Genomic DNA, 57,671 nt, shown 5'->3' with positions numbered 1-57,671 from the left:
GTTCTACTACTGATTTCGTTCCACTCCTCCTGCTCGAACGGGGGATAGGTGGTTTCAATCACCTTGAGCATTGATGAATTGCGCCGTGGTTGAATGTCCTGTGGCTGAATCAATTCCCCAGCCCAGATACGACTAAATATGCCGCCACCTTTGCGATAGGATTCTCGGACAGATTCTACATCGGGGGCATCAAAGGTACAGATCGCTCGCAGGCGATCGCGCGACAGCAGTGAATAACGCCACGTCACATTGCGTTCTGCCAAGCAAGCCAAGACTCGAAGATCGGTATCAGTCGGTGACTCTGGGGTGAGAGGGGAATCTGCAAGGGTTTCCACGATCGCAAGCGACATAACAACTTTGATGAGATGATTTAAATTGAGGCAGCAGGTCGTAACAATTCGATCGCCTGAAGAATTTCTTCATCCGATATAAGTTTTTCCGATCCTTTCGGTTCAATTAATATGTAGAGAACTTTCCGTATATTTCATCTAGGCTCGAACTTACTAACAATAAACGGCTACATCTTCACCGCATTTATCTGCCAAATAGGACAAGCACTTGAAGCGCAGACCAATAATTTGTTCGTAGAAAGGGTTCAATTTGCATAGAGGCGGAATTCGGAAAATAGTGCGATCGCCAAGTTTGATTTCTCGCTCAAAGGGACAACGAGCAGGGATCGTCATGCACAGCAATCGAGCTAGATTGGAGTTATGAATTTCTATAGAGTCAAGCCATTGGCATGGCGATCGCAATAGATTAAATTTGAAATGAATTAAGCTGATAGTAAAGTCAGACATTTGCGATTACCTCTGATTATTTTCGAGTCGATTAGTTATTATAGTTTTTAGCAACCCTTCTACTTACTAAGTTAATTTATGACTTTATATTTGTCGTTACAGAAATTCTCTGGAATTTCATAAATAAAACTCAGAAAAACACAGGTTGACTAACTAGAACTTTGAGAAGCGATCGCACTTAGTTTAAAATATCTGCTGCTAAAATCTCTGGTAATCTCAGACAATAAACTAGAGGAGTCGTAGGGGCGCACAACTGTACGTCCCTACAAAAATCGAATATTAATTCTGAATTCTCCAATTTTCTATCTCCTGTTTCCTGTCTCCTTTTTGAAATAGTCTCGTAGCGTGATAGCAAACTTTTTCGCGCAAGCGGTAAACATCTTTAGCGGTCAAATTTAATTGCTCGGCGATCGTTTGCTGCGATTGTCCTTGCAGATATAAATTTAACCATTGAACGGCTGAATGTCCCAACTTTTGTGCTAAGTATTGAGATAGCTGCTGTTTAACTTCATCACGCTCGCTCTGTTGCTCTGCGGCTTCTTCTTGTTCCTTGTATTGCCCGATCGCTTGTACATCTAGCAAGTTGAAGCTGCGATCGCTATCTTCAGTAGGAATTTGAGCAAAAACAATCCGAATCTCATTGTTGTTCGGTACTTGCGTCACTCCTCCTGGTGCATAGCGACGCATATAGTTGATGAAGCGATAGACAATCAGCGGTTGATTGCGGACTGGTCGCAAACAGTATTCTTCGATCGCAGTAAATAGTAAGGCGTTTCGCAAGCGAAGGTCATCCGTACATTCAGCGATCGCTGTTATTTGCTGTTGTAGGTAACAATCGCGTTGCAGTAAATCTTGCAAAAACTCTTGCAATACTTCGCTAATTTGACAACGGCGATCGCGACCCAGAGCCACCATCAGGCGGATTTTATTTTGTAGCACGACTAAACTACCTAAGCGGGTCAAGAGGCGGCGATACCCCTGTTCTGGTGCTTGTCCTAAATAACGATTCTGCAAAATCCGGTAGCGGTATGCTATCCCTTGCTGTGCGAGTTTAAACTGCTGTGAATCCAGACGTTCCGAACGGTTTCCCAGTAGCCAGCAGACAATACTCTCTTTGGTAGCCACACTGCTATTAGGATAGTCAAATGCCAACTGCCATTGCCAAATCTGGGCTAGATCTGTGAGCGCGATACCTTGGCTGGGATCGAATTTTGGTTCTAAAGGTAATGTAACAACTTGCATTTGTGACTCCTGGCGTTGCTGAAAGGGTAATGGTGATTTCGCTAGAATAAAGAAAACGTCTCAACTCCAACTCCAATTGCTACGGTCAAGAACGGGCAGCGTCAAGGCAGGCAGTGTTACAAATGCAAGCTGCGCGATCGCCAGCTCTCAAATGAGAGTTAGATTTATTGCTAGAACTCTTGCAGATTATCTACTGCAAACTTACCTTTTTAAAGGCTGTTGCTGCATACCTTTCGTTCATTAATGTAATTTGATAGATTGTATTTGTCATTACAGGAAATCTCTGGACTTGCTTGAGTCCTAATCTTAGGAAAATAGAGCGATTGACCGATACTTGCAGATCGATTACTACAGTGAGAAAGCTGCAAGTGGTTGCTGCTCTGGAAGAACTTGAAATTCTAAAGGAAACCTTGAGGAGCTAAAATCTCTGGTAATCTCAGGTTGACTTTCGTTTGTCACTATAGGCGATCGCTAATCTCGGCGATCGCGCCTACCACGCAATCCTCTGCTGCATCAATTCGTAGTGCTAATAATACCCAAATTATCGATCCGTCTTGTTTGCGGATTTGGATTTGGCACTGGCAGACTTTTCCCGCCGCCTGTTTTGCTGCCAAGATCTGCTGTTGAGCAGTCGGATCGCTCAAAAAATCAGTTATGGATTTTTGCGCGATCGTATCTGTGCCACTAGCTGCAGCACAAGTATAACCGAGTATTTGCCCAAAGTGCTGATTAGCATCCAGCAGCGAACCATCAAAAAGGCGTATAGAGAAAATTCCTACGGGCGCAGACTCGAACAAATGGCGAAACTTCGCTTCGCTGCCAAGCAGTGCTGCTTCTGCCTGTTTGCGAGCAGTAATATCGCGCACGATCGCACAGTTATACTCTTGACCGTTAAACTCTAAATAATTAGCAGTTATTTCCACGCTGATGTCCCGACCATCTTTAGTCCGTGAGGTCGATTCAAAGGTGAAGGAGCCTTTGAGCTGAATTTCCTGCCAATGTGACTGCCAGATTGTTGTCGGAAAATTGGGATTGACATCTTGGACAGCCATATCTAGCAGTTGGACGCGGGAGTATCCCAGGATGCGACAAGCTGCTTCATTGACATAGACAAACCGTGCATCTGCATTAATGATACAGATTGCATCTCTAGATTTGTCTAAATAAAACTGGCTCAGCCATAGTGCTGACTCTGCCTTTTGGCGATCGCAAATTTCTTGTTGCAGGCGAGCATTTTGCTCTGTCAGCTGCTGTTGCAACCGCCGCAGCGTCAGATTATTTTCTACGCGAGCAAAAACTTCTTCTTCACTGAAGGGTTTCGTAATGTAATCAACTCCTCCGACTGCAAAAGCTTTAACTTTATCGATGACCTCATCTAAGGCGCTGATAAAAATTACCGGAATATCGCGGGTTGTTGGTGAAGCTTTCAGGTGTTGGCAGACCTCATAGCCATTCATGTTTGGCATCATGATGTCAAGCAAAATGAGATCCGGCGGGGCAGCTTGCGCTGTCATCAAGGCTGTTTTTCCGTCGATCACTTTACGGACTTCATACCCTAGCTGAGATAGCATCGCAGATAGAAGTCGTAAGTTATCCGGCTTATCGTCAACTACTAAAATATTCGCTTTAGGCTCCTGAGCGCGATCGTCATTCATGCTGAATCTAGTTGCGTTAGATCGATAATCTTATCAATACGAAAGTTATTTACTAAATCGGCTAGAGCAGTTGCCATAGGAGCATAATCCTGTGGAATTTGTTCTAGAAGATCGAAAATCAGCTTCTCATCAGTCCGCAGTGCTGCCTGGTGTAGCTGTGCTACCCACTCAGGAGGCATGACTCTCAAGCTTTGAACTGTCAGCGTATAGGGTTCTTTTTCTTCTTGCTGAGGAGCGATCGCTACCTGCTGGGTGCTTTCTTCATAGATATAACGCACCCCTAAATACTGCATCATTTTTTCCCAGATAACTTCTTCCCGCAAGGGCTTGCGGACAAAATCATTACACCCAGCAGATAAAACTACAGCGCGTTCCTCGTCAAAGGCACTAGCTGTTAGAGCGATGATAATTGTCGCATGACCTTTTAGATGGGCTTTAATCTGTCTAGTCGCTTCATAGCCATCCATCACTGGCATTCGCATATCCATCCAGATTAATTGTGGTTGCCAGCTTTCCCAAATCGCCACTCCTTCTTCACCATTTTCAGCTTCGCGCACCTCGAAGCCCACTGATTCGAGCATCTTGACTAGCAGTTGGCGGTTTTCCCATTTATCTTCAACTACCAAGATACGATACTTCGGTTGGTCGGGCGCGAGTCCCATGACTCGCCGATAGTGCTGTCGAGGCTGCACTTCCACCACTGCTGCGGGGCTAACTGGAATCTCGAAACTAAAAATTGTGCCATGACCCAAAGTCGTGCTAACCGCGATCTCTCCTCCCATTAAGCGCACGAACTGTTGGCTAATAGTTAAACCCAGACCAGTTCCTTCATGGGATTTTCGACCTGCTTCCGTTTGGACAAAGGGTTTAAACAATCTCTCCAACTCTGATGCTGCAATGCCAGGACCAGTATCTTCAACTTCAAAGTGTAGGATACAGGTAGGAGTAAGTGGCACATGGGATGTCTCTTGCTTATCCTGCTTCGTTCTCACGCGCAAGATTGCTCCGCCTGCTTGAGTGAATTTAATTGCATTACCCAGCAGATTAATTAAGACTTGGCGCAATTTACTCTCGTCTGCGCGTACGCATTGGGGAACTTCAGGGGTGCGTTCAAAGATCAGCTGTAAGCCCTTGGCTTCTGCTTTGAGTTGTAACATCTCTTCTAGTGAATCCAATAGCTCGTAGAGATTGAAGCTATTTTCATTCAGAATTGTGCGCCCCGCCTCAATTTTAGCCATTGACAGGACATCATTAATTAAGGTCAGCAAATGCTCGCCGCTGCGATTAATCGTGTCTAAATTTTCTAGCTGTGCCGCATTGAGCGAGCGATCGCGGCTCATCAGTTGGCTGAAACCAAGAATGGCATTGAGCGGAGTCCGCAGTTCGTGACTCATGTTAGCCAAAAATTCGCTTTTGGCAAGGTTGGCAGCTTCAGCTTCCTGGGCTTTTTGTTCCAATTTATGGCTGTAATTCTCTAACTGCTCGCGAGAGATTTTTAACTGTCGGGTTAGCCAATACACTCCAATCGACAGACAACCTACCGATGCTAGTCCTACGAGTACGATTGTTCCTGCGAGTTGGCGAGCAGGGGCAAATGCTTCTTCCTGCTGCATCTCCACTAACAAAGCCAAATCTTGCTCGTTCAGCCAGCGATAGACACCAATAACTGGTAGTTTGGCATAGTTGCGATAAAGTCCAGAGCCGCTGACACCACTCATCGCTGCATCAATGCCTTGACTGCTAATTCCTTCTGGAAATTCCTGTGCTTCAGTTTTCTCTGCTTTGGAGATAAAAGCGTTTTTTGATACCAAAGAGCCGACTAAGTATGTCTCGCCACTATCGCCTAAGCCCGTGCGTTCTCGGACGATTCGATCGATGCGGTCTAAGTTGAGGTGAGCTAAAACAATGCCTTGGCGCACTCCTGCTGCATCGCGTAGGGGTGTTGCCAAGGTAACTGACGGCTTGCCCGTGATGGGCGAAACGTAGAAAATCGGAGCGAAGGTATCTTTTAGCTCGACTCGTTCAAAATAGCTAACGTTAGCTAAAATTTCGTAGTCGCCTTCGCGTTGCTTGTCAGTTGATAGAACGATCTGATTGCTGCGATCGAGGATGAAAATTTCTCTTAAGGCTGGCTTGGTTTGGGTGACACTAATGAGATAGTTAGAGAGAATTTTGTCAGCGGCAAGATAATTCGGATTGGCAGTTTTGCCACTTAGTAGGATCTTGATATTCCTTTGTAGTTCTGGATGTTGAGTCACGAGGAGAAAATCTCGTTGCTGGTCTTCAAACCAACGCCCAATTTCTTCTTCTTTCAGGGTAGCAGCAACGCTGAGGCGATTGAAAGCAGCCTGCTTGAGAGCCTCTCTAGCACTAAAGAAAGCAACGCTTCCCACCACGCCAACAGCTACCAGAGACAAAACTAAGAATGAACTGGCGACTTTAGCAGTCAGGTGTTGATTCCAAGACTTCATAGATTAAGTCACTTTGCTCTTACCAGAAAAAGGCACAGTATTGTTAAGTCGCTTGCAGCAGGAAAGAAGTTCAGAAGTTAGAGAATTTTTCCTTTTACACTTCCCAAAGTAAGGATTTATATAAATTTATCGCTATTTTTTTACTATTTATGCAAAAAATTTACTTCTGTAATTTAATTTTGAGTTGCTAATGAGTCATTGGTAGTTGAGTGACAGGTGGTCACTGCTCGATCGCTCCCTGCTCCCTGTTTATTCACTGCCATTGAGCGAAAATTTGCTTCATCCGCGCGATCGCTTCATCTGCTGCTTGCTCTGGAGATATGCGATCGACAACTATGCGATTGAGGGCTTTGCCCCAGAGATTCTCCTCCACAACTAAGCTGTAAGCGGGATTTTGAACGTGATAAAATGGGCGCGTTTGACCCTGGATCAGTTGCTTCATGGCAGTCGAGATATGGGGGTCAGTTGGATCTGTCCAGAAAGGATCTTGCCAAACTTGGCGATTCACTGGCAAAAAACGTCCTCCCGCAGCTTTGAAATATTCTCCAGCTACCTCTGGTTGGATTAAATAAGCGAGAAAGTCCTTGGCTAATTTCTGGTGCTGGGACTGGTTAAATACAACAGCTTGCCTCAGTGTAACCAACAGACGCATCGGCTTACCACTAGGTTTGTTAGGAAACTCGATCGTACCCAGCTGATAACGGTAGACATTCGGATTTTGACGCACGGCAGCAGCGATCGAGAGCGTCAGATTGGGCGTTGTCAGCGCAATGCGGTTGAGCAAGCTGCGATTGTTATCTGGATTTGACCAGTTAGTTGCATCTGGTGGGACGTAGCCCTGACGGTAAAATTTGGCATACCACTCTAAGCATTTAACGATGCCTTGACGAACTTCAGGATCGTTTACGCGCAGTTGACCTTGAGAGTTGAGAATCTGGACATCGTAGGCTTCTAAAATCTGTTCAAAAAAGAAATAGGTTTCCACAGCTCCCATCGAGAAAGGAAAACCTAAACCGTAAATCTGCTGCTTTTGCTTTGTCCGCAGATCGCGCTGTGCTTGCGACCAAAAATCCCAAAAGCCATCCCAATCTTTAGGAATATCTCGTTCGCGCCGACCTACTTGCTCTAGCAAGTTCCGCCAGTAGAAGATGTGGATAGTTGCCTGATAAATTGGCACGGCATAGTAACTTCGCTTTTTAGCTATATTGTTATAAAAATTAACAGCTTGTAGTGCCGAATTGGGATAAAGCTGCTTCACTGGTGCGATCGCCTCTGAGACATCTGCTAGTTTGCCCTCCCAAGCCAGACGCGGATTCAGCTCCTCCGCAGCGCGGTGACTCATCAGAATGTCAGGTGGCTTGCCTGCCCTAATTGCCCTTTGCGCCTTCTGTAGTAGCTCATCGGTGGGATAGAAAGACAGCTTGACTTTGTTGCCGCTTTGTTGCTCCCAGCGGCTCGCAGCTCGTTGCAAGGCTTCGTCTTCTTCCACGGTAAAGCCTTTATCCCACCAAATATTTAACGCTCTACTCTCAGTAGAGGAATTGCTGGCTGGGGATACATTAATTTTAGAGTTTTGTTCTTGAGAGTTTTGAGTACAAGCAACAACTGTAAGGCTGAGAAATAATACTAGAAATTTGTAGCGATGGCTCAACCTCAAGCGATCGCGACGTTTAAGTCGTAAGTCAGAAGTCATAACTGCTCCCTGCTCTCTGCTCCCTGCTCCCTGTCTGTTCACTGCCATTGAGCGAAGATTTGCTGAATTTGGGCGATCGCCTCATCTGCTGCTTGTTCGGGAGTAGTACCATTGACAACGACTTTATTCACAGCCTTACTCCAAATACTCTCTTTGAGAACTAGGCTGTAGGCGGGGTTTTGGGCAGTAGAAATCAGGCGCGTTTGTTCCTGAATCACTGGCTTGGCAGCAGTGGAGATGTGAGGATCGCTCTTGTCTGTCCAATATGCGTCTTTCCAGACGAGTTTATGGACTGGCAAAAAACGCCCTCCCGCAGCTTTGAGAAAACTTCCGATTATCTCCGGTTGGATTAAATAAGCAAGAAAGTCCTTGGCTAACTTCTGGTTTTTGGAGTCGGCTAGGACAACCGCTTGCTTAACTAGAGCTAAGTAACGCATCGGCTTGCCACTGGGTTTATTAGGATACCCGATTGTGCCGAGCTTATAGCGGTAAAGGTCTGGTTGTTGGCGCACAGCAGCAGGAATCGAGAGGGAGTTGTTGGGAGTCATAACGATCAGGCGATTGAGCAAGCTGCGATTATTATCTGGGTTCAGCCAGTTGATTGCCTCTGGTGGTACATAGCCCTGTTTGTAAAATTTAGTGTACCAGTCTATAGACTTAATAATGCCTTGACGAACTTTGGGATCGTCAACGCGCAGTTGACCCTGAGAATCTAGAATTTGAACGTCATAGGCTTCTAAAATTTGCTCAAAAATTTCATAGGTGTCTACAACTCCAGCTGAGATCGGAAAGCCGATTCCATAAATCTTCCGATTGTGCTGGGTTTGCAGAGTATCCTGCATTTGTTGCCAAAACTTCCAGAAGCCGTCCCAATCCTGCGGAATATCCTTCTCGCTCCGTCCTGCTAACTTGAGTAAATCACGCCAGTAAAAAATATGAGGTATACCCTGATGAATCGGGATCGCGTAATAGCTGCGCTGTTTTTTGAGATTGTTATAAAAATAAACACTGGCTAATACAGTATCGGGATAAAACTGCTTCACTGGTGCGATCGCCTCTGAGACATCTGCCAATTTGCCTTCCCAAGCCAGACGCGGATTCAGTACCCGATCGGCATTATCATTCATCAAGATATCGGGCGGACTTCCCGCCTGAATTGCCCTTTGAGCTTTTTGCGAGAGTTCGTCGTTGTTATAGAAAGAAAGCTTGACTTTGTTGCCAGTTTGTTGCTCCCAGCGGCTCACAAGTTGCTGCAACGCTTCATCTTCTTCCAAGGTATAGCCTTTATCCCACCAGATCTTTAAGACTTGACTTTCATTTGAAGACTCATTGACTGAAGATAGGTTTGTTTCAGAGGTGTTGGTGCAGGCGATCGCGATTGCCATGAGAGCGATCGTTATGAATGGGTATCGCCAGCGATAGTTCGTGCGCTGCGATCGCCAAGTACGTACCCAATTAATAAGTTCTATAAAATTGTAAAACATCAAACTACAACTCAGCTAAAAAAATACCAAATGCTAAAAAAACAGGTCGAAATTTATAGTTTTTTTTGGTAAGAGAACTAAAAAAACTAGCAATAATAACTATTTACAACCAGACAGCTAATATTTGAGCGAATTTTTGTAACGCAATTTCGCGATCGCACAGATGGCGATCGCCCAGGTTAAAATGCAAAGGTAATATTGAAACAAAGTCAAGCCAATGGCAGTGCGACAACCCCGCTACAGCAAAGAAGAGTATGCTCGACAGGGCGATGAGATTTATGAATCTCAGGTGCGTCCTCAAGTCGAGGAAGGTAACTACGGCAAGATTGCAGCTATCGATATTGAAACCGGAGACTTTGAAGTTGATGCGAGTGAAATTGTAGCCTGCGATCGCCTCGAAGCCCGTCGTCCAGATGCTCAAATTTGAATTGTCCGTATTGGCTCTCGCTATGTCCGTCGATTTGGTGGGCGCAGCCGGAGAACTATGTGATTATTGGAGTAGTTAACGAGGAATTTGAACCGATTATTTCACTTTCAATTCGCCGCTCTGATGGCAAAGTCTGAATGATTGAATTTTATCGAAATTTTTTCTCAGTTCATCGCCGATCGAAGCCCGACCGCGCACCAACGGTATTGAAAGAAAGTTGCTACCCCCAATCCTAAAGCGATCGCCAAGACCAAACATAAAGTGCCTAAAAATAACTTTTGGAATCTGGCAGCTTTTCGCTCTTGCAACAGTCGCGCCGCTATTTCTTGAGTCCGTTCTGCTTCCAATCGCGTCTCAACTTCTCGGCGATCGCATTCTTGGCTTGCTGCTAAAAACTGATAATCCAATTCGCTCAAGCTTTTACCTTGCGACCAAGCTTGAGCCTCAACTAAGGCTTGCCCGCGCAACAACCGCGAAGAGTCGCGCCTTTGTGAAACTAACCAAGCATCTAATGCCTGGGAGTAGGGTCGCAGTTTTGCCAATTGTTTTTCTACCCAAGTTTGATTAAATACTTCTCGATAAATGCGGTTTTTGACTTGCAATTGTCCTTGGTGCTTGACAACCAAACCCGATAACAACAACTCGATCTGCTCGTGAGAGTCATCTACGGGGATTTCAACTCCTTGTAAAATTTGCTGATAGATGCCTAGCAAAGCACTAGCACGCTGTTCGTTTCGCAGCAAGCGATCGCGGATCGTCTTCAAATGCTCTGGCTCGTCCTTCGCTTCCCAATTTTCAATAATGTGGATTCTGACGAGTTTTTCTAAGATTAATGGCGGGAATTGGTAATAAAAACGGATCAGATGATAATTCACGATCGGTAGATGATAATCTAACTTGAATCGGTCTTCGCCTTCTAGATTTGTAGATTCGAGTAAATCTTGACTCCCGCTCATCCTTTCCTGAATCGCAATTTGACAAAGTTTCTGAGTCAGAAATGGCTGTCCGTCCGTCCACGCCAAGATGTCTTTGAGTACAGATATCGGATTGGCTACCTTGCCTTCTAATCCAGCTGCTAGCGGCTGCACTTCTGATAGATCGAAGCCATGCAGATCGATAGATTTACCGATATTAAATGGAGTCCGATGGCGATCGGCAATCAAATCTGAAGGCGTTGCTACCCCAAATAGCGCCCAAGTCAGGCGGTTATATTCTGGATTCTCCGCTCGCTGGTTGTAACAAGCTCGAATCAAGGCAAAAAAATCTTCAGTTGGGAAATTAAGTCCCAGTACGCTATCAATTTCATCAACAAAAATAAAGATTTTCTCGCTCTGAATTTGGACTAACAAAATGTCTTCGATAAACTGGCTGAATCGCTGAAGTAGAGATAAATCTTCTCGTTCTTGCCACCAAGCTTTGAAATTGATTTTGCCAAAGAGATTGAAACCTCTTAATAAATCCACCATCACACCCTTGTACCACTGAGCGGGAGTAATATTTTCGCTGCCGATCCGTGTCATGTCGATTGAGGCACACCTAAAACCTCTTTCCTCTAAGCGATGCCGAGTTCTTAGCCGCAGGCTAGATTTGCCCATTTGTCGGCAGCTAAAAACATAACAAAACTCGCCTCTGAGCAAAGCACGATCGAGTTCAGCATCAGCCTGTCGCTCCACGTAGCTAGGAGCATCCATTTTGAGACTGCCACCAACTTGATATTCGTATGCGTTCATCGGCTTAGCCTAATTGCTCGCGGAAATACAATCGATACAACTCACAGCTTGGCGTTGCCAAATTTCCCTCCAGCTTGACTAATCCCATACTTTCTAATTTATAGGCAGCGATCGCTTCTAATTGCACGGGTTCATTGGATGTTACGACTCGCTTGAATGCTGTCGCTAGTTCGGGATGCTCGTGGAGATTAGCCAGGTACCCCCGTAAGCGATCGCTATAGACTCCAGAAACGGTAGGAGCAGCTTGTAGCAGTTGGTTTAGGCTCACTTCCTGGCGTGCCAAATGATAGAGCGCAATGCGGATCAGATAGGGATGTCCCCCCACCATTGCTAGCAAGAGAGCTAGATTTTTCACCCCCTCCTCGCTCTTACTCCAATCCAGACGATGACGTACTGCCAGCTCCTGCGCTTGCTCCAAACTAAATTCTGGTAATTTAATTGGTAATCCAACGTTAAAAGGAGATTGATTGATATCTAGAGGGATATAGGCTTCCGTAGCATGAACTACCACCAGTCGTAGTTTTTTCCAGATTTCTAATTCCGAGGCATCTTCATACCAAGAGCGCAGCAGTGGCAGAAAATCGCTAGAGATTTCAGGATACTCAAAAATCCGATTGACTTCATCCAAAGCCAAAACCATTGGAGAGTCAATTTCTGCCAGTAAAAATTCTTGGAAATATATCGAGCAGCTAACTTTACTGCCAATATCCTCATCCCAATAGTCATCCAGCCTCGGCTCTAAATTCAACTGACGGCTAATATTCGCACACAACCAGCGTAAGAATTTATCTAAGGACGTGAAAATGCTACTATCTGCCCGCTGCAAGCTTAACAGCACGGTGTGGAACCCCTGCTGTTTGGCATGAGCCAAAATTCTATGCATCAGGGATGTTTTTCCCATCTGCCTGGGAGCTTTAAGTCGCAGTAAACTTCCAGGTTTGCTAATTTGAGCATAGGCAAGTTCTTCAATCGGCGGACGCTCGATGTAAAACAGAGAATCAAGCGGTACTGGTCCGCCAGGAAATTCTAAAAAGTCAGGCTTGGGGCTAATAGATGCACTTTGTACCTCTCTCCCTTTTTGTCCCCCAGATTCATGCATCGACTCGCGCCACTGACGCTCTAAGGCAGCGCGAAAGTTAGTTTTACTGACATTTTCTCCTAAAGCTTTGCTCAAGAGCTTCCAGAATTTGGGACCGACATCGCGTGTCAAATAACTGACAGAATAACCCGCAGCCTCAGCCGTCTGCTCGTAGGTCTGATTTTGCCAAGCACCCATGAGAATAGCAGTTTCTACGTCACTCAGGTGCCTGCCCCACTGGGCAAATACAACTTTATCGGTTATTTCAAGTGCTTGGTCAAAGTTCATACCAGTCCTACACTGACCCTGCTGCTTTACTTATACCCTGAGATTACCAGAAATGTTGAAGCCTGTTAGTTAGTCGTTAATTGTAATGACAGGTCAAATTAACATATGCGTTGCAGCATGAGTCATGTATTCTTTTTGTTGACGCTCCCACAGAATTGCACGGGGGATTCCTACTTCACATAGAGAACTTATACCAGGTTTGCTCCAAGCAGAGTAGAGGTTCCCTCTCCATCGGCTTGAGATTCCTAGCGCCCCTGGGTATTTAGTTTTAAAATGTTGATGGCAGCGTTTGTGGCGCGGTCTAAAACTAATCCACAGACATAAACATGAGTTCTGTTGTTTAATGTTTTAGCGACTAAAACCCCATAGCAGCTACACCCAACTTAGCATTTCAACCCCTAGCTAAACCTTTAACCCGTACGCCATCTAATCAAAGGATCGTGAACAAATATATTCTTATTGACTGCGGTTTTCATGATGAGCTAGAAGCATTAGCAACCTTACGCCAATCATGTCGGATTGTATATCGTAATGCAGCTGAGGAATCAGTTGAAATCGAAGGTTTCATTGTGGATGTTTATGCTGCAAACCAAGCTGATTTTCTAAAAATGAATGATGGTACAGAAATTCGATTGGATAAAATTGTTTCGGTTAACGACAAGCAGATTTCTTTTTGTACAGATTGATTGAATGAAGCCTACGCCGTCCCCTCGGGACAGCATAGGGAATTCATTAATTCAAAGCTACCCGCGTTATTTCCACCCAGCTCGATCCATAATTTGTAGAGCTGTTGCACCATTGCGACCAAACACAGCCGCATTGAGCGAATCTTCCTTAAATTTCCCGTAGCTTGCCAAAATCGGATCGACTGCTACGCCTGCTACGACTGGATATTCGTGATTACTTTTGGCAAAAATTTCCTGGGCGCGAGAACCTGCAAGAAATTCGAGGAATTTAATTGCGTTTTCTTTGTTAGGAGAGGTCTTGACCAATCCACCACCGCTAATATTGACGTGAGTACCGCGACCCTTTTGGTTGGGAAAAAACACGCCAATTTTTTCAGCAACGGCGCGATCGGCAGGTTTATCGGAAGCTGCAATTCGTGCTAGGTAATAGGTATTGCAAATTGCTAAGCTCCCCACCCCAGCAGCGCAGGCTTGAATTTGTCCGACATCGTTGCCTTGAGCTGGACGGGCAAAGTTTGCTACTAACCCCCGTACCCAAGCTTCCGTTTTGGACTCACCATTAGCCGCTAAAATCGACCCTACTAAGGATTGGTTGTAAACATTATTGGACGGTCGTACTAAAATTTGACCGCGCCATTTTGGGTTTGTCAAGTCTTCGTATGTGGACAGGTCTGCTGGTTTTACCTTAGTTTTGTCATACATAATCACCCGCGCCCGCTTCGAGAAGCCAAACCACAGACCATCAGGATGACGCAGGTTTTTGGGAATAGCCTTGGTCAAGAGCGCCGATTTGACAGGTTGAAACAGCCCTGCTTGTTCTGCCCGCCACAAACGCCCTGCATCAACCGTCACCAAAACATCTGCTGGACTATTGGCTCCCTCACTCCTAATCCGCTCGATCAACGGATCGGCTTCGCCTTCAATTAGGTTTACCTGAATTCCCGTGGCATCTGCAAAAGCTTGATAGATTTCACTATCTGCATCGTAATGACGCGCTGAATAGAGATTGACTACTCGATTGCCACCTGTTTGGGCTGACGCTCCCAGCCCCCACGTCCCAATTGTCACAGTTGCCGCAGCACCAGCAGTTGCACCCAAAAAGGTGCGACGAGTCATCTTGCTCATAAATCCTTCTAGCTTACGTTCTCGCGATCGCAATTTTGATTTAGTAATAATAATGTCATTAATAGGTACAGACTTTTAAAAAATTTTTGCATTAGCTCAAAACTCCGTCCACTGACGTAAAAGATTGGCATGGCTTTTAGAAATTAAATCGAATACGGGCGTTTTGCCGGAGGCTTCAAACAGCGTTTGACGTGCCGTATCGAGATCGAACAAAATTTCTCGCTGCTGAGGATCGCTTACCAAACTTTGAATCCAGGTGACTGCTGCTAGGCGCACGCCTTGAGTCACGGCTTCCACGCGGTGCAACGTTGATGAAGGATAAACGATCGCCGATCCCGCAGGTAACTTAAATGCTGCCTCTCCCTGAGTCCCCTCTATTACCAGTTCTCCTCCCTCATATGTGGTAGGTTCACTGAGAAATATTGTCATTGATACATCCGATCGCATGAAAGGATCGTACATCAAAGCATTATCGATATGAGTGCCGTAAGACATGCCGATATCGTAGCGACTGATAGTTACCGGACGAATCATATAGGGACGCACCGCCATTTGGAATAAGGCGTGCCGCTGTAAAGCTGCATCGATGATATCTCGCACGATCGCCAGTGCTGGCGATCCCTGGGGGAGTTGGGTATTGTGTTTGACCTGGCGGGCGTGCCAGCCAGCTGTAGCTTTACCGTCCACGAACTCAGCCATCTCCAGTTTGGCGATCGTCGTTTCTAGCTCTGTAGGGTTAAGGATATTGCCAATACACAGAATCATGGCGATCGCAATGCTGTAAGAAGGAGTGAGGAGTGAGGAGTTAGGGAAAGGATAAGGGAGACAAGGGGAGCAATTCAAAATTTCCCAACTCTCGACCCCTGCTCCCTGATAGTTGTCAACTGTCAACCACCAACCACCAACCACCAATTACCAATTGCCCTGATAACTGATAACTGATAACTGACTTATTGTGCCATTTTTGCCCATTCTTCAGGCAGCATATTAGCAACGAGTTCAAACTTCCCCTTGCCATCTGGCTTCACAATGTATGCGACACCTTGAGGCTCTGGATAAATTCCTGTTGCCGCATCAAACACGTCGTCGTGACCCACAACTACCGTATTGGTTCCGTCAGCAGGCGTAGTCGTGAGGAATGGCATCACCGCAGTCCGCATCTGGGCTTTCTGGGCTTCGGTGTAATCTTCAGCAGGTGGAAAATTTAAGGCTGCTCTCTTTTCAGTGCGACCAAAGGCAATATCTGCTGTCTGCCAAGCACGGCAATATTCGCTAGAGTAAACTTGACCTACAGGAATCTTCAACGCTTCAAAGGCTTGACCGATCGTTCGCGACTGCTGCCAGCCAACTTCACTTAGCATCCGCTGAGTCGAACAATCTCCCATTTTTGCAGACACTTGGTCGGCATAATCTTTTTCAGTTTGGGCATGTCGGAAGTAAATGACATATCCACCATCCTGCAAGGCGTTTAACAGTTGCTTACCACTGAGCTTATCTTTGAATGATGTTCCTGCTTCACCGCCTTCACCACCTTCACCACCCTGGCTAGGGGTAGTAGTAGCAGGAGGCTTGGCGGGACTACTACCTTCACCACCCTGTCTGGGAGTAAAAGTAGTGGGGGGCTTGGCAGGACTACCACCTTCACCGCCTTCACCACCTTCACCGCCTTCACCACCCTGGCTAGGGGTAGTAGTAGAAGGCTTGGCAGGGGTACTACCTTCACCACCTTCACCACCCTGGCTAGGGGTAGTAGTAGAAGGCTTGGTAGGGCTACCACCTTCGCCGCCTTCACCGCCCTCACCACCTTGGGCTATCTTCATCACTGAAGGGCGATCGGGTATTTCGATCGCCCTTTCCGCAGCTGCTTCTACGGCACGATCGGTTGCCGCGATCGCTACCGCGCCTGAGAGAACGTAAGCGCCCACACCTACCCAGATTTTTACCTTACCTAAGTTCATAACTCACTAACCACATTAATTAACTAAGACCAGGGAACTACGTGCTACTCGAAAATCGATTCAGCACTATTTAGTCAAAACACGATCTGGCGTTTAACAAAACGCCTTTTCGAGCGCAGATAGTCTGCTAATGATAAGTTTTTGCATTAGAGAGGAATATACCACGATCTCGTGTCAAAAGAACTACCTGTAGTCAATTTCCTCCGATCTAGTACGGGTAATCTGCCGACTTAAAGCAATCACAGGAATAATCCCAACAGCAACAATTGCCAATGCGGGTGCAGCTGCCTCTGCCAAACGCTCATCTGCTGCCAGCCGATAGACCTCTACTGCCAGCGTATCAAAGTTAAACGGACGAACGATCAGCGTCGCAGGCAATTCTTTCATCACATCGACAAACACTAAAATTGCTGCCGTGAGTAAGCCACCACTCATCAACGGTGCGTGAATCTGCACCAGAGTGCGAGTTGTGCCACAGCCGAGCGATCGCGCCGCGTCATCCAGGTTGGGTTTAATGCGGCTGAGGCTGGATTCAACCGTGTTATACGAAACCGCCAAGAATCGCACCAAATAGGCAAATACCAGCGTTATAATTGTGCCGCTGAGCAACAAGCCAGTCGAAATGCCGAAAGTCGATCGCATCCCAGCATCTACCGCATTATCGATCGCCCCAATGGGAAACAGCACGCCCACGGCAATCACCGCACCAGGAATTGCATAGCCCACCGTTGCCGTTCTGACTGCTACCTGCATACCCCAATTGGCGCTCAGCCGCAGACCGTAAGCTAGGATGGGTGACACGACGACTGCCACTATTGCCGTTACTGCCGCTAGGATCAGGCTATGGCGAGAAAGCTCCCAAAAGCGTTGGCTAAAGTTGTGAGTTATGTCAGTCATTGCCATGTATAGCAAACGTCCAGCCGGAATCAAAAAACCCAGCCCGATCGGCAGTCCACAAACGATAATAGCAGCGATCGCCCGCCATCCCCGCAGCTTAAACGCAGACAATCGCTGATAGCGTCCCGTGTGGTGATAGCGCGTTTGCTGCCGAGACCAGCGCTCCAGCCCAATTAGTAACAGCACAAATACCAATAACAACGCCGACAGTTGTGAAGCAGCAATTCGATCGCCCATACCAAACCACGTTCGATAAATCCCAACGCTAAACGTATTCACGGCAAAATATTGCACCGTTCCAAAATCATTTAGCGTTTCCATCAGCACCAGTGATACCCCTGCGACAATCGCTGGTCGAGCTAACGGTAATGCGACTCGCATGAAACTGCGCCAAGGATTGCATCCCAGCAACCGACTTGCTTCTAGCGTACAAACTGACTGCTCTAAAAATGCCACTCGGCTGAGCAAGTAAACGTAGGGATATAGCACGAGACTGATAATGGCGATCGCACCACCGAGCGATCGAACCGTAGGAAACCAGTAGTCATTCACGCTCGTCCAGCCAAACATGTCTCGCAGCGCCAACTGCACCGGACCGTAAAACTCCAACATTTCCGTATACACATACGCCAGCACGTAAGCTGGAGCAGCTAATGGTAGTAGTAGCGCCCATTCTAATAGCCGCTGTCCGGGAAATCGGCACATTGTCACCAACCACGCTGTCCCCACGCCAATCACCACCGTACACAGCCCAACCCCCAGCATTAACCACAGAGAACTGCTGATGTAGTCCGGTAGCACTGTGGTTAGGAGGTGGTTCCATACCGTGCCGGAGTTTGTCAAGACACTACTGAGTACCACTCCAATCGGAGCGAGAATCAGTAGGGCGATCGCTATAACTAAGAACGTCCAGCCATTCCAGGAACGTTTGAAAATACGGCGAGAGTCAAGCGTATGCATAGGGCAATGAAGCAAAAAGATAATCAGAAACGATCTGTCCAGCTAATAATATGAAATTCTTGATGAGAATATATTGCAGGACTCCATTACACTATAAAGGCAAGTCTAAGTTGATATAGCTTTTCCGCTTTCATGCCCTCTCCCCTTCTCTGTCTGCATCAGGTCACTCGACAATTTTCCCGCCGGACTCAACCCGCCGTCTGTGGGGTTTCCCTGTCGTTGCCAGCAGGCGATTTACTAGCGCTGCTCGGTCCCTCTGGTTGTGGCAAAACTACGCTCCTGCGGTTAATTGCTGGATTTGAACAGCCCCAGAACGGCACGATTGAGATTGCCCAGCGGCGGGTATCGGGCGATGGGCATTGGTTGCCACCAGAACAGCGGAATGTGGGGATGGTGTTTCAGGACTACGCCTTGTTCCCACATCTCACGGTGAGTCAAAATATTGCGTTTGGCTTAGATCGCTCCTCCAAAACTGCCAAGCAGGTGAAAGATGCACTCGCCTTAGTCAATCTGACTGGCATGGAAAACCGCTATCCTCACCAACTCTCTGGCGGACAACAGCAGCGTGTTGCTCTCGCTCGTGCCATTGCTCCGCGTCCGGCGCTGATTCTGCTCGACGAACCGCTGAGCAATCTGGATGCACAAGTGCGATTGCGGTTGCGGCACGAGTTGCGCGCGATTCTCAAAGCTGCGGGTGTATCGGCGATACTTGTGACGCACGATCGCGAAGAAGCGCTATCGCTCGCCGATCGGGTTGCAGTCATGTGTAATGGTTATCTGGAGCAAATTGATACGCCAGAGTACCTATATCAGCAACCAGCATCGCGGTTTGTTGCTGAGTTTGTCACCCAAGCCAATTTAATTCCAGCTCAGCGTCAAGGTGACGTGTGGCAGACAGAAATCGGTACTATCCCTGTTTCCCTAACTGGCGATTGCGATCGGCAGGATGCAGTCGATCTGATGGTGCGCCAAGAAGAGATCGTTCTCACCGCCGTTCCTACCAGTCAAATTTTAATTCGCGATCGCCAGTTCCTCGGACGCGAATATCGCTATGTCCTCCATACACCTAGCGGTCGTGAGATCGTGGCGCGGACTCCCACAAACACTTATTTAGCGGTTAACACTCCAGTGCAGCTAGAGATCGCCACCCAAAAGTTACAGCTTTATCCTAAAACCTAATGCGATCCACCGCCCGATATTACATTGTGCGATCGCACAGCGCGAGCGTAAATAATGCTAATCCAAACAACAAGTCAATTTTCAACACGAATGGCGGAATGCGAGCATGAAGGCGATCGATGTAGGCATTACAGTTTTGGCATGGTGAAACTGTTACGACCAGGGAAGTCTAGAGGCGATCGCGCCTATTAGCACGATAAATCCTAACGCCCGCCGGAAGTAGTTCACACCTTGGAACAGTTCCAGCCACGCCCAGGTGAATAAGGAGCCAAAAGCGAGTGCGTCTAGCCCTGTATGGATGTTGCCAGTCGTGGGAATCAAATTGAGTAAAGTTGCTGCTAGCCAGACCAGAATCGGCAGATTGGGCTTTTGAGCCAGGACAATCTCGCCCTGGCTGTCCCGAAAAGTACGGTTGAACAAAGTGTCTTCCATATCGGTGGAATATAGGTATGATTAATGAAGTGTACTGTAGGCAGTAGCTCAACGCTCATCCACCAAAAGAGTAGTGTTTTAGGGAAGACTATTCAACGAATACTGACAATCTAGGACGATCGCTTCGTTAGTGTAGAAAAAATCTGTTTCAGTTCCACGGTATTAGATGGGTGTGGTAACAGTCGAATGTTCTCCAGCATCTACGATTGTTTTGACTCGTTGCAGATCGCGGAGCAACCGAAAACGTCGAATGCTTAGAAAGAGTGGATTTGCATGATAATATGCCCGCAAGTAGATTTCAATCTTTTCTATTACGGAAGTATTAGACAAGTATTCGTCAATTGAGGACTTACACCCTGGCTCAATGCCACCTGTTTGCCAATATATACCAAGACCAATGCCAAAAATTTTGTTGGCAAAATTGATCGTAACTGGAAATTTATTTCGCATCCAGTAAGCAGTTAAAGTTAAGATTCTGGCTTCAACTTGTTTCTTATTACCATGAAAAAAATCTAAGGTAAAAGCATTATTCTCATGAACCTTCTGAATAGCTAACTCCTCATTTAGAAAGAATCCAGATGACAATGCTAAAGCTGTAAATTTGATGTAATGATCTCCTAAGGAGATATTTTGAGCAACTGGCATTGGTAGGAGTTTTTGAAGTAGCGATCGCTGAAAACAAAGTCCTGATGTTGCTGGAACAAAATATGGTAATCTTCCTTGCCGTACCTGTTGTCTAAAGTCTACTTTGTGGCTAGAGATGCCATCAGGATCGCTTCTGATAACCGTATTTTTACTATAATCAAGCAACTTGAGAGGGTGATAACACCAACCAATATCTGAATTTAGTTGAAAAATTTCTAGAATTTTTTCTACCTTCGTTCGGTCAAAAGCATCATCGGAGTCTAAAATGCAAATAATTTCACCTTTGCTCGCAAGAAACCCTGCATTAAAAGCAGAAGCTTGTCCGCCATTTTCTTTGAAGATTGAAATAATGCGATCGCCGTATCCAGAAATCACGTTAGGAGAATTATCAGTAGAACCATCATCAACTACAATTACCTCAACGTTAGAATAAGTTTGGTTAAGGGCGCTGTCAATCGCCTCTCCTAAAAACTGACCGTAATTATAGTTATTAATAAGAATACTAACTAACGGATTTGTGACAGAGCTATTGAATTTCGTTTCCAACATTACCTCCTAAACATAATGAGATCGATTAAGACACGGACGACTGGCTATGAAATGGACAGATGAGGGATACGCTCCAAGTATTCCCAGTACATAAGTCGCAGGCACTAGTTTATAGACATTTTCCTACAGCTACTTTAGTTTCTCTGCTTACAGATGCAAATGGGTTTAGAGATGATAAAGTAATAGTGAAAAGACTGCGATCGCATTTCCCGGCTGCAAATCAAATATAACTGTGAATCTCGACACGTTCGGTAGCGCGAGTGAGCGATCGAGCAGTAAGCACACCCATTAGGTAAGTGCGATACTCTGCCGAGATGTAGTTGTTAGAAAGGCTATTCAGTACTTTGCTAGCTTCCTCGCTGATAGACACGCTTTCTGTCGCCAGATTAGCCGCAGCCGCAATGTTTTTTGTTGTCGGTGCTTTGCCCTCCAGTGCTGCCTCGACCTGACGCAGACGGATAGCACGAGCATGAGCGCCAGTAACAGCCACACGGCATTTACTCACAATACCGCTGGACGATCGCCTAATCAAGGTCGCAATGCCACAAATGGTATAGCCACTGGCTGGGTGCTGGAACTTTTCGTAGGCACTATTAGTTCCGGTAACATAGGGTGGCAGATCGATCGAAGTGACGATTTCACCAGGCTCCAGCCCCATATTGAAAGAGGCGTTGATGAACTCTTCAGCCAGAATCGCACGATGACTGCTTGGACTAATCGTGTTGAACGTTGCTTCTAGAACCAAAGCAGCGGCAGGTAGATCGCAGGCTAAGTCATGGTAGGTGAAGATGTCACCGATTCTGCCCCAGTTGCGGATCTGAGCATCTCCAATGCTCAACGCTGCTTCAGCCAGAGCGCGATAGTTTTCCTTGAGCTTGAGAGCATTAGCGGTTTGGGCATAGGTAGTCATGACACCAATTTGGACGACACCATTCGGATCGCGATTGAGTCCAATCCCTTGCAAACCTTGAATTTTTCCTAGATCTACTAGTAGTAAGGGGGAGACTCGACCTAGCTTCATTTCTCTTAGTAAGCTGTGACCACCCGCAAGAATCTGTGCGCCGTCGTTCTCTTTTAGCAGATTCACCGCAGCTTCTAGAGTTTCAGGTGCAGCGTAGTCAAATTGAACTGGAATCATGTGACTTTATCCATTATCAGTTGTTCTGCGTTAGTAAAAAAAATTAAGTCGGAGTAGTAGATGAATTCTGTCCGTAACCCACGACTCACGATCTCGCGATCGCCCTACTCAAGAGTCATCATTCCTGGGGGTTTCACGCATCACCCGCCAAACTTTTTCTGGCGTTACAGGCATATCGATGTGAGTGACCCCCAAGTCGGAAAGAGCGTTACAAACAGCGTTGACGATCGCCGGAGGCACGGCTGTAATGCTGACATCACCTGCTCCCTTTGCTCCAAGCGGGTTATGAGGAGTGGGTGTGACAGTGCGATCGAGTTCAAACTTTGGTAACTGCGAAGCTTTCGCGATCGCGTATGTCGTAAATTCGTCCGTCAGAATTCGTCCGTCGCGATCGTATACAGCCTCTTCAAACAGGGCTTGACTGATCCCAAAATGGATATTACCGTGTGTTTGACCATCCACAATCATCGGGTTTCCCACATTTCCGAAGTCATCTACCGCTACATAACGAACGACTTCAACCTGACCAGTTTGTTCGTCAATTTCGACTAAGGCAATGTGAGTGCCGAAAGGATAATTAAAATCTGGTGGATCGAAGTAGGCGATCGCTTCCAAACCAGGTTCCATCCCTGCTGGTAAATCCCAAGCGTACCAAAGTGCCAGCGCAATCTCCTTTAAAGTTTTGAACTGCTCGGGCGCACCTTTAACATAAAATTTACCCCGGTCGGCTACCACCTCTGACTCTACCACTTTAAAAATATGGGCTGCCATTTGACGTGCTTTCTCGTCGATCTTTTGGGTAGCTTTGTACACTGTCGCTCCTTCCACGCTGAAGGAGCGCGAACCATAGCTTCCTTGTGCATAGATAGTACCCTTAGTATCGGAGTGCAGCACTTCAATTTCCTCTAAGTCAACACCAAGCTCCTCAGCGATAATCTGAGAAAAAGATGTCACCTGACCTTGACCGTGAGGTTGTGCGCCAGTGATAAGAGTAACATCGCCCGTTGGGTGAACGCGGATATGGGCGCTTCCCCAAGTACTCCCATTCAAACCTATATCTCTAGCCATCAGGGGAGAAGGACCAACACCTGCGATCGCTACATATGAACCAATTCCAACTCCGAGACGTTTGCCGCGCGTTCTAGCTTCCGCCTTCCGTTGTGCGACGTTGTTGTAATCGATCGTCGCCAGAGCTTTATCGAGCGCTACCTCATAGTTGCCAGAGTCATAAGTCCAACCTAGACCGTTTTTATAGGGAAACTGGTCGGCAGCAACCATATTTTTGCGGCGTACTTCAGCAGGATCTATACCAATACGCTGTGCGAAGAGATCGACCATGCGCTCGATTAGGAATATTGCCTCGGCACGACCAGCACCCCGAGCCGGACCATTGGGAACGAGGTTAGTAAACATACAGTAGACTTCATAGAAGGGATGCTCGATCGCATAGACTCCCGTAATGCTGCAACCTGTGAGGATCGCGGGAGCGCCTGGACCATTCGTAGCTGGGTAAGCTCCTAAATTAGCGTAGTTAGTGCAATGAAGGGCAGTAATCTGACCGTCTTGCGTCCCAGCTATAGTTACGTACTGGATTTGATCGCGAGCTTGTACTGTAGAGCGGGCTAAGCCTCGGCGCGTGTCAACCCACTTGACGGGGCGACATAGCTCCTTAGATAAAAAAAGTACAAGAGCCGTATCTGGGTAAAGATAACCCTTAGAACCAAAGCCGCCGCCAATATGGGGAGCGATGACACGCAGCTTGTTGTAGGGAATACCCATCACGAGTTGAGAGAGCAGAAAGCGGTTACCATGAGGAATTTGGGTATTCGTCCACAGAGTGTACTCCCCAGTCTCAGGGTTATAATCGCCGATGGAAGCGCGGAGTTCTACGGGGTTATGGATCGCTCGTTGATAGCGAATTCTTTGCTTGACAACCACCTCAGCGTTGGCGATCGCCTGCTCCGTCGCCTGTTTATTCCCGTGAGAGATGTACTGGTTGAGATTGTTGGGTACTGTATTGTGTAGTTGAGGTGCATCGGGCTGAAGTGCTTCTTCTGCATTGATGACTACCGGCAACGGCTCGTAGTTCACCTCGATTGCTGGCAGGGCATCATAGGCTTGCTGTCGGGTTAAGGCTACCACCACTGCCACAAATTCGCCAATGTAACGAACCCTCTCTGTAGCCAGAACAGTTTGGGCTCCGGGTAGTCCGTAGGGGTAGGAGGGAAAACGAGATTCTGCGCCACCAGGATTCATGATGCACGGTAGGGGCAGAATGGAACTAGTATCAGCTCCAGTAATCACCCGTACAACCCCAGGCATTCGCTCTGCGGCACTGGTATCTATACTTTGGATCAGTGCATGACCGCGATCGCTGTGCAAAATTGCCATGTGTAGCATATCAGGCAACGTGATGTCGGCTGTAAACTTGGCTTCCCCTCGCAGAAGTTCTGGATCTTCGCGTCGCTTAACTGATGTCCCTAAGATTTTGTTAGCCATGCTATTCCTCTTTTACGAGCGTGCTTAATTTTTTGCCGAGATCGTGCTTGCTTCTATCTCGCTCACCTTACTGGACGCTATATCCCCCATCGATCAGCATATTATGCCCGGTAACGAAGGAAGCTGCTTTTGAACACAACCACACCACAGCTTCTGCTACCTCCTCTGGTTCGCCAACACGTCCTACGGGATGTGCTGCTGCAAGTTGAGAAACTATGTCTTCAGTGGCACTATTCAACATATCGGTATTGATGGAACCAGGACTCACGACATTGATCCGGATACCAGATTTGGCATACTCTATCGCTGCCGATCGCGTTAAAGCAAGGATTCCGCCTTTAGTCGCAGCGTAAGCGGCATAGCCCGCAAAAGCAACGATACTAGCGGCAGAAGCCAAGTTCACAATCGCACCACTTTTCTGTTTGAGCATCGCTGGAATTTCGTACTTCAGGCAAAGCCACGTTCCTTTGAGGTTTACGTTGATATGACGATCCCATTCATCTTCTGACACATCGGTGAGTAGACTGGATGCCGAGATGACACCAGCGCTGTTACAAGCGCAGTCTAAACGACCGTAAGTATCCATAGTTTTGTTGACCAGCGCTTCTACTTCAGCAGCCTTTGACACATCAGTCTTGATGAAAAGAGCTTCACCTCCTGCCTCTTGTATGCGGCGCACGGTCTCCTGTCCCTCGGCATCGCGACGGCTGGCAGCCACGACTTTCGCTCCAGCGCGTGCAAATGCAAGTGCTGTTGCCTGACCAATACCTGATGAAGCCCCAGTAACAAGGGCGACTTTTCTATACAATCGATCCGTCATGCCTTTGCTCCTTCTTGTCAGTTAAATTGCTGCGTTCAGCGCTAATGATTCTTACGATTGGGTTAGGGAGTCGATGTCGTATCTTCTTGTGTAAGCTGAGACATCGAACCCAACGCGCGATCGCCCCGAGTCACCACATGGGGTTTAGCACGGAGGAAGCCTATATGGACAAAACTAGGTTTTAAAAAAAAAGGCACTCAGATTGTAGAGATCCAGCGCCACTGCTAACTCTAGCAGTAACTGTGTAGATCTTCTCTTAAAAAGCTATAGGAGCTCCGCAGTCGATCCCCCAACCCCCGCAAACTCGGGGGCTTTATGCCTCCCTTAAAAAGGGAGGTTAGGAGGGATCGTCGAGATCGGAAACTTCAAGTGCATAACTCCTGAAGCTAGTAGATGCAGTGGCTTTAGAGGATGCTCGAACAGCTCCTCCAAAAGGTGCGCTACTTTTCCAGCACTTATAAGCCATGACATATGCAAATAGGGTGCTTATGCTCACCCATAGACCTTTATTTTTTCAGGAAAATAGGTGTCTGTTTGTAATGCTGCATTTCATCAACTGACTTAATGTAAGGAGATACCAATTGAAAAAACTTTGGGAAATACGAACTGTTCCGAAAACCCTGCATATGACCTTCAATGGAATCCCAATCAATACGAAGAATGTAACGATTTGGTTCCTCTACACAATGAGCCAGCTGATAGCCCAGACAGTTAGGAGATTCTGCTAAATATTGCTGCGCCTGTTCGTAAGCAGATTCAAAAGCACTTTCTTGACCGATAGGAATGTTGTATCTAATGATTTCAATTACCATGAGGCTTTCTCCATAAATGAATTCAACTTGTACGGAAAAGAGCGTAGCGCGTTAGAAATGTAAGTTATTAACTCAATTGACAGTACTTGTACCCCCACCGTCCACTCGGAGGTTCGCACTGTTGATGAAATCTGCAAGGGGGCTTGCTACATAAGCAACAAGATTTGCGATGTCTTCAACCCGTGCCAAACGACCGACTTGGTTGTACCAAACCTCTTTGAGTACGTTTTTTTCAATCTCCGCCCAGTCCGTACCCCAGCCTTTGATAGCTGCGGTTTCGCGGAAAAAACTCTCAAGTCCTGAAGTTCGGACAATGCCGGGGCTAATTGAGTTGATTGTTACCCCCGTTTGTGCTAACTCCTTGGATAGGCTCACCGTCAAATTGAGGATTGCCGCTTTGGTAGCCGCGTAGTCGGGCATATTTGCAAAAGGCTGCGTCGCTTCGGTGCTGGCAATCTGGATAATACGCCCCCAGCCAAGTTCCTTCATTTGGGGTACGAGAAGGCGAATCATGCGCACCATAGAAACTACGTTGGCGTTGTACATTTGGAGCCATCCATCGGTCGGAGTATCCATCCAGCCTCGGTTGAGAAACATGCCCGCACAATTGACCAAAATATCCACGCCGCCAAGAGACTGCAATGCTTTGTCTGCGGTTTGATGTGCGCCTTCATCCGTGGAGAGATCCCCAATGGCAACTACTGCCTTTCCGCCGTCTGAGTTAATCTCCTGAGCTACTCGATTCGCCTGTTCTTCCTTTCGACCGTGTATGACAACGATCGCGCCTTCCTGAGCCAGCACCTTCGCAATGCCCTCACCAATACCGCTACTACTACCGGTAATCAGCGCCCGCTTGTCACGTAGCTGTAAATCCATAAACTTGACTCACAAAAAGTATTGTTTGTCGTTTGACTGTCTTACATTAAAGACTGCTCCTCCTAAGAAATGCAACTTTAATTTGGGGAAGTAACTAAACTGCCTATACAGCCGTCCTCTCGATCGCACTTGCCAAACTCTCTTACCCCCAATCACGATTATTTCCAGGTGTACCAGCTTCTAGGCGGGAACTGTAACTTTGTTTAATTTCTTAGCAAAGGCTTTGGCTACCGCATCAGAGGAATAAGGATTCTGTCCCGTGACAAGGTTGCGGTCTTCTACTACGTGCGAACCCCAGATAACATTGGCTTTCTCGTAAATGCCACCCAACCGCTCTATCTCAAACTGTAGTATGAAGGGTAGCATCCCTGCTATTGGTGTCACTAGTTCTTCTTCGTGGGAGAAGCAGGTCATGCGGTAGCCCTCAAACGGCCAGCGACCTTCGGGGGTTCTCAGCGCTAAAATTCCGCTTCCGCCGTGGCAAACAGCTGCTATTGGCTTGTCCAACTCAATCGCCCAACGGAAGAGTTGCGTCATCGCATCTGACTTCGGCATATCCTGCATCGCACCATGACCTCCACTAAGGAAAATACCATCGTAGGCAGCGACTTGTGCTTTAGTAAAGTCATCCAAATTCAGGGGTTTTTTGAGATCGGATGATGCCTCAATAAACTTGATAAACTCTCTGGCTTGCTCGGAGTCATTTACCTGCGATCCTGCTGGTCTGACGTATGGCATGAAGTTCGGATCGATGCTGGTTTTATCCACGCTTGGTGTAAGACCACCTATTGTTGCTACATCAACTTCATATCCCTCTTGTTTAAAGATCTGATAAGGGAGGACAAACTCCTCAGCCCAAAATCCCGAAGCATGTTTCTCTCCAGTTGATAGAGTGAGAGTGGCTGAGTTGGTCATCAGTATTAGAATCTTCATGGTATAAAATACACTCCTTGGTATTACAGTTGTAAATGGGCGCAGCAAACAGTTTAGTGAATATCTGCGATGATTCGATCCATACAGCGTTCTGCTAAAGCTGCGATCGTGTATGCAGGATTTGTACATCCTGTAGAGCCAGGAATCAGCGCACCATCGACGACATAAAGTCCTCGATAACCAGATACTTGCCCGTAGTCATCGCACGCTTTTCCTAGAACTGCTCCTCCCAGTGGATGGGCAGTGATAACGACATCAGTTGCAGGGGCGGGTCGGTTTGTGGTCGTGGGAGTATAAAATTTCATTTCCGTCATGGGTGTTTTGGTAGAAATGGCATTTTTACTGTCAAGAGTTTTGTAGGTTTTTTCTGTATCTACCATGAGTTGAGTTTCTCGGGGATAGTGTAACTTGACAGAATCTGTAGACGCATCATACGTGAAGGTTCCACTTTGTGAGGGTAGACCCAAACCAAGACACTGTTGCGTTCCTTCAGGACTAGCCCAATTTTCAAGATTTATCAGTACTACCGGGCGATCGAGGTCGTCGAAATTTTCTAACACTGCACCTGCGGGTCCTCCTTTACCAGATACAGGTGGTAAATTTGAACGAGTAGCAATGGTGTCGCCATTAGAACTCCAAAATTTACCGATATAGTCATTTAGTCTAGGTAATGAACCTGTTGCTTTAGCTTTGACCAAAAGTTTAGAAGTCCCCATAGACCCGGCTGCTAAGAACAAATAGCGACAGCGAAAAGATTTTTGTTCGATAACCTCTCCTGATTCATTTATTTGATGACATGAAACCCGGTAACCAGCTTCAGGGTTTTCAGCAATCTCTATTGCTACATGTAGAGGAAGTATTTCTACGAAACCAGTTTTTTCTGCTTGGGATAAGTAATTGCGATCCAAGCTTTTTTTAGCGGCGCTATTGATCCCCCACCAATGGTCTCCGACAATAGTAGACTGTACTTTTGTTCCGTTAATTTCTTCCCGGACTATATTCCAATCAACGGCTAATTCTAGTAGATGATTGCGGAATCCTGCTTGAGTAGCATGTTGAACAAATAGCCGTGTTGTATCATAGTAAATAGTATTTAAAATGTCTGGAGGAATTGGCGAAAGCTGTAAAATTGAATGGACGCGAGGGTAATAAACTGTATCCATTTCATCATAACTAATCGACCTAGGAAAAACCTTCTGAAATAACTCAGGAATGGGTTGATAAATAAGACTATTGTAAACTAATGACCCGCCTCCAACTCCAGCACCATTTAAAACAATAATTCCATCTTCAACTAAGGTTTCCATCACACCTGTATGTACATCGATCGGCTGCCCGAATATAGTTGCTGGACTAAGCCAAGCGGCTCGACCATCAGGATTATGAGGAGTAGCAAAAGTATTTTGGGCAGGCGTAATTTGTCAACGACGACCTCGCTCTAGCACTACTGTATTGATGCCTGCTTGTCCCAAGCGTAAAGCTGCAACGGCTCCACCAAAACCACTACCGATAATAAGAGCTTCTACAGACTCATCATTTTTATGTAGTTTATGAACCATAAAACCTCCACATCACAATTTATGAGCTGTTGTGTATATATCTCGCATCAATAATGTTGCTCTTATTTTTTTCGTTCTAAGTGAATTTCATTAGTCTCAATATTTCAAAGTTTAGACCTCACAAAATACGATAACAAGAGTTGAATTTTTGCAGCAAGAGCGCATTCTTTACACTCAAGTGATTAATTGTCATTGCGATCGCAAGTAATCGCAGAATGTTTCCGCCTTTCATTACAATTTCTGTGGAATCAAACCAAATTTTTAGCGTGATGAAACACTTCTTCGCTGAGCCATTCAGTAGTAACTTTTAAATTGTGGACTGGTGTAGGTAGCATCTCCAGGTATGTTAGTTGACGGATTGCATGACCTATCCTGCCTTTAACTTCGTGCTTGTTAAATATTTCAGCAGCAGCCTCTTGCGTACCTAGTTTCATCAAGGTTCCGCGCAAGAATATGCGACTAGCCTTGGGTTTCTCACCTGCTGAAACAGCAACTAGGTTACGGGCGATCGCCTTCGCCTGCTGATAGGCAACCTGTGCCAGAGCTGGCTCGGGCTTGAGCAATGTCACGCAGTCGCCTCCAGCAAAAACTTCTGGATAGCCGACTAGGTTGAGGGCTGGCGTGACGAAGGGACGACCTTGCTTGTCGCGCTGCTCGTCGAGGATAGGCAGTTTTTTGACTAGCGGATTGATGGCTGTACCTGCTGTCCAAATCATCGTTTCAGCTTCAAGCATGGCAGGTTGGTTGTCGCGAGTATACTCCACTTTGCCTGAACTTAAAGCAGTGACAGCAGCTCCAGTCAATAGTTCAACTGGAACGACATGCTTCTGTAGAGCAGCATAAGCAGTCTCGCGCAGACAAGCGTTCACATCACCAGAAAGAATATTTTGACTGCGATTCATCAACACTAGCCGGATCTCCTGAGGATTGCCACCTAACTTGGCATACCAGACAGGCAATAAATCCGCCAGCGTGTTTGCTAGTTCGACACCCGTTGGACCTGCACCGATGACAGCAATTGTCAGTAATTTCTGCCGTAACTGGGAATCTTCAATTTGGCTAGCGCGTTGTAAAGACTGGCGTAAATGCTGACGTAGGGCGAGGACATCCAGCCCGCTGCGAAACGGAAAGGAGTACTCTTCGGCTCCCGGAGTCCCAAAGTATCCTACTGTGCTTCCTACAGCAAGCACGAGATGAGTGTAGGTATAATGCAAGCCAGAAGCCAGTTCGATCTTGCGTCCGGCTAAGTCAATCTGCTCAACGGTGTCTTGCACAAACGTCACGCCACTTCCTTGAAGTAGTTCCTCGTATTGAGGCCAAACCTGATTTGCATCCATCTGCCCGTTGAGAAATTCAAATAGCAAGGGCTTAAAAACAAAACGCTCGGAGCGATCGATCAAAATTATCTGACCCTTATAACCTAGATGACTCAGGTAAAGGGCAGTAAACAATCCAGTAAAACCACTACCCACGATCGCAGTTCGCAGCGTCGATTGGCTCATTTGACCTCCAAAGATGTACCAGATTGGGATGAAATCGAGAAGCTAAGCGGTAGCGGACGAAGTAAAAACTAAGCAGTTGATTAGTCCGTAAATCTTAGAATTAGGAGTGGCGATTTCGCTCTTACGATTAACTAAGATAGTAAGAATTACCAAGTCCGATCGCAAGGGTTGCTCTTTCGGAGCAAGTCTGTATTCTTTGTACAAAAGAAGTATGACAAATCGAGCGATCGTGACGAAATTAAATTCAATGTTTTAAATCCGATTGACTTACATTTTGTTATTAATATTCCTAGCGATCGCAGGCGATCGTCAATTGAATTTGTTAAAAGCTGCTTTGCAAGCAATTTAATTTATTAGTTGGAAAACCACTCGAATAATTACCCAAATAATGTGGCGTTTTTGATGAAACCCTTTCTTCACTACATTTTTTCAGTTTTTATCCTGTACTGAGCAAAAAAAAACAAACTTACTCAGAAATATTAACCCTAGTGACCTTGCAGCCTCACTCTTAGAATGAGCGAGTATACATCGACCGTCAAACACGAGGCTAAATACTACCAGTGCGATCCCCTCATTGCTCAAATTCTTTTTTCATATGCTTGAAACAGAACAACTTTTTACTACTTAATCTTTTTTAATTTTTATTTACATTATAAAAACAAAGCTACGACTTTATTTCCACTTAATATTTAGCAAAAGATATCAAGTCAAAGTAAAAAAAGTAAAAGTATACTAATGGAAAATTAAAATGAAATACAACGCTTTACTAACAGCAAAAGTACTAGGTGTAGCCCTTCTAGCTTCCACCTTCACTAGTGGCTGCAAATCGAGTACGCTTCCTGCTACAGCAAGCAAATCCCCTGCTGCTATTCCTGTCAAGTTGCAAACACTCAAATCTAGTTTAGTTCAAGATAATTCTGAATTTGTCGGAACGTTAGAAGCTGTCAAGAGAGTTGTCCTACAACCAGAGATTGAGGGTCGGATTGTCAAAATTCACGTCTCCAATGGAGATCGAGTTGACAAGGGAACGCCAATTGTACAGCTCCGATCCGATCGCACTCAAGCAGAATATGCCAGTGCTACTGCTAAGGTCAACTCTGCTAGAGCAGTTAGTATCACTGCTCTAGCGCAACTAAAAGCAGCAGAAGCTAACAAAATTAAAGCTGCATCGGAAGTAGAACTTCAGAAGATACAGTATCAGCGAGCCGAGCGACTAGTCAACGAAGGAGTACAAGCTAGGCAGCAATTAGATATTGCGCATAGAGATTTGAATACAGCCATTGCAGCCCTCCACGCTGCTGAAGAAGATGTAGAAGCTGCCAAATCCAGCTCTAATCAGATGAAGACTGAAATTAAGCAGGCTCAGGCAGAAGCGAATGCTGTCAATGTTTCGCTTCAGTACAAACAAGTGCTAGCACCGATCGCAGGCGTAGTTGGAGATTTTCCTGTCAAAGTGGGAGACTACGTTAATATTGGTCAAACTCTGACCAATATCACCCAGAACGACTCCGTAGACCTACGGCTCTCTGTTCCGATCAAACACTCATCTCAACTAAAATTAGGGTTGCCCGTAGAATTGATCGACCCCAACACAAATAAGCGCATAGCCACAGGCAGTATTTCTTTTATTAACCCTCAAGTCAACACTGGGGATCAAGCAATCTTAGCTAAGGCTCGCTTTTCTAATCGTAATGGTAATTTACGTGATGGGGAATTTGTCAAAGCAATAGCGATTTGGAACCAAAGCCCGGGAGTTTTAATCCCTACAGATGCCGTATTTACGATCGGCGACCAAAGCTTTGTTTATAGCGTTGAGCAACAAGGGAGCAAAACAGTCGTGCGGCAAAAGCCCGTACAGTTGGGAAACATCAAAGGTCAGAATTACCAGGTACTCAATGGAGTTAAGCCAGGAGAAAAGATTGCTATCACGGAAATTTTGAACTTAAGAGATAACGCCCCCGTTCAGCCGATAGCGTCTGAATCCTAAATCTGAAGCAATAGCTTTGTTCTATTGTCCCAACACTTCCACAGTCCCAACAATTAATAGGAACTCCTGGACTATGCTGTTGAGTATTGCTAACACTTTCATCAAAAGACCGATCTTAACTACAGTTTGCACTGTACTAATTCTCTTGATCGGCGGAATTTGTATTCCCTTGCTGCCCTTAGATAAGTTGCCGGAAATGGCTCTCAAGCAGGTGACTGTAACTGCTAACTACCTGGGTAGTGATGCCAAAACCTCTGAGGAAAACGTCACCACCGTTCTGGAGCGGCAAATCAATGGCACAGAGCGGGTCGTCTATATGTCCTCTCAAACGACGAATAATGGTGATACAAGTATCAACATCTCTTTCCCAACGGAAATGGACAGGAACACCGCTCAAGTTCTTGTCCAAAATAATGTTGCCGTTTCTCAAGCCGAGTTACCTGAAGAGGTGAACCGAACTGGTGTCATCACCCAAAAACAATCTCCCACGATTACGATTGCTTACGCCTTTTATTCCGACAAGGATAAGAACGATCGATTCACATACAATCCTGTTTTCGTGAGTAACTATGTCGATCGCCAAATTCTCGATGAAATCAAGCGGATCGAGGGGGTAGGGAACGCCGTAATTCTGGGAGAACGGAAGTATGCCATGCGGATCTGGCTTGACCCCGATGCCCTTGCCGCTAGACAATTGACGGCTCAGGATGCGATCGATGCCATTTCGGAACAGAATATTCAGGTAGGAGCAGGCAAAATTGGTCAGCAGCCCACTCCCTCCGAACAGCGTTACGAATTTGCCCTGAGAGCAGCTGGTCGATTCACGACTCCCGAAGAAGCTGAAAACACTGTGGTGAAAGTCGGTGCGGACGGCACGCTGATCAGAATTAAAGATGTAGGTCGAGCCGAAATAGGGGCGCAAGACTATAGCACCAATGCTATGTTCGACGGCGCGCCAGCAGTCGGTCTTTTAGTCTACCAACTTCCTGGTACGAATGCCTGGAACACTGCTAAGTTGGTCAAAGAAAAAATGGCGGAGCTAGAACAGAATTTTCCGCCTGGATTGAAAGCAGAAGTTGCCTTAGATAATACTTTATTCGTGGCAGCTTCCCTCGATGAAGCCCTCAAAACCCTGATCGATGCGATCGCGTTGGTGTTCTTAGTCATCTTTATCTTTTTACAGGACTGGCGCACCACCCTTGTTCCTGCTATCGCCATTCCAGTGTCGCTAGTCGGAGCAATGGCTTTAGCGTTTGTATTAGGGTTTAGTCTCAATCAGTTAACTTTGTTTGGCATCATCTTAGCAACTGGTCTCGTGGTAGATGATGGAATTGTGGTGGTGGAGGCAATATCTGCAAAATTAGCTCAAGGAATGAAACCACTGCAAGCAGCCCTAGATGCTATGGGGGAACTGACAGGAGCAGTTGTCGCGACATCAGTTGTACTCATGGCGGTGTTTATTCCCGTGACTTTCTTCCCTGGTACGACAGGAATTGTTTATAAGCAATTTGCTCTGGTTATTGCTTTCTCGATCGCCATTTCTACCTTTAACGCCCTGAGTTTTTCTCCTAGTATGTCAGCCATCATTCTAAGAAGGCAGGAGGAAGTACACGGACCTTTGGGAGTGTTGTTTCGTTGGTTTAATCAGGTTTTTGACTGGTTCAAAACGGGATATACCAAGACAGTAGAATTTCTGATTCGGATTCGGCTGCTTGTCATTCCTGTTTTTATTGCCGGATTGATCGCGACGGGTTGGATCTATCAGACAACTCCGCAAGGGTTTATTCCTGAAGAGGATCAGGGCTATTTGTTTGCGATTGTCGAAGCTCCAGCAGGAGTGTCTTTAAACTACAGTGCTGACCTACTGACGCGGATTACTGAAGAAGTGATGCTGCCGTTACCCGAAGTCGAACATGCATTTGGCACTGCTGGCTTTGGGTTTGAAGGAAATGCTAGCAACAAGACACTTCTATTCGTTAAGTTGAAAAACTGGGAGGAGCGTCCTGGTGCAGATAAGTCAGTTTTTGGGGTTCTGCAAAAGGTTAACCAGGGGTTACAGGCAAAAGTTCCAGAAGCTCGGGCAATTGCCGTCAACGCACCACCAGTGGATGGATTAGGTTCTACAGGTGGGTTTGAGTTATACATTCAAAATAAAGCTGCCCTACCTATGGAAGCGCTGATCGACAATACTCAAAAGGCGATCGCCGCAGCCCAGAAACGACCAGAATTGGCGGGAGTGTTTACTCAATTTACCTTCGGTACGCCAATGATGCAAATTTCCATCGATCGCAGCCAAGCCAAGGCACAGAACATCGAAATTAACGACATTTTCAATACCTTACAGACATATTTAGGCGCACGATACATTAACCAATACGTTCTTGGCGGGCGGCTGTATCGAGTTTATGCCCAAGCAGAAGGAACGGTGCGCTCTAATCCCGAGGATATAAGTCGTTTATACGTACGCTCTCAAGATAACAACCTAGTCCAACTGAGCAATGTCGTAAACTTGACAAGATTGAACTATCCGCCAATTGTGAGCCATTACAACGCCTATCCTGCGATCAAAATCCAAGGCGCAGCAGCACCAGGCTACAGTACAGGACAAGCCATACAAGCGATGGAAGAGGTTGCTCAAGAAGTGTTGCAACCGGGATTTGGCTACGCCTGGACGGGAACTGCTTTTCAAGAAAAATCCTCTGGGGGTGCTGCACCGATTATTTTTGGTTTAGCTTTTGTGATGGTCTTTCTGGTGCTAGCCGCTCAGTATGAAAGCTACGTCGATCCCACGATCATTATGATTACAGTACCGTTGGCGATCTTGGGTGCTATTGGTGCAGTTGTCATACGGGCAAATATTTTTCAAGCTGGTGGAGTTTGGCCAGCGGTTAACAATAATATCTATGCCCAGGTAGCTTTGGTGATGTTAATTGGTCTGGCGAGTAAGAACGCAATTCTGATTGTAGAATTTGCCAACCAGTCGTTAGAGACAGGTATGGATATTACCCAGGCAGCAATTCGAGCTGCTAAAGAACGCTTGCGACCGATTCTGATGACTGCCTTTGCTGGTCTCGTCGGTTTCTGGCCCCTGGTAATTGCTAAAGGAGCTGGAGCAATGAGTCGTTGGTCTTTAGGGACAGCGCTCTTTGGTGGCTACCTCATTTCGACAATCTTAAGCTTGTTTTTAGTACCAGTTCTGTACGTCACGATCAAGAAACTAGAAGAGCGTTTCTTAAAATCAGGTAAATCAGGTACACCTAGCGAGCCAGGATTTCAACAACCGCAGATTCAAGACGAGAGGGAGCAGGCTCTTCCCAATTTTCAAGCTTCTTCTCAAAACGAATGAACTATTCGATTTAGTCAAGTAGTATTCCGAGGTAACGGTAATGTTTCGTAAATGGAATTTCAACGACTATCTTAACCACATCTTGTTTGCTATCACCATTTTCTATCTGTTCTATTCCTTTTTCTTACACCACTAATCCAATTTACTCTATAGGACAACTATGAAGGTCAGGCTAATTATTTTGTCAGGAATTATGACCGCTCTTGTCGGCGTAGTTATTAGTTTAGCTGCTACCAAAATTGGTCAGCGTAACTTTAATCAACTTCAGTACGAAAGCCAGTCTTACCAAAATTTGCATAAAAAATATGCTTTGATTGGTGCTAGTTTAGGATTCCTTGTCGGTGCTGGACAAGAATGCCTTCGAGAGCTGAAGACTGCAAGGGATAGAGAAATAGAGCAATAAAACAAGTAGCTGCTCGTTTGTTTATCTTATCAGAAACTCAAAACAAGTACTTTAATTAGGAATCTAATGTCTACTACACATGAATCCGAAGTCATTGCTCGTTTAGCCGCGATGGAAGAGCAATTACAGCAATTCAACCAGCTTTTCTCTTGCCTTAGCGAACGAGTTACTCAGTCAGAGGATAATTTGCGACTAGTTGCAGATATCCACAAATACAAAAAGCTACGAGATTTATTAGCAGCAGGGAATTTACAAGAAGCAGACTGGGAGACTATTCGGGTCATCCTAGCGATAACAGGGCAGCGAGAGCTTGAATCTATCACCCCTGAAGACGTGAAGCAATTTCCCTGCAACGAACTGCACGTAATTGATAGCCTCTGGACAACTTATAGCAAGGGTCGTTTTGGCTTCAGCGTGCAGATGCAGATTTATCAAAACGTGGGTGGTTCTCTTAATACCACCATTGCTCAGGATAATACAGTTATCGAGCGCTTCGGCGATCGCATAGGTTGGCGCGTAGATGGCAAATGGCAAAAATGCGATCGCCTCGATTACACTCTTGCTGCGCCGATAGGCTGCCATCCCTCGCGGTGGTGGAATTCGCCCTTTGGTTCAAAAATGACCAACTATTTCTTCAATCGCCTGCTCACATGCAATCTCTAGATCGGCAACAGCATAGCTAAAATTGCTATGTTTTCGTGCCGATCAAGAAATTATTAGATGTTAACTCGTTCGCAATCTTATACTCGCCAAGAACAACTGCTGCTGGGAGCAACTGCAATTAACTCTTCAACATTTTGTAGCATAGTGTTGCAAATTACATCTAAGGGTAAGTCATTTGCATCATACCCAAAAGGTTCTTCTATTTCTGAGCCAATTTGTTCAATACTTAACAAGGTGAAACTTACAAAAGCCATAATTAAACCAGTCCACCAAGTCAAGTTTTTCACTAATTCCAGCGGTAATATTAAACAATAGATTAATACCAGCAGTCTAAATTTAATGGAATAGATTAAAGGTAGTGGTGTTTTCAAAATGCGTTCGCAGCCTCCCAAAATGTTGATTAACTCATCTAACAGAGCGTGTAAAGCAGTTAATTGATAGATGTTCACACAATTACGTTCGTACTGATGTTGCAGATAATCCCTAATCCAAAAGACAATCTGTAGTGGAGAATGGCGAACAGTTTTGAGTTTAAAGTACTGATTTTCAGACATCAATGAGGCTAACTGCTTGTCCATTACTTCTGCTCTTAGATGTAATTTCATAGCAATTGGAAAAGCAACTAACAGTTTGAGAATTGCCTCTTTTTCTACTCTTTCTTGAGGCGAGCTATCTTTGATAACTATGTAAATTCCCTGAGCTAAGTTCCGAACCGTATTGACTAGCCTTCCCCAAAGCTTGCGGGCTTCCCAAAAGCGATCGTGAGCTGTATTCGTGCGAAAAACTAACAATAAAGTTAGACCCACATTGAAACTTAAAATGGCATTAGTAATAACACCATTTTTTTCGGGAAATACTATATCTGTGTCAAAATAGTGAATTAATGATATAAAAAAACCATATCCACTACAAAAAAGTACCCAAGGAAAAATGACGGGAATAACTGTTCTTTCAAGCCGTAAAATGACTTGAAACCAATTTAGTGTTTCACCAGTGTACAGGTGATGCTTTCCTTTAAATGTGTTTCTTGCCTTATTGAGCAAACGCTTGCACTGCTCTAGGGCATTATTAGGCTTGATAAAGTTCATATTTTACAACTCCATTAACTCCGATAAACCTGAGCGCACGCCAGCTATGGGGTCAGGCACAGGTAGTGGGTCTTTAATCGGGACAAATTGACCTAAGTTGGCATTGTAGGCAATAACATTTCCACTCTCAATTTCATAAACCCAGGCATGAAGAAAGAGTTGCCCCGATCGCAGTCGAGAGCGAATGACTGGGTAAGTCTCTAAGTTTTCTATCTGCGTCAAAACGTTTTCCTTAACGGTAAGACTTAAAAGTTCCTCACCTTCATATTCTTGATAGTTATCCTGAACTAGGCGACGAGTGGCTGCTGCATAATGGTGTAACCATTCGTAAACCAAAGGCATCTCTTGAGCGAGGCTACCTAACTGCAACAACCCCTTCATAGCGCCGCAGTGAGAATGACCGCAAATAATAATATCTTTTATTCCTAAAGCCTGAATCGCATATTCAATTGCTGCTGCTTCAGTAAAATTTGCAGTACCAAAAGGTGGAACGATGTTACCAACATTGCGAATGACAAACAGTTCGCCTGGTTGAGTTTGAGTAATCAGATTTGGATCGATTCGAGAGTCAGAGCAAGTGATAAAGAGTACCTGGGGAGCTTGACCTTGAGCTAGCCGCCCAAACATCTCTTGGTGAGAGCAAAAGTAATTGATTCGGAACTTCTCTACACCTTTAACCATATCTTGCATGGACATTGCTTAATACCTCGCCAAATGGATAACTACAGGAGAGCAGGCAAACAAATACGTATATTGAAAAACTTATTTCTATAATTTTTTTAATGAATTCATTAATTTAGTCGTAGCGACATTTATTTTTACGATCGCCTTCTTTAATCCAACTTAAATTTACTCAAAACAGCGCTGCCAGTCAATCTATTCGGAGGCGATCGCAGGGTATCTTATCCGACAGAATAGCACTGCACATGTCGCATGTATGGATTTCTAAATGAGCATTTCTCGGAGCCTCAAATAAAATACGTTGACCTGAGAAAATAACGCGCTCAAAGTGACAATACGAAACATTTGCAATTCGGAGAATCTGAATCTTTCGAGTGCTATTCACATAGCAACAAAGAAGCTTTAGAGAACGCTGAGTTTGTGGAGGAGCAAATATGAGAGCCATCTGTTACAATTTTCCTACTAAATCAAATTGTCAGATTCAGTCCATCGCATTTACACTAATACAGTCATGAAACATAAAATATTTCTTATTGAAACAAAATACTTTCACTAGTTTTAAAACTATTTGACTTGAAACCACTTAAACCTCTGAGTAGATCGGTAACAGAACCTTCGGCTAGAAAGCTATATTTTTCATTAAGCTCGAATGATTTAACGACAATCTCTTCAAAGTTTGGATCGCTGATAATTCGATTAAATATTGGTCCGTTAAAATAATCAAAAACACTCGCTTCATCCTCAAACAAATAAATACCCCCTGCTTTTGAAGTATTTTCGTTGTTAATCATCCAAATTTTCTGGATTAGCCCCGGAACTTGAGCAAGCGCTTGGGTAAAATCTAGCATAACTGTTCTGCTACTAGCTGTTTTCTTCTGCGAGCGATCGCGCTTGAAGTCGATTTGGATAATTTTTGCCATTTTTCTCATCAACTCGATTGATTGAAACAAGGCGTACTCCGTCTACGGTCATCGCGACTTAAATAAACAAGGTTAAATAAAAACTAGTTTTTCTCAGCTCTCGATTGGCTGACCAATTGTATTTTCATAAATATGAAAAAGCGGAACGTATTGTGAAAGACATAGATCGTATACACAATACGTTCCGCACTGCTTCCGTCTATTGGTTGTTAGGAACGTGACTTTGTATTAGTTTATGTCTCTCTAAATACAAACACAAGGGCTAAACTTTGGGGACAAGTCTGCTATCTTTTTTCTGGTTCTCAATTGAAGTGAAGACTAGCAGATTTATTCCGTCTCTACTTGCTAAAATTTCCAGTTAGTTTCTTTAACTGAAGATATGCTTCTTCTGGAGTCAGAGCAGCAGATTCCTTTTCGTTAGGGATATAGAATTCCCAACTATCTGGAAAATGTCGAACAACAAAACTTGGGATTAATCCTAACTTAATTGCCTTTTTTGCTAATTCTTCTGCTTGTTCTGCCAGAGTAATTTCATCGTGAAATAGATGTTGGTTCATGATTTGAACAACCCCCAATAAATAGCATCTACAAGTTTCTACAGAAATGCCTCATTCAAGTTCTCTTGACCAATTGTTATGTTCTGATACAGAATCTCAACAATCTCTTGTATACAAACCTGTAGTCTTTGAGCTTCTACAGCAGTTATAGTTTTGGCTCTTTGCTCAATCAGATTGCTTGGCTTTTCCTCTTTCAGGTCTACTTGCAAAAGTGGAACGCTCCTACTTTGATATTTTCTCCGCCAAGCTTGTGGAGTCAATCCGTGGAACCGGAGAAACAAGCGACTGAAATGCCGTCTATCAAAATAACCTACTGCTTCAGCAATCTGCTCTACTGACTGACCAGTTTCAAGTAATAGACAGCGTGCTTCTGCCATGCGGCGTTCCACAATCCAGCTCAGCACAGTTTTTCCGGTTTCCCGTCGCACCAGGTCAGTCAAGTACGCCGGAGAACGACCAACCGCTTCAGCCACCTCTCGCAGACTAATTGAATCGCAATAACGTGCTTCGATAAATTCAAAAACTTTACTCAAAAGAGGATGAGACTGAAGCAAGAACTTTTGAAATCCTACCATCCTAGCATTTTCAATCAGCGAGTCTATATCGACAGTGTGGAATTCTTGGCTCTCAAGTAAGCGATTAGAGTTCATAAAATCACACCCATTACTTAAAGAAACTACAACTTTATTCTTAGCTTTTCCTACATTCAATCAAATTTGAAATTCTTTCACTCCTCAATACTTAAAAACAATGCTTTGAGTTAGCTTTGTGTCCGAATAACTACTAAGTTTCTGGTTCGCGTCTGAGCCAGTACAAAAATTCGCTTGGTGCATAAACATCGCGAGAAAAATCTAAATGCGAGCTTTTCAAATAGCAGCCGCCTCGGTGTCCGCGTCGTAGTATAGTCTCATTCCCTCTAGCAATTGTTTCATTGCTCTCGTTATCTATACAGCACCATTCCGTATAGACAACTTCATCATGGAACATGACAATGGGCCAACTCATCGTGACACCCGGTTGAGCGGTAATTGCCCACCAATGTTCTTCTCTGTGCTTCGCTGCGATTCTGCCGTAAAAAGGTCCGTCCGCACAAAGGTATACCAGTTCATCAGTGTACTCCCTTGCTAAAATATCAGCCCGCCCTTGTCGCCAAGCTTCACAATGCGTTGACCACCAATCTTTGTTTTCTCGTTCTATTTGTACTAGGCTGTAGTTTGTGGTAATTTGAGGAAGTGTCTCCTCGCGCAGAGATATGTATGCTTCTGCATCGTTGAGTAGCTTTACCGCTAACTCGTTGGAAATCAAATCTGGCTTGGAATAATCTGTAAGCAAGTCTCTGTAGTAATTAAACCGCTGCATCACCTAAAAACCTCTACCATGTGAGAGAGTAGAAGCTGAGTTGTGTTGACGTCAATCCTTTGGTTGACTGTAGAGTTTGCTGTCTGCGTGTAAATTGTTGCCAGTGACTACCAATGTGCTACTTGGGTCGGGTTTTAGCAAGTAAAGATAAAAAAGATAAGCAAAAAATTGAAATTTCTATTTAATCCTTCTGCTAGAAGTTGCTCTAACTTCCATCTGAAAAGGATTTCAGCAATTAGCTACTCTAAACGCTAGAATTGGCTAACGTTCTTAAAGTTAGTTTTTTTATCGATACTCAAGAAATTGCTTAGATTGCTTGCTTAACTTTTGGCGATCGCATAGCTGTGACTGAAGCGTTATTGTATCCTCTGTGGCGATTATGTCGCGATCGCCACAGTAAAATAATCATACCTTATCACTAATATTTGACAAACTAAACTGGTGTTATCTGCTCACCCTCGTGAATTTTATAAAGTTTTAAAATTTAAGCAAGTTAAGCCGACAATCTAAAACTTAAGAATGTTAAGAAATTATAAAAATTTGTCTTTTCGTACACTTTTGGAAAGCTGAAACTATTTCCAGCTTTAGCTTTCAGCTACTGTTGACATCCACAAATTCAAGTTTTTTCCTTAACTTTGTTATCTTTGCTTGGAAAATTATCTTGAAGCTAGCAAACTGAAATTCATAACGCCTCTCTCGATAGACGCATTCGAGAAGGCAAGGCGAAATCAACAGCAGCACTACGTATCTTGTCCTCATAATCGCAAATAAATCTGCTATTTAGAGATGAGGAAAGTCGTCCAATACTTTTTGATGCACGATTAAAGCTGTTTGTCAACCTTTATTGGAGCTAGTTCGCTAACAATGAACGCTAAACATCAAACCGAGGAAGTGCAAATGACCGAACAGTTTGAGGCTGGCGAACAAACATCTGAGATTTCTATACCATCGCCAAGTGACATGACTTCTTTCAAGAGTGCTGAATCAGCGGGTTTCGTAGCTGATACAACGGTGGTGAAAACTGCTAGCCGCTCTTGGCAGTATACATCTAATAATAGCCAGCCTAATAGTAACCAACAATCTGCAACTGATGATGCATCGACGGGTTTTGCGGCTGATACAACAATAGTGAAGACCACTAAACGCAGTTGGGTGCATCAACCTAGTTCTGCAAAACAAGGCATTATCTTCACTGAAAAGTCAGTTGACGCAAGCAACAAAGCTAAAACTCAAAAGCAGTTGGATGGAGCAATAGCGTTAGCTTGGAGTCGGGTGAAGACTCGCCGCAGACCACCAGCCTTGACCCCCACACGTTGGGTATGGCGACTAGCAGGTTCTTATCATCTATGCCAACCCACGCAACAACTGATGGAGACAGCTGCTTGGCGCTTCGCTTCAGCCGGACGCATGGTTCTAGCTGGGTGGGCTGCACAAAAAGCCAGTGAGGAAGCGGGTCACGACCGACTTGCCCTGCTCGATATTCAGTCAATGGGATATAAGGCTGAGGCTGTGGTGAAAGAACTTGTTCCCCCAGCAGCAGCAACTTTGGTAAATTATTTCACTCGGAGCGTACAGGCAAGAGATCCAATTGGTTGTGCTGGTTATTCTTATACAATGGAGCGTTTAGCTATGGGGATCAAAGAAGATTACATCCAAAGGGTAGAGGCTTTGCTGCTACCTAATACCCATGCCACTCGTTGCTTGCGGGTACATAGTGGTATTGGTAATGATGTCGGACACGTAGACGAGACAGTGGATATGATGACTGAGCTTACGTCTGATGAGCGTGTCCAAGTGGCAAGAGCTTGCTACGAGACTGCACTGCTGTGTTTCAGCCCGCCTAGTGAAGATTACATATCAGAGGAGGAACTAGCGCATGTGTTGAAAGCATTAGAGCAAACAAACACTGATGAAATCTAATTATCAGCTATTCGCGTACAACCAAAACTCGTCCACAACACTCTCAACAAAACTACTCAATTACAAGGAGAAAATCATGGCAACTTTAACAGCTACAGCGATCGATCGGCAATCTTTGGATTGCAATTATGATACAAGCAGCCTAACTGAGAGCATCTTCAAGATCTTGGATGACATGGAGTTTGATTTGGAAAGCATTTTCTTCCAGGAATTCGCACAAGGACTGCCAAACGATCTCGAAACTGCTCACTGATAGATTTCACTTCTGTTCGCTTAATAAAGCAGGCTTAGCCAGCAATCGATATCTTTTAGTAGGTCGTTACGCTCAGTTGTAGGATGGGTAGAGCGATAGCTTTATCCATCAAAACTCTATGTGATTTACACTACAATCTCTGATTGCAAATTTTTTATCTTACAGTTAAAACCGTAAGAGCGACAGCGAGTACACAAGCAAAACCTAACGAACACAGGTTACAAAACTGCTGATTTTTGTTCAACTTGTTGACGTAGTTTGTCTAACCATGAATTACATCTGCCAAATATTATTAATTAACTGCCCCCAACGCTTTCAGCGTCGCCACTGCCGCTTGGGTTAAACCTGTAACCCCTGTAATGTTCATGCGCTCGTAGAGTTTCTCAGCTCTCAGAGTTTTTACACACTCACCCGTTTTTATATCCCACAATCTTATTGTCTCATCCTCACTACCGCTAGCCAAAATTGGGTTATCTCGACTCCATGCAACTGACCAGATCAAACCCGTATGTCCTAGCAAAGTTTTGAGACATTCACCAGTGCTGACATCCCAGAGTTTGAGGGTGTAATCTTGACTGCTACTTGCTAGCGTTTGGCTGTCTGGACTAAAGGCAACTAATTGCAACCAACCCGTATCTACTTGTATTATTCTTTTGCACTCACCAGTGCTGACACTCCATAATCTTAAGGTTCCGTCTGGACTGGTACTTGCTATCAGCTCACCATCTTGACTCCATGCAACCGACCAAATCCAGTTCGTATGTCCTTCAAGTGTTTTAATACATTTATCGGTGCTAACATCCCACAGCTTGAGAGTCTGGTCTAAAGAGCCACTTGCTAGCATTCTCCCACACGGACTAAAAGCAACTGACCAAATTGCAGCACGATGCCCCTGAAAAGTTTTTAGAGCTTGACCAGTGCTGACATCCCACAACTTTATTGTTCGATCCTCGCTGCTACTTGCCAACATCTGACTGTCAGGACTCCACGCAATCGACCAGATTGCAGCCCCGTGTCCTTGGCAAATTCTCAAGGCTTGACCAGTGCCGACATCCCATAATCGAACCGAGGAGTCTTGACTGCCACTGGCTAGCGTTTGACCATCGGGACTCCATGCAACTGACTGCACGGCAGCCCGATGTCCCTGAAAAGTTTTCAGAGTTTGACCAGTGCTAACATTCCACAATCGAACCGAAGAGTCGTGACTACCACTGGCTATAGTCTGCCCATCTGGACAAAAGGCAACCGAGAGTGTTTGATTGATATACCCTTGGAAAGTTTTGCAGCAGAAACCCGTATTAACATTCCATAGCCTTACCGTTTGGTCGCGACTACCACTGGCTAGGAAATCGCCCTGTGGACTGAAAGCAATTGAAAATACCCAACTAGAATGTCCCTGGAAGGTTTTGCGGCATTCACCAGTGCTGACATCCCACAACTTGACTGTCTGGTCGAGACTGCCACTGGCTAGAAGATTGCCTTGCGGATTAAAAGCAACCGACCATACTCCATTAACATGTCCCTGGAAAGTTTTGAGGCATTGACCACTGCCGAGATCCCATAACTTTACTGTGCGGTCTTCACTGCCACTCGCCAGTGTTTGTCCATCAGGACTAAAGGTTATCAAGCGGATTGGATTAGTGTGTCCCTCAAAAGTTTTGAAACATTCACCAGTATTGATATTCCACAACCTGATAGTATTGTCAGCACTACCACTGGCTAGCATCTTTCCATCAGGACTGAAGACAATCGAGACTACATGATTTGTATGTCCCTGGAAGATTTTAAGGCATTTACCATTGTGGACACTCCACAACCGAATCGAGAAGTCGTCACTGCCACTGGCTAATATATTACCATCTGGACTCCATGCAACTGACCACACTTCATTCTCATGTCCTTGTAAGGTATGAAGGCATTGACCTGTGGCGATCTCCCACAACTTTACCTTGCTGTCGCTACTACCACTAGCAAGGGTACTGCCATCAGGACTAAAAGCAAGTGATGTAACCCAGTTATTATGTGCTTGACAGGTGAGGACTGGTTTGCCATCTGCAACTTGGTACAAGCGAATCTCGCCATTGCTATCGCCCATAGCCAAAAGTTTACCATCAGGGCTAAAAGCAACCGATGCAACACCACCAAAAGTTTCAGCAAAACTAGATTTAGCTAAATCGGCGTTTTGGAAATTGACATCGTGCAATTTCACCCGCTGTAGGTCTGCTTGCCAAACACTTAGGTTAGAAAAATCATAGCCACTTAAGTCAGTTTCCAGATGACAAAGCAAATTGAGAATATTTCCTGCTGCATACCCAGGTTCTAATGGCGATCGCTCTTGCAGCGTTACTCTAATTTTATTTAGCTGCTTTTCTAGACTTTTTTTCGTTCTCAATATACTCAACAGGCGATCGCTAACTGGTTGAAGAATTAAGCGAATTTGAGTATCCTTAACATAGTCTTTGCCTTGAGCCTTCATCAGGGCATAGGAATTGAACAGAGTAATTTTTTCACTACAAATCTCCAAACAAACCTGAGCCACCAATCGCTCAGTTACATATTCCATGACTACAGGCTGGAGGGTGAAAAGCGCCTCAGTTTTTTCAATTAAACTTCGCCGTGACAGAGATTCTACAGCTTCTATAAATTTTGCTGGCGATACTGGCGTGACAAAATCCGATCGCAATTCTGACAGTGAAACTGGTTCTCGACTAATCGCTAGCCAGTAGACGATCGCCTGTTCTAAATCTATTAACCGCTCAAACTGCTGCTCTAAAAGTTCGTGAATATCGCCAAAAACTACGGTATTGTGTTTCAAAAACTCCGAAACACTACCATCAAATACATCTTGAATCGTCGTCGCCACTATTTTTAATGCTAAAGCATTCCCTGCATAGCGATCGACCAGTACTTCTAATTCTTTGATCGCTCCAGAAACCCCCTTAATTCTAAAGATTTTCTCCCCATCCGTCGCCTTTAGACCATTCAATGGAAGCGATCGCACGAGCAATCCTTTGCCTTCAAGCGGGACTAAATCTTTAGGTTTTTCCCGACTTGTCAACAGCAAGCAGCTATTATGGGGAGTTTCTCCCACCCTTTTTAACAGTTCCCCATAACCTGCATATCCTTCCTGATATTGTCCGGCTCGACTACCACTACACAAAATCGACTCGGCATTGTCGAGAATCAGCAAACAGCGAGACGATCGCAAGTAGAAAAGCAATCGCGATATTCTCTCACCAATGCTTTCTGATAAATCTATTTCTTGCTCATCAGATAAAAATTGGATCGCTTGAGCCAAAACAGTCTCGACAGGTGGCGCGTCTCGTAGCGAAATCCACTGGACGTATTCAAACCGATCCTGAATTTGTGTTGCCAGCTTGACAGCCAGAGAAGTTTTACCAATTCCCCCCATGCCCAATAGTGCCACCACTCGGCAGCGATCTTTCAGCACCCATTGCTCCAACTTGGCAATTTCTTCTATACGCCCGTAGAATACTGAAACGCAAATTGCTTCTTTGAGATCTTGTCGCTTAGGAGTAACCTGAACTTCTAGCGGCTCCTCCAAATTTTGGTTTGTGTTAACTTGGTTGGGGTTAACATAGTCGCTTTTTTGCAACTCTAGATTAAATGACATAAACAAGCTGACAAGCGTGCGCTTGTCAACTGCTTCTTTACAACTCATTACTCTTCCCAGAGTAACAGTCGTTAAACCCGTGCGATCGCTTAATTCTTCCAGCGTGAACTTGTTGCCAGCCTTCTCCAGTATTTCTAAAGCGAGTTTTGCTTGCTGAAACTTTTGCCATCCTTCACGAGTGAGAATAACACCTCGACTGCGTTTTGGTTTTAGCAAGTCCATAGACAAATCAAGTGTTTTTTTATACTCTTAGCCCTACTGGAATTTGCTGCTGTTTGGTTAGATTTAGACGAGTTGCATCCAGAAAAATTTCCGAAACTCGATGCAGATAGGTCTATTTGCACCAAGGTTCGGATTTTTAGAGACTTTTTCTCAATAATTCTAATGTATTTTTTGATAAAAATCTATTTATAGGTGGTAGACAAATTTGGGTTTTTAAGTAAAGCAAAGATTAACTAGGGAGACAAGTGCCGAGTTATCCATGCTTCACTCACCCCCTAGTGACTATTCTTCTAGATGCTCAACTGCGCCTAAAGCTTTTAAAGAGGCGATCGCTGCTACTGTTAAACCTGTAACGCCAGTAACGTTCATGCCTTCGTAAGGCTTTTTACTCCTAAGAGTTCTGATGCACTCACCAGTCGAAATATCCCACAGCTTAACTGTCTCGTCTTCGCTACTACTAGCCAGAATTTTACCTTGAGGGCAGAATGCAACTGACCGAATCCAGTGAGTGTGTCCCTGAAAAGTTTTGACACACTCACCAGTGCTAACATTCCACAATTTGACAGTTGCGTCAGTGCTACCACTAGCCAACAGATTTGGGCTATCTCGACTGTTTGCCGCAGGTGCTTGCGCAGAGCAGGCAACTGATGTTACCCAACCTGTATGTCCCTCTAAAATTTTGAGACACTGACCAGTGCTAACATCCCATAATCTCACAGTTTTATCTTTACTGCCACTAGCCAAGATTCCCTCTTCGCCCCCCTTTTCAAGGGGGGTTAGGGGGATCGGTAAGAAAATCACTGACAATATCCAACCCGCGTGACCTTGGAGAATCTTGTAGCATTCGCCGCCAGTGTTACAATCCCACAACCATAATTTTTGGTCGTCGCAGCCAGTGGCTAAGATTTTACCTTGAGGACTAAAGGCAACAGACCACACTCCATGAGTGTGTTCCAAAACATTCACGCATTGTCCAGTGCTAAGATTCCAAAGTCGCACTGTGCGATCGTCACTCCCACTAGCTAAAACGTTTCCTTGAGGATTGAAGGTAATTGATTTCACCCGACTAGCATGACCTTCCAAAGTTTGGTAGCATTGCCCATTGTTGCTATGCCAAATTTTTACTGTGCGATCGTCACAACCACTAGCAAAAGTTTGTCCATCGGGACTAAAGGTAACTGTTCTGACCCAACCCGTATGTCCCTGCAAAGCTTTGCGACATTGACCAGTGCTGGTATCCCACAGCTTTACCTTCTGGTTATTGTCGCTAGTCGCTATAGTTTTACCATCGGGACTAAAGACTACCGACCATACACCGTCGTGATATCCTCGTGCAGTTCTCAAGGCTTCTCCAGTACTAACATCCCATAACATAGCTGTTTGACCGTCACAGCCACTGACTAGAGTGTTACCATCGGGACTAAAAGTAGTTGACTGAATTGCTCCAGCATGTCCTGACAAAACTTTGATACACTCACCAGTGACAGCACGCCACAATCTAATCGTGCGATCGCTACTACTGCTAGCAAGAATTTGTCCATCTGGGCTATAGCATACTGACAACACCCAACCCGTATGTCCGTGCAAGGTTTGGCAACATTTTCCAGTACTAACATCCCAAATTTTCACCGTGCAATCGTCGCTGCTACTGGCAAAAGTTTGTCCATCAGGACAGAAAGCAACTGTGCGGATACAACCAGTATGCCCCTGTAAAGTTTGCACAATTCGACCAGTATTGACATCCCAACAGCGAATCGTGCGATCTCTGCCACCACTGACCAAGATATGACCTTGAGGACTAAATGTGACTGAAAACACCCAGTCTGTATGTCCTTGCATTGTCCTCATACATTCACCAGTGCTGGTATCCCACAACTTTACCGTGCGATCGTCGCTACTACTAGCGATCGCATGACCTTGAGGACTAAATGCTACTGAATGTATTCTTTCAGAATGCCCTTGCCAAGTTCTCAGACATTCACCAGTGCTAATATTCCATAATCTTAAGGTTTGGTCAGTACTAACACTACCAATGATTTTGCGATCGGGACAAAAGGCGATCGCTTGTACCCAATCTGTATGTCCTTGCAAGCTCAAAATTTGTTCGCCATCGATAAATTCTCGCCATAAGCAAATCTCGCCTCTAGCGTCACTCACAGCCAAAACTTTACCATCGTCACTAAAGGCGATCGCGGAAATATTACTAAAGGATTTAGTAAATATAGATTTGGAGAGATCGGCGTAGGCAAAATTTACATTGTGTAAGGTGCGTTGGCGCAGATCGGCTTGCCAAATATTCAGATGAGAAAAGTCATAATTAGTTAAATCTGTCTGGAGATAACAAAGTAGATTGAGCAGATTTCCCGCTGTATATCCTGGTTCATGGGGAGATTCTATTCTTAACTTACCTAGAAGTTGAGATAGCCGTTGCTTAATCTGACTTTTGGTTCTAAAAATAGTCAGTAATTCTTCTAGAATTGGCTCGATCAGACAGCTAATTTGAACAGCTTTTATCCGCTCTTGACTCTGGACTTTTAATAAAGCTATCTTGCTAAGAATGACGCTCTTTTGATCGACTATTTCTGCACAAATCAATCCAATCAATTGAGCCGTCACATACTCCATGACTACAGGCTGGAGGGTGAAAAGCGCCGCACTTTTCTCAACTAGCGATCGCCTCCTTAACGACTCCAAAGCCTCTAACAAGTTTGTCAATGTTAACTGAGAGAAAATATCATTTTGCAATTGCAATATCGAGATTGGCTCTCGATTGATGACCAGCCAATATATTAACTCTTTCTCTATATCTGATAACCGTTCAACTTGTTGTTCTAAAAGTTCGCGTAGTTCGCCAAATACTATAGTAGTTTGTTGCAAGAATTCTAATATGCTACCATTAAAAATATCTCCAATAGTCGTAGCAATAATTTTTAATGCTAATGGATTGCCTGCATAGCGCTCGGCTAATGCTTGCCATTCTTCGTCAGAACCGGAGATTCCTTTGAGGCGAAAGATTTTTTCTACTTCTAACTTACTTAAACCACTCAGTTGTAGCGATCGAACAGGTAGTGCTTCTCCTTCTAATAAGGCTAATTCTTTAGGTTTTTCCCTACTAGTAAGCAGCACGCAGCTTTGATGGGGAACTTCTCCCAACCGTTTGAAAAGCTGACCGTAATCTTCACGTCCCTGACAGTAGCGCCCAGTTTGAACGCCACATTGCATAATTGTTTCAGTGTTATCGAGTAATAGTAGACATCTGTATTTTTGTAAATAATCGATCAGTTGCGACAATCTCCGACTATTATTGTCTGGCAAAGCGGTTTCAACCTGCTGCTCGTTGGAGAAAAATTGCAGCAAGCTATCGAGAAGATCTTTGAGTGATGGAGCATTGGACAAAGATCTCCAAAGAAAAAACTCAAATTTATCCTTAACTTGTTCTGCTAACTTAGCCGCTAGAGTAGATTTACCAATGCCTCCCACACCCAACAGCGTTACGACTCGGCAGCGACTTTCGATAATCCATTGCTCTAATGTGGCTAGTTCTGCCGCACGTCCGTAGAATATGGATACGTCAATCACATCACCCCAGTCTTGATGTGTAAATGCGATCGCGCATTCTGGTTGCTTTGCATCTAGGCTAGGCTGTGAATAGTCACTTGTATTCAGCTCTAAGTTAAATGCTGCGAATAAATTAATTAGGGTTCGCTTGTCAACCCCTTCTTCACGAGTTAGTATTTTGGCGAGGGTAGCAGTTGTTAATTGAGTGCGTCCGCTTAATTCTTCGAGTGTAAATTTTTCCCCATACTTTTGATGAAACTCTAACTCTAGTTTTGCGTTCTGAAACTTTTGCCATCCTTCACGAGTTAAAACGATCCCTCGCTTACGCCTTAGCTTGTTTAAGTTCATTAGAACAGCGGGTTTTTAAGAAATGTATCATTCGTCTGCCGATGACATAATATCTGCCGATCGCGGAGGTTTGCAACCGAATTCAAGATGTATCTTCGATCGCATCAGTTTAAATTTTGCAATCCACCTAAAGGTATAAAATTACAGTGAAATTTAATTTTACATGCAACTACTGCAAGCAGTTAAGTAATAAAATTGACTGAGCTAACATGATTTCAACTGACAATCTGCACTCGTAAAAAGGATTTTTGCTATAAAAACTAGGACATTTCAATGAATTGTAGATCGAATTGCATTCAGCACTCACCCCGAGGCGATCGGCAATAAACTTAACTTAAGATACGTGTCTCCTCTCAATCGATCTAATTCAGCTAGTCACGCATAATTTTTTCTCAGACGAGAATACCGATCGCACTGTCCAAATGCTGTCTTTTTTCTGGCGATCGCTATTGATACACTTCAGGATTAACGCAATGCGGCAGACGATCGCCCCTAAGTCCAGCAACAAGATTGGCGATCGCCATGCTTGCCATTTTTTCTCGTGTCGGACGGCTGGCACTAGCAATATGAGGCGTAATTATCAGGTTATCCAACGTCAGCAACAAGCTTTGAGGCGCAATAGGTTCTGGATCGGTGACATCCAAGGCTGCGGCAGCGATTTGTCGCTCCTTCAGTGCTTGATACAAAGCCTCTGAGTCTACAATTTGTCCTCGTGCCGTGTTAATTAAAATTGCCGATCGCTTCATCCGCTGAAATTGCGGCTGGCTAAAAAGATGATAAGTATCTTCAGTCAAGGGAGCGTGAATCGTCACAAAATCTGACTCTTGCAGCAGGCGATCGAATGTCACGCACTCTGCACCGAGAGATTGTTCTATTTCCAAACGCTGCCGCTCTGCATACAAAATTCGCATGTCAAACCCTTTAGCACGGCGAGCTACTGCTTGACCGATCCGCCCCAAACCGACGATACCTAGAGTGGCTCCAGCAATATTCGCTCCTAGCAACAAGTCCGGTTCCCAAGTCTGCCACTGACCCGCACGCACGAACCGATCTGCCTCCACAACTCGCCGTGCTGCTGCCATCAACAACGTCCAAGCAAAGTCTGCGGTCGCATCTGTCAAAACATCAGGCGTGTGACCTACGGGAAGATGTCTGGCAGTCGCAGTTGGGATGTCAATGTTATCGTAGCCAACTGCCATTTGGCTAATGACCTTGAGTGACGTTCCTGCCTCTATTAAGTGTCGATCGATCCGGTCGGTAAGCAGACACAGCAAACCATCGATCGCGCCGATCTTTTCTAGTAACACGTCGTCAGGAGGTGGTTGGCGCTCCGACCAAACTTCGACATCAGCAATTTGGTCAAGTCGATCTAAGGCGATCGGCAGGCGACGAGTCACAAAAACTTTGAATTTAGCCATATAGCAATCTCAGTCATTCATAAGATTAGCGCGTTATGGCTCTCATTCGTTATTTGTTAAATACGTTTGTGCTAGAAGCCCGATCGCGCAAGGCACGACGCATCACTTTATTTGAGGCAGTGCGAGGTAAAGCATCAACGATCGCCAGATCGTAAATCTTGAACAGGGGATTGAGCTGCGAAGCGATCGCCTTTTGTAACTGGGTTTTGAGCGTTGCTTTGTCCTGCTGTCGATCTGGTGCAACCACCGCAAAAATTACCAACTGGCTAGGACCCCCTTCTGGAGGAGAGACAGCGATCGCGGCAGTTTGATAAATTCCCGCTACAGAATTGAGGACTTGCTCGATTTCAGTCGCGCTGACCTTAATACCTCCCAAATTCATCGTGTCGTCAACGCGACCGCAAGCGCGATAGTACCCATTGGGTAGGCATTCGATCCAATCTCCATGACGGCGCAGGGGAGTAGAAAGTAGGGGCGTGATTTCTTGGGAGGATATTTGTTGATTCACCAATTGGTCTGGTAAACCCGCCCTGACAGCAGACGGAAGAGAGGGAGTATCGGCGAAATAGACCTGGTGATGGTCTTTGTTGAGTAATGTGGTAGAAAGTCCGATGGAAGGGGGGATAATAAACAACTCGCCTTTGTTAGTAGGGCGATCGCCTGCGAAAATAATAAAATCTAATCCTAGTGCAGGAGTTGTGAAAGTTGCAGGAGCCGCAGGCTGTACCAGCGTCCCAGTGATGTAAGCTCCACCAATCTCAGTCCCACCACAGTATTCGATTATCGGCTTGTATCCCGATAAAGACATCAAAAACAGCATGTCCTGTGGATTGGAACATTCGCCCGTCGAGCTGAATGCTTTAATCGCACTCCAATCAAGCCCTTGCATACAAGCAGTTGTTTTCCAAATGCTGACTAGACTGGGTACTACCCCCAACATATTCACCCGTGCCGCTTGAATAAATTGACCGAATCCTCTCTCGGTGGGTGCGTCGTAGTAGAGAGCAATAGTTGCCCGATTAATTAAACTGGCATAAATCAGCCAAGGTCCCATCATCCAACCTAGATTGGTTGACCAGGCTACGACATCTCCAGGGTGAATATCTTGGTGCAAATGTCCGTCAACTGCACATTTGAGGGGTGTTGTTTGAGTCCAAGGAATAGCTTTGGGTTCTCCCGTAGTGCCAGAGGAAAATAAGATATTAGTATAAGCTTCCGGTGCGGTGGCTACGGCATCGAATCGTTCGTTTGAGCTGAGAAATTCCTGCCAAGCTAAATCGCTAGAACGCAGTGTTCCAGACACGGAAGTATCGAGCGACAGCACGACTGCTTTAGGGGCATCGGCATCAACAATTTTGTTATAAAGAGGTAACTGTTTGCTACCACGCTGAATATAGTCTTGGGTAAAAATTGCCTTTGCCTGAGTTATACGCAATCTGATGGCGATCTCGTTAGCAGCAAAACTATCGGCGATAGAAACCACCACGCAGCCAGCTTTGATAATTCCCAGGTAAATCGCTACAGATTCCGCCGTCATGGGCATGGCGATCGCGATCGCCATGCCCATGACGGAAGCCCCAGTCCACAAGCCCATTAGCAACTCGGTTGGTCAAGGCGTGCAGTTCTCCATAAGTCATGGTGGAAAGCAAACCGCCGTCCTGTTGAAAGACAATTGCGGCAGAATCTTCAGGCGCTTGAAAACAGCTCTCAACAATGTTGAAACGAGCATTCACCAGCCATTGAGGAAATTCTACCCCTCGCGAAAGATCGACAATTTGAGCGTACTTCTGCCGGAAACGAATACCCAATCGTTGGATCGTCATCTCCCAGAACCGATCGCGATTCTGCACCGACCAGGCATGAAATTCTCGATAGGAGGCAATTTGCAACTGATGCATTAAAGCAGCGATATTGGTAGACTCAATTTCTTCTTGAGAGGGAAACCAAGCAGGAGCAGGTTTCTGGGATGCGTCCCAGTCGGAGAAGGTAGTTTCGTAAAGGAGTTCGTGCAATGCAAAGGGGCAATCGGGCTTGAGGATGTGACGAGTTAGCTGCTGCCAGCACTCCACAGCAGGTAAGGCAGCCAGCCACCGCTCGACTTGCGGGAGAATTGCGATCGCTGTCTCTCGATCGACTCCACAGTTTACTATTTGTGCCAACGATAATTGCTTCACCGTTCATCTCCTGCCTTCTCAGGCAGTACCTAACAGGGCGATGACTCCAAATGCCGTACCTAAACGCTCCCAGAAGTTAAATCTTTGGTAAGCGCTCTCGCTACGTTGCTGTTGGTAGTGCGCCAGCGCCATTCCCAGACTCAATAAGGCGATCGCCGAGAACGTGGCAAATAACAGGGGACGTGCCATCGACAAGAAGCGAAGCGCCACGGGTATAGAACCCATCAACGCCCCCAGCAAGCTCCAAGCGATCGCGAAAGCCACTCGATCTCCCCACCGATTTGCAACTGTCACAATCCCTTGAATGCGATCGCCCTCCGCATCATGCACGTCCCAGACAATTTCTTTAGCCAAGGCATAGCAGAATAAAAACCCCATTGGATAGAGCATCGCTAATGGTCGGCAGGCAACCAAACTGCCCAGAAAAATCAAAGCCGCAATAGTTGCAGCTACAATTAGATTGCCAAAAATACCATTATATGCTATTAAATGTGAGTAATTCCAAAGCAAAGTAGTACTGACAGCGACTAAAACGAAGGGAAAGAAACCCAAAGGGATAGCAGCGATCGCGGCACAGCCGAACAGAATTACCGCAGGCCACCAAGCTTGTTGCAGCGAAAGCCGACCGGAAGGCAAAGGGCGATCGGGGTGATTGATGCGGTCTTTAGCTAAATCCCAGTAGTCATTGATGCCGCAAGCAGCAGAGGTCATGCAAATTAAAACAATTGCCGTCAGCAGGTATTGTGGTAGTGCAACTGTGCCATCGAGAGCATAAATTGTGGCACAGCCTGCCCCAGCTGCAAGAATGCCAGCTGGCAGCCGAAAAAGCTGAACAAAGGCTCGGATCGAGCTTATCGTGCCAATATAGGGAAAGGAAGATATGCTAGCCATAATTAATCAGTTCTAATTCGTAAGCCGTAAGTTGGAAATTGTTGAATCTCCTCTGCCCCTCTACTCCCTGCTCCCTACTCCCTACTCCCTATATTCAGTCCGTCCCAAAAGACAGCGATCGCATCGAGAATTTCTCGACCACCTTGGATAAATTTGGTGCGATCGAAGTCTGGTTTGAAATAAACTTCCTCCAGTTCCTCCAGCGTGTGTCCGGCGTGTTGTGCCTCGACGCGGTTGTGCCAGGTGAAAAATGCGAGGCGCAAGTGCGGATACCGCGTTTGCTTGATGCGCGTCAAGCCATCTTCTAGTTCTTGCCAAAAGCCAGCCGCCGCCCAGTTTTCGACTGCAAAGCTAGCACCCTCAGCAATCTGCGGATCGGCGCTACCGTAGAGGCGGATTAATTCATCGCAGAAGTGCAAAGTTGTAGGACTACCATGCTTGCGCTTACCAATGTCGGCATAACACAGACCCAGCCCCTCAGCAACACCAACTAGCCACTCAAAATGAGCTGCTGGAAAACGACAAATTCCACCGTCTACTGTACCCTCCGTGCTGACCAGTTCGGGTTCTCCTTCGTGGTCTTTTTCTGCACTCTGGGTAACGCGGCTACTACCTGTCTGTCCTAGCTTGCGATAGATTACGCCTAGCTCGTTGAGCAAAATTTCTCGGCTAGCACGCGATTGTTGCAACGTCGGTGAGTTAATGACTTTTTGTAAAGCAGCAATCAGAAATTGATTAGAAAAGACTGAAAACTGTTGAATAAAGTAGACTAGCTCCTCGTCGGTAGCCCTACCCTCGCGAAACCAACGGGTAT

The 57,671-nt window shown here is 45.4% G+C and carries 43 protein-coding genes and 3 pseudogenes (2 of these 46 cut by a window edge); 9 read left to right on the top strand and 37 right to left on the bottom strand.

The genetic code is table 11. From position 1 onward, the window contains the following. From H6G17_RS14640 to H6G17_RS14610, 7 genes are all read right to left on the bottom strand, one after another. Positions 1 to 350 carry the 5' portion of a DUF4242 domain-containing protein gene (locus H6G17_RS14640; protein WP_192158287.1) on the bottom strand. The gene continues 175 nt to the left of window position 1, outside the view, so only the first 350 of its 525 coding nucleotides appear in the window; the start codon lies at positions 348 to 350; the stop codon falls past the left edge of the window. Between the two features lie 153 nt (positions 351 to 503). After that, the gene (locus tag H6G17_RS14635; RefSeq protein WP_192158285.1) at positions 504 to 797 is read right to left on the bottom strand and encodes a Mo-dependent nitrogenase C-terminal domain-containing protein; all 294 of its coding nucleotides are present in this window, start codon (positions 795 to 797) and stop codon (positions 504 to 506) included. A 279-nt stretch (positions 798 to 1,076) separates the two neighbouring features. Next, positions 1,077 to 2,039 (bottom strand): hypothetical protein, encoded by a 963-nt coding sequence (locus H6G17_RS14630; protein ID WP_192158283.1) that lies wholly within the window; start codon positions 2,037 to 2,039, stop codon positions 1,077 to 1,079. A gap of 458 nt (positions 2,040 to 2,497) precedes the next feature. Then, entirely contained in the window at positions 2,498 to 3,694 is a 1,197-nt protein-coding gene (locus H6G17_RS14625; RefSeq protein ID WP_192158281.1) for a PAS domain S-box protein, read from the bottom strand. Then, positions 3,691 to 6,165, bottom strand: coding sequence for an ATP-binding protein (locus tag H6G17_RS14620; protein ID WP_192158279.1), 2,475 nt, complete (start codon positions 6,163 to 6,165; stop codon positions 3,691 to 3,693). Before H6G17_RS14620 ends, H6G17_RS14625 begins: the two co-directional genes overlap by 4 nt. Before the next feature lie 253 nt (positions 6,166 to 6,418). Then, entirely contained in the window at positions 6,419 to 7,906 is a 1,488-nt protein-coding gene (locus H6G17_RS14615; protein ID WP_242038394.1) for an ABC transporter substrate-binding protein, read from the bottom strand. After that, complete coding sequence (locus H6G17_RS14610; RefSeq protein ID WP_192158329.1) at positions 7,897 to 9,243, bottom strand: ABC transporter substrate-binding protein; 1,347 nt, start codon at positions 9,241 to 9,243, stop codon at positions 7,897 to 7,899. The genes H6G17_RS14615 and H6G17_RS14610 overlap by 10 nt, the downstream gene beginning before the upstream one ends. Positions 9,244 to 9,559: 316 nt before the next feature. On the opposite strand from H6G17_RS14610, the pseudogene H6G17_RS14605 reads away from it, so the two are divergent. After that, positions 9,560 to 9,766: pseudogene (locus H6G17_RS14605) on the top strand (hypothetical protein); the annotation flags it as partial. A 167-nt stretch (positions 9,767 to 9,933) separates the two neighbouring features. Here H6G17_RS14605 and H6G17_RS14600 read toward each other — a convergent pair. Both H6G17_RS14600 and H6G17_RS14595 read right to left on the bottom strand, forming a co-directional pair. Further along, positions 9,934 to 11,499, bottom strand: a complete 1,566-nt coding sequence (locus H6G17_RS14600) for an AAA-like domain-containing protein (protein ID WP_192158275.1) — start codon at positions 11,497 to 11,499, stop codon at positions 9,934 to 9,936. A gap of 4 nt (positions 11,500 to 11,503) precedes the next feature. After that, positions 11,504 to 12,865: an AAA-like domain-containing protein gene (locus tag H6G17_RS14595; RefSeq protein ID WP_192158273.1), complete on the bottom strand. Its 1,362-nt coding sequence runs from the start codon at positions 12,863 to 12,865 to the stop codon at positions 11,504 to 11,506. Between the two features lie 440 nt (positions 12,866 to 13,305). Between H6G17_RS14595 and H6G17_RS14590 the strand changes: the two genes are divergently transcribed. Further along, positions 13,306 to 13,551 (top strand): hypothetical protein, encoded by a 246-nt coding sequence (locus H6G17_RS14590; RefSeq protein WP_192158271.1) that lies wholly within the window; start codon positions 13,306 to 13,308, stop codon positions 13,549 to 13,551. A 66-nt stretch (positions 13,552 to 13,617) separates the two neighbouring features. Here the strand turns inward: H6G17_RS14590 and H6G17_RS14585 are convergent, their stop codons facing one another. The 4 genes and pseudogenes from H6G17_RS14585 to H6G17_RS14570 all read right to left on the bottom strand — a co-directional run bounded on the left by H6G17_RS14585 (position 13,618) and on the right by H6G17_RS14570 (position 18,491). Then, the gene (locus H6G17_RS14585; RefSeq protein WP_192158269.1) at positions 13,618 to 14,676 is read right to left on the bottom strand and encodes a Fe(3+) ABC transporter substrate-binding protein; all 1,059 of its coding nucleotides are present in this window, start codon (positions 14,674 to 14,676) and stop codon (positions 13,618 to 13,620) included. Between the two features lie 96 nt (positions 14,677 to 14,772). Then, positions 14,773 to 15,441 (bottom strand): Fe2+-dependent dioxygenase, encoded by a 669-nt coding sequence (locus tag H6G17_RS14580; protein ID WP_192158327.1) that lies wholly within the window; start codon positions 15,439 to 15,441, stop codon positions 14,773 to 14,775. A 185-nt stretch (positions 15,442 to 15,626) separates the two neighbouring features. Further along, positions 15,627 to 16,220: pseudogene (locus H6G17_RS34650) on the bottom strand (histidine phosphatase family protein); the annotation flags it as partial. 597 nt (positions 16,221 to 16,817) lie between these two features. Continuing rightward, on the bottom strand, positions 16,818 to 18,491 hold the full coding sequence (locus H6G17_RS14570; RefSeq protein ID WP_192158267.1) for an iron ABC transporter permease: 1,674 nt from the start codon (positions 18,489 to 18,491) through the stop codon (positions 16,818 to 16,820). Between the two features lie 132 nt (positions 18,492 to 18,623). On the opposite strand from H6G17_RS14570, the gene H6G17_RS14565 reads away from it, so the two are divergent. After that, positions 18,624 to 19,670: an ABC transporter ATP-binding protein gene (locus tag H6G17_RS14565; RefSeq protein WP_192158265.1), complete on the top strand. Its 1,047-nt coding sequence runs from the start codon at positions 18,624 to 18,626 to the stop codon at positions 19,668 to 19,670. 153 nt (positions 19,671 to 19,823) lie between these two features. Here H6G17_RS14565 and H6G17_RS14560 read toward each other — a convergent pair whose 3' ends face one another. From H6G17_RS14560 to H6G17_RS14515, 11 genes are all read right to left on the bottom strand, one after another. Further along, on the bottom strand, positions 19,824 to 20,102 hold the full coding sequence (locus tag H6G17_RS14560; RefSeq protein WP_192158262.1) for a hypothetical protein: 279 nt from the start codon (positions 20,100 to 20,102) through the stop codon (positions 19,824 to 19,826). Between the two features lie 162 nt (positions 20,103 to 20,264). Then, positions 20,265 to 21,296, bottom strand: a complete 1,032-nt coding sequence (locus tag H6G17_RS14555; protein ID WP_192158260.1) for a glycosyltransferase family 2 protein — start codon at positions 21,294 to 21,296, stop codon at positions 20,265 to 20,267. Between the two features lie 220 nt (positions 21,297 to 21,516). Further along, positions 21,517 to 22,434: an FAD binding domain-containing protein gene (locus tag H6G17_RS14550; RefSeq protein ID WP_192158258.1), complete on the bottom strand. Its 918-nt coding sequence runs from the start codon at positions 22,432 to 22,434 to the stop codon at positions 21,517 to 21,519. A 108-nt stretch (positions 22,435 to 22,542) separates the two neighbouring features. Continuing rightward, the gene (locus H6G17_RS14545; protein WP_192158257.1) at positions 22,543 to 24,933 is read right to left on the bottom strand and encodes a molybdopterin cofactor-binding domain-containing protein; all 2,391 of its coding nucleotides are present in this window, start codon (positions 24,931 to 24,933) and stop codon (positions 22,543 to 22,545) included. A gap of 67 nt (positions 24,934 to 25,000) precedes the next feature. Then, positions 25,001 to 25,753, bottom strand: coding sequence for an SDR family oxidoreductase (locus H6G17_RS14540; protein WP_192158256.1), 753 nt, complete (start codon positions 25,751 to 25,753; stop codon positions 25,001 to 25,003). Between the two features lie 506 nt (positions 25,754 to 26,259). Continuing rightward, complete coding sequence (locus H6G17_RS14535; RefSeq protein ID WP_192158255.1) at positions 26,260 to 26,565, bottom strand: antibiotic biosynthesis monooxygenase family protein; 306 nt, start codon at positions 26,563 to 26,565, stop codon at positions 26,260 to 26,262. A 72-nt stretch (positions 26,566 to 26,637) separates the two neighbouring features. Next, a complete protein-coding gene (locus H6G17_RS14530; RefSeq protein WP_192158253.1) occupies positions 26,638 to 27,441 on the bottom strand; it encodes an SDR family oxidoreductase in 804 nt (267 codons plus the stop codon). Between the two features lie 180 nt (positions 27,442 to 27,621). Then, a complete protein-coding gene (locus tag H6G17_RS14525) occupies positions 27,622 to 28,374 on the bottom strand; it encodes a type 1 glutamine amidotransferase domain-containing protein (RefSeq protein WP_192158251.1) in 753 nt (250 codons plus the stop codon). Positions 28,375 to 28,427: 53 nt separating this feature from the next. Continuing rightward, positions 28,428 to 29,681 (bottom strand): GMC oxidoreductase, encoded by a 1,254-nt coding sequence (locus H6G17_RS14520; protein ID WP_199316724.1) that lies wholly within the window; start codon positions 29,679 to 29,681, stop codon positions 28,428 to 28,430. 114 nt (positions 29,682 to 29,795) lie between these two features. Beyond that, positions 29,796 to 29,933 carry an FAD-dependent monooxygenase gene (locus H6G17_RS32605; RefSeq protein ID WP_199316723.1) on the bottom strand — a complete coding sequence of 46 codons (138 nt, stop codon included), beginning with the start codon at positions 29,931 to 29,933 and terminating at the stop codon, positions 29,796 to 29,798. A 248-nt stretch (positions 29,934 to 30,181) separates the two neighbouring features. Further along, on the bottom strand, positions 30,182 to 31,435 hold the full coding sequence (locus H6G17_RS14515; RefSeq protein WP_192158249.1) for an NAD(P)/FAD-dependent oxidoreductase: 1,254 nt from the start codon (positions 31,433 to 31,435) through the stop codon (positions 30,182 to 30,184). Between the two features lie 748 nt (positions 31,436 to 32,183). Here H6G17_RS14515 and H6G17_RS14510 point away from each other — a divergent pair. The 4 genes from H6G17_RS14510 (at position 32,184) to H6G17_RS14495 (ending at position 37,834) form a co-directional block, all read left to right on the top strand. Then, positions 32,184 to 33,422 (top strand): efflux RND transporter periplasmic adaptor subunit, encoded by a 1,239-nt coding sequence (locus tag H6G17_RS14510; protein WP_192158247.1) that lies wholly within the window; start codon positions 32,184 to 32,186, stop codon positions 33,420 to 33,422. Between the two features lie 73 nt (positions 33,423 to 33,495). Further along, positions 33,496 to 36,768 (top strand): efflux RND transporter permease subunit, encoded by a 3,273-nt coding sequence (locus H6G17_RS14505; RefSeq protein WP_192158245.1) that lies wholly within the window; start codon positions 33,496 to 33,498, stop codon positions 36,766 to 36,768. Between the two features lie 193 nt (positions 36,769 to 36,961). After that, the gene (locus H6G17_RS14500) at positions 36,962 to 37,171 is read left to right on the top strand and encodes a hypothetical protein (RefSeq protein WP_242038392.1); all 210 of its coding nucleotides are present in this window, start codon (positions 36,962 to 36,964) and stop codon (positions 37,169 to 37,171) included. A 66-nt stretch (positions 37,172 to 37,237) separates the two neighbouring features. Continuing rightward, the gene (locus tag H6G17_RS14495; RefSeq protein WP_192158243.1) at positions 37,238 to 37,834 is read left to right on the top strand and encodes a GUN4 domain-containing protein; all 597 of its coding nucleotides are present in this window, start codon (positions 37,238 to 37,240) and stop codon (positions 37,832 to 37,834) included. 77 nt (positions 37,835 to 37,911) lie between these two features. Here the strand turns inward: H6G17_RS14495 and H6G17_RS14490 are convergent, their stop codons facing one another. From H6G17_RS14490 to H6G17_RS14460, 7 genes are all read right to left on the bottom strand, one after another. Beyond that, positions 37,912 to 38,922, bottom strand: coding sequence for a bestrophin family ion channel (locus H6G17_RS14490; protein ID WP_192158240.1), 1,011 nt, complete (start codon positions 38,920 to 38,922; stop codon positions 37,912 to 37,914). 3 nt (positions 38,923 to 38,925) lie between these two features. Then, entirely contained in the window at positions 38,926 to 39,618 is a 693-nt protein-coding gene (locus H6G17_RS14485) for a carbonic anhydrase (RefSeq protein ID WP_106544666.1), read from the bottom strand. Between the two features lie 175 nt (positions 39,619 to 39,793). Beyond that, positions 39,794 to 40,048 (bottom strand): DUF1830 domain-containing protein, encoded by a 255-nt coding sequence (locus tag H6G17_RS14480; protein ID WP_015155304.1) that lies wholly within the window; start codon positions 40,046 to 40,048, stop codon positions 39,794 to 39,796. An 85-nt stretch (positions 40,049 to 40,133) separates the two neighbouring features. Then, on the bottom strand, positions 40,134 to 40,505 hold the full coding sequence (locus H6G17_RS14475) for a YdhR family protein (RefSeq protein WP_347276432.1): 372 nt from the start codon (positions 40,503 to 40,505) through the stop codon (positions 40,134 to 40,136). A gap of 356 nt (positions 40,506 to 40,861) precedes the next feature. Further along, positions 40,862 to 41,080: a hypothetical protein gene (locus H6G17_RS14470; protein ID WP_015155306.1), complete on the bottom strand. Its 219-nt coding sequence runs from the start codon at positions 41,078 to 41,080 to the stop codon at positions 40,862 to 40,864. Between the two features lie 38 nt (positions 41,081 to 41,118). Then, positions 41,119 to 41,730 (bottom strand): AraC family transcriptional regulator, encoded by a 612-nt coding sequence (locus H6G17_RS14465; protein ID WP_015155307.1) that lies wholly within the window; start codon positions 41,728 to 41,730, stop codon positions 41,119 to 41,121. A 133-nt stretch (positions 41,731 to 41,863) separates the two neighbouring features. After that, on the bottom strand, positions 41,864 to 42,439 hold the full coding sequence (locus H6G17_RS14460) for a hypothetical protein (RefSeq protein WP_015155308.1): 576 nt from the start codon (positions 42,437 to 42,439) through the stop codon (positions 41,864 to 41,866). Between the two features lie 864 nt (positions 42,440 to 43,303). Here H6G17_RS14460 and H6G17_RS14455 point away from each other — a divergent pair. Next, positions 43,304 to 44,359: a hypothetical protein gene (locus H6G17_RS14455; protein ID WP_015155309.1), complete on the top strand. Its 1,056-nt coding sequence runs from the start codon at positions 43,304 to 43,306 to the stop codon at positions 44,357 to 44,359. A 76-nt stretch (positions 44,360 to 44,435) separates the two neighbouring features. After that, the gene (locus H6G17_RS14450) at positions 44,436 to 44,612 is read left to right on the top strand and encodes a hypothetical protein (protein ID WP_015155310.1); all 177 of its coding nucleotides are present in this window, start codon (positions 44,436 to 44,438) and stop codon (positions 44,610 to 44,612) included. Between the two features lie 292 nt (positions 44,613 to 44,904). Here H6G17_RS14450 and H6G17_RS14445 read toward each other — a convergent pair whose 3' ends face one another. The 6 genes and pseudogenes from H6G17_RS14445 to H6G17_RS14420 form a co-directional block, all read right to left on the bottom strand. Beyond that, positions 44,905 to 48,468, bottom strand: coding sequence for an NB-ARC domain-containing protein (locus tag H6G17_RS14445; protein WP_192158238.1), 3,564 nt, complete (start codon positions 48,466 to 48,468; stop codon positions 44,905 to 44,907). A 282-nt stretch (positions 48,469 to 48,750) separates the two neighbouring features. After that, positions 48,751 to 52,374: an NB-ARC domain-containing protein gene (locus H6G17_RS14440; RefSeq protein WP_192158236.1), complete on the bottom strand. Its 3,624-nt coding sequence runs from the start codon at positions 52,372 to 52,374 to the stop codon at positions 48,751 to 48,753. A gap of 446 nt (positions 52,375 to 52,820) precedes the next feature. After that, positions 52,821 to 53,792 (bottom strand): D-glycerate dehydrogenase, encoded by a 972-nt coding sequence (locus H6G17_RS14435; protein ID WP_192158234.1) that lies wholly within the window; start codon positions 53,790 to 53,792, stop codon positions 52,821 to 52,823. A 49-nt stretch (positions 53,793 to 53,841) separates the two neighbouring features. Beyond that, positions 53,842 to 55,966: pseudogene (locus H6G17_RS14430) on the bottom strand (AMP-binding protein). An 18-nt stretch (positions 55,967 to 55,984) separates the two neighbouring features. Beyond that, on the bottom strand, positions 55,985 to 56,857 hold the full coding sequence (locus tag H6G17_RS14425; RefSeq protein WP_192158232.1) for a geranylgeranylglycerol-phosphate geranylgeranyltransferase: 873 nt from the start codon (positions 56,855 to 56,857) through the stop codon (positions 55,985 to 55,987). 74 nt (positions 56,858 to 56,931) lie between these two features. Then, on the bottom strand, positions 56,932 to 57,671 hold the 3' portion of the coding sequence (locus H6G17_RS14420; RefSeq protein ID WP_192158230.1) for a hypothetical protein. The gene runs 169 nt beyond the window's last position; the window shows 740 of its 909 coding nt (coding positions 170-909); its start codon lies off the right edge, out of view; its stop codon occupies positions 56,932 to 56,934.

Source organism: Chroococcidiopsis sp. [FACHB-1243] (assembly GCF_014696895.1).
In the GTDB taxonomy this organism is placed as follows: domain Bacteria; phylum Cyanobacteriota; class Cyanobacteriia; order Cyanobacteriales; family Chroococcidiopsidaceae; genus Chroococcidiopsis.
The sequence above is the reverse complement of the archived record's forward strand: the minus strand, read 5'-3'. Positions and strand labels throughout refer to the sequence as shown.

Coding starts and splice junctions, on each gene's coding strand:
- H6G17_RS14485 (WP_106544666.1), bottom strand. CDS start 39,618: ATGTCCATGCAAGATATGGTTAAAGGTGTAGAGAAGTTCCGAATCAAT.
- H6G17_RS14560 (WP_192158262.1), bottom strand. CDS start 20,102: ATGGAAGACACTTTGTTCAACCGTACTTTTCGGGACAGCCAGGGCGAG.
- H6G17_RS14435 (WP_192158234.1), bottom strand. CDS start 53,792: ATGGCTAAATTCAAAGTTTTTGTGACTCGTCGCCTGCCGATCGCCTTA.
- H6G17_RS14615 (WP_242038394.1), bottom strand. CDS start 7,906: ATGGCAGTGAACAGACAGGGAGCAGGGAGCAGAGAGCAGGGAGCAGTT.
- H6G17_RS14505 (WP_192158245.1), top strand. CDS start 33,496: ATGCTGTTGAGTATTGCTAACACTTTCATCAAAAGACCGATCTTAACT.
- H6G17_RS14470 (WP_015155306.1), bottom strand. CDS start 41,080: ATGAACCAACATCTATTTCACGATGAAATTACTCTGGCAGAACAAGCA.
- H6G17_RS14600 (WP_192158275.1), bottom strand. CDS start 11,499: ATGAACGCATACGAATATCAAGTTGGTGGCAGTCTCAAAATGGATGCT.
- H6G17_RS14455 (WP_015155309.1), top strand. CDS start 43,304: ATGAACGCTAAACATCAAACCGAGGAAGTGCAAATGACCGAACAGTTT.
- H6G17_RS14545 (WP_192158257.1), bottom strand. CDS start 24,933: ATGGCTAACAAAATCTTAGGGACATCAGTTAAGCGACGCGAAGATCCA.
- H6G17_RS14540 (WP_192158256.1), bottom strand. CDS start 25,753: ATGACGGATCGATTGTATAGAAAAGTCGCCCTTGTTACTGGGGCTTCA.
- H6G17_RS14580 (WP_192158327.1), bottom strand. CDS start 15,441: ATGATTCTGTGTATTGGCAATATCCTTAACCCTACAGAGCTAGAAACG.
- H6G17_RS14495 (WP_192158243.1), top strand. CDS start 37,238: ATGTCTACTACACATGAATCCGAAGTCATTGCTCGTTTAGCCGCGATG.
- H6G17_RS14595 (WP_192158273.1), bottom strand. CDS start 12,865: ATGAACTTTGACCAAGCACTTGAAATAACCGATAAAGTTGTATTTGCC.
- H6G17_RS14625 (WP_192158281.1), bottom strand. CDS start 3,694: ATGAATGACGATCGCGCTCAGGAGCCTAAAGCGAATATTTTAGTAGTT.
- H6G17_RS14465 (WP_015155307.1), bottom strand. CDS start 41,730: ATGAACTCTAATCGCTTACTTGAGAGCCAAGAATTCCACACTGTCGAT.
- H6G17_RS32605 (WP_199316723.1), bottom strand. CDS start 29,933: ATGGTTCATAAACTACATAAAAATGATGAGTCTGTAGAAGCTCTTATT.
- H6G17_RS14515 (WP_192158249.1), bottom strand. CDS start 31,435: ATGAGCCAATCGACGCTGCGAACTGCGATCGTGGGTAGTGGTTTTACT.
- H6G17_RS14585 (WP_192158269.1), bottom strand. CDS start 14,676: ATGAGCAAGATGACTCGTCGCACCTTTTTGGGTGCAACTGCTGGTGCT.
- H6G17_RS14550 (WP_192158258.1), bottom strand. CDS start 22,434: ATGATTCCAGTTCAATTTGACTACGCTGCACCTGAAACTCTAGAAGCT.
- H6G17_RS14635 (WP_192158285.1), bottom strand. CDS start 797: ATGTCTGACTTTACTATCAGCTTAATTCATTTCAAATTTAATCTATTG.
- H6G17_RS14535 (WP_192158255.1), bottom strand. CDS start 26,565: ATGGTAATTGAAATCATTAGATACAACATTCCTATCGGTCAAGAAAGT.
- H6G17_RS14565 (WP_192158265.1), top strand. CDS start 18,624: ATGCCCTCTCCCCTTCTCTGTCTGCATCAGGTCACTCGACAATTTTCC.
- H6G17_RS14525 (WP_192158251.1), bottom strand. CDS start 28,374: ATGAAGATTCTAATACTGATGACCAACTCAGCCACTCTCACTCTATCA.
- H6G17_RS14500 (WP_242038392.1), top strand. CDS start 36,962: ATGACCGCTCTTGTCGGCGTAGTTATTAGTTTAGCTGCTACCAAAATT.
- H6G17_RS14440 (WP_192158236.1), bottom strand. CDS start 52,374: ATGAACTTAAACAAGCTAAGGCGTAAGCGAGGGATCGTTTTAACTCGT.
- H6G17_RS14445 (WP_192158238.1), bottom strand. CDS start 48,468: ATGGACTTGCTAAAACCAAAACGCAGTCGAGGTGTTATTCTCACTCGT.
- H6G17_RS14510 (WP_192158247.1), top strand. CDS start 32,184: ATGAAATACAACGCTTTACTAACAGCAAAAGTACTAGGTGTAGCCCTT.
- H6G17_RS14520 (WP_199316724.1), bottom strand. CDS start 29,681: ATGGAAACCTTAGTTGAAGATGGAATTATTGTTTTAAATGGTGCTGGA.
- H6G17_RS14610 (WP_192158329.1), bottom strand. CDS start 9,243: ATGGCAATCGCGATCGCCTGCACCAACACCTCTGAAACAAACCTATCT.
- H6G17_RS14620 (WP_192158279.1), bottom strand. CDS start 6,165: ATGAAGTCTTGGAATCAACACCTGACTGCTAAAGTCGCCAGTTCATTC.
- H6G17_RS14450 (WP_015155310.1), top strand. CDS start 44,436: ATGGCAACTTTAACAGCTACAGCGATCGATCGGCAATCTTTGGATTGC.
- H6G17_RS14490 (WP_192158240.1), bottom strand. CDS start 38,922: ATGAACTTTATCAAGCCTAATAATGCCCTAGAGCAGTGCAAGCGTTTG.
- H6G17_RS14630 (WP_192158283.1), bottom strand. CDS start 2,039: ATGCAAGTTGTTACATTACCTTTAGAACCAAAATTCGATCCCAGCCAA.
- H6G17_RS14570 (WP_192158267.1), bottom strand. CDS start 18,491: ATGCATACGCTTGACTCTCGCCGTATTTTCAAACGTTCCTGGAATGGC.
- H6G17_RS14555 (WP_192158260.1), bottom strand. CDS start 21,296: ATGTTGGAAACGAAATTCAATAGCTCTGTCACAAATCCGTTAGTTAGT.
- H6G17_RS14480 (WP_015155304.1), bottom strand. CDS start 40,048: ATGGCTCTCATATTTGCTCCTCCACAAACTCAGCGTTCTCTAAAGCTT.
- H6G17_RS14425 (WP_192158232.1), bottom strand. CDS start 56,857: ATGGCTAGCATATCTTCCTTTCCCTATATTGGCACGATAAGCTCGATC.
- H6G17_RS14460 (WP_015155308.1), bottom strand. CDS start 42,439: ATGCAGCGGTTTAATTACTACAGAGACTTGCTTACAGATTATTCCAAG.
- H6G17_RS14530 (WP_192158253.1), bottom strand. CDS start 27,441: ATGGATTTACAGCTACGTGACAAGCGGGCGCTGATTACCGGTAGTAGT.